Origin of the sequence: Acinetobacter sp. P8-3-8 (assembly GCF_000214135.1) — a bacterium.
GTDB lineage: Bacteria > Pseudomonadota > Gammaproteobacteria > Pseudomonadales > Moraxellaceae > Acinetobacter.
Map to the genome: position 1 here is coordinate 1 of NZ_AFIE01000023.1, position 49,062 is coordinate 49,062.

General features: G+C 36.9%; 43 protein-coding genes and 2 pseudogenes. 27 read left to right on the plus strand and 18 right to left on the minus strand.

Annotation, left to right across the window (positions count from 1 at the left end):
* The 3 genes from GGG_RS0110750 to GGG_RS0110760 all read right to left on the minus strand — a co-directional run.
* A partial coding sequence (locus tag GGG_RS0110750) for an aspartate aminotransferase family protein (RefSeq protein ID WP_010114800.1) occupies nt 1-969 on the minus strand: 969 nt, incomplete at its 3' end.
* 1 nt (nt 970) lies between these two features.
* Entirely contained in the window at nt 971-1,216 is a 246-nt protein-coding gene (locus tag GGG_RS0110755; RefSeq protein ID WP_010114802.1) for a hypothetical protein, read from the minus strand.
* A gap of 13 nt (nt 1,217-1,229) precedes the next feature.
* The gene (locus GGG_RS0110760) at nt 1,230-1,940 is read right to left on the minus strand and encodes a YggS family pyridoxal phosphate-dependent enzyme (protein WP_010114804.1); all 711 of its coding nucleotides are present in this window, start codon (nt 1,938-1,940) and stop codon (nt 1,230-1,232) included.
* Between the two features lie 213 nt (nt 1,941-2,153).
* Between GGG_RS0110760 and GGG_RS0110765 the strand changes: the two genes are divergently transcribed.
* From GGG_RS0110765 to GGG_RS0110775, 3 genes are all read left to right on the plus strand, one after another.
* The gene (locus GGG_RS0110765; protein ID WP_010114806.1) at nt 2,154-3,065 is read left to right on the plus strand and encodes an RluA family pseudouridine synthase; all 912 of its coding nucleotides are present in this window, start codon (nt 2,154-2,156) and stop codon (nt 3,063-3,065) included.
* A 105-nt stretch (nt 3,066-3,170) separates the two neighbouring features.
* Nucleotides 3,171-3,485: a type II toxin-antitoxin system RelB/DinJ family antitoxin gene (locus GGG_RS0110770; RefSeq protein WP_010114808.1), complete on the plus strand. Its 315-nt coding sequence runs from the start codon at nt 3,171-3,173 to the stop codon at nt 3,483-3,485.
* Nucleotides 3,486-3,585: 100 nt separating this feature from the next.
* Nucleotides 3,586-4,029, plus strand: coding sequence for a GNAT family N-acetyltransferase (locus tag GGG_RS0110775; RefSeq protein ID WP_010114810.1), 444 nt, complete (start codon nt 3,586-3,588; stop codon nt 4,027-4,029).
* Nucleotides 4,030-4,158: 129 nt separating this feature from the next.
* Here the strand turns inward: GGG_RS0110775 and GGG_RS0110780 are convergent, their stop codons facing one another.
* Nucleotides 4,159-4,884, minus strand: coding sequence for a pseudouridine synthase (locus tag GGG_RS0110780; protein ID WP_010114812.1), 726 nt, complete (start codon nt 4,882-4,884; stop codon nt 4,159-4,161).
* Between the two features lie 440 nt (nt 4,885-5,324).
* Between GGG_RS0110780 and GGG_RS0110790 the strand changes: the two genes are divergently transcribed.
* Entirely contained in the window at nt 5,325-5,783 is a 459-nt protein-coding gene (locus tag GGG_RS0110790) for a DUF441 domain-containing protein (RefSeq protein ID WP_029574540.1), read from the plus strand.
* 36 nt (nt 5,784-5,819) lie between these two features.
* Here the strand turns inward: GGG_RS0110790 and GGG_RS0110795 are convergent, their stop codons facing one another.
* Nucleotides 5,820-6,833: a sensor domain-containing diguanylate cyclase gene (locus GGG_RS0110795; protein WP_010114819.1), complete on the minus strand. Its 1,014-nt coding sequence runs from the start codon at nt 6,831-6,833 to the stop codon at nt 5,820-5,822.
* A gap of 157 nt (nt 6,834-6,990) precedes the next feature.
* A complete protein-coding gene (locus tag GGG_RS0110800) occupies nt 6,991-7,911 on the minus strand; it encodes a LysR family transcriptional regulator (protein ID WP_010114820.1) in 921 nt (306 codons plus the stop codon).
* A gap of 256 nt (nt 7,912-8,167) precedes the next feature.
* Between GGG_RS0110800 and metE the strand changes: the two genes are divergently transcribed.
* Together metE and GGG_RS0110810 are read left to right on the plus strand one after the other, a co-directional pair.
* A complete protein-coding gene (metE, locus tag GGG_RS0110805; RefSeq protein ID WP_010114821.1) occupies nt 8,168-10,471 on the plus strand; it encodes a 5-methyltetrahydropteroyltriglutamate--homocysteine S-methyltransferase in 2,304 nt (767 codons plus the stop codon).
* 306 nt (nt 10,472-10,777) lie between these two features.
* Nucleotides 10,778-11,419: a hydrolase gene (locus GGG_RS0110810; protein WP_010114822.1), complete on the plus strand. Its 642-nt coding sequence runs from the start codon at nt 10,778-10,780 to the stop codon at nt 11,417-11,419.
* Between the two features lie 134 nt (nt 11,420-11,553).
* On the opposite strand, the gene GGG_RS0110815 is transcribed toward GGG_RS0110810, so the two are convergent.
* Together GGG_RS0110815 and GGG_RS0110820 are read right to left on the minus strand one after the other, a co-directional pair.
* Nucleotides 11,554-12,012, minus strand: coding sequence for a hypothetical protein (locus GGG_RS0110815; protein WP_010114823.1), 459 nt, complete (start codon nt 12,010-12,012; stop codon nt 11,554-11,556).
* A gap of 71 nt (nt 12,013-12,083) precedes the next feature.
* On the minus strand, nt 12,084-13,067 hold the full coding sequence (locus tag GGG_RS0110820; RefSeq protein WP_029574541.1) for an ion transporter: 984 nt from the start codon (nt 13,065-13,067) through the stop codon (nt 12,084-12,086).
* Nucleotides 13,068-13,306: 239 nt separating this feature from the next.
* On the opposite strand from GGG_RS0110820, the gene GGG_RS0110825 reads away from it, so the two are divergent.
* From GGG_RS0110825 to mqo, 3 genes are all read left to right on the plus strand, one after another.
* On the plus strand, nt 13,307-14,656 hold the full coding sequence (locus tag GGG_RS0110825) for an amino acid permease (protein ID WP_010114825.1): 1,350 nt from the start codon (nt 13,307-13,309) through the stop codon (nt 14,654-14,656).
* 211 nt (nt 14,657-14,867) lie between these two features.
* On the plus strand, nt 14,868-15,353 hold the full coding sequence (locus tag GGG_RS0110830) for an Lrp/AsnC family transcriptional regulator (protein ID WP_010114826.1): 486 nt from the start codon (nt 14,868-14,870) through the stop codon (nt 15,351-15,353).
* Nucleotides 15,354-15,615: 262 nt separating this feature from the next.
* Nucleotides 15,616-17,259: a malate dehydrogenase (quinone) gene (gene mqo, locus GGG_RS0110835; protein WP_010114828.1), complete on the plus strand. Its 1,644-nt coding sequence runs from the start codon at nt 15,616-15,618 to the stop codon at nt 17,257-17,259.
* 490 nt (nt 17,260-17,749) lie between these two features.
* Here the strand turns inward: mqo and GGG_RS0110840 are convergent, their stop codons facing one another.
* The 7 genes and pseudogenes from GGG_RS0110840 to GGG_RS0110870 all read right to left on the minus strand — a co-directional run bounded on the left by GGG_RS0110840 (nt 17,750) and on the right by GGG_RS0110870 (nt 24,747).
* Complete coding sequence (locus GGG_RS0110840; RefSeq protein WP_010114830.1) at nt 17,750-18,139, minus strand: hypothetical protein; 390 nt, start codon at nt 18,137-18,139, stop codon at nt 17,750-17,752.
* Nucleotides 18,140-18,644: 505 nt separating this feature from the next.
* A pseudogene (locus GGG_RS20665) lies at nt 18,645-18,861 on the minus strand (hypothetical protein).
* Between the two features lie 125 nt (nt 18,862-18,986).
* Nucleotides 18,987-19,712, minus strand: coding sequence for a hypothetical protein (locus tag GGG_RS0110850; RefSeq protein ID WP_010114832.1), 726 nt, complete (start codon nt 19,710-19,712; stop codon nt 18,987-18,989).
* Nucleotides 19,713-19,785: 73 nt separating this feature from the next.
* Nucleotides 19,786-22,425 (minus strand): bifunctional aconitate hydratase 2/2-methylisocitrate dehydratase, encoded by a 2,640-nt coding sequence (locus tag GGG_RS0110855; RefSeq protein ID WP_010114833.1) that lies wholly within the window; start codon nt 22,423-22,425, stop codon nt 19,786-19,788.
* A gap of 306 nt (nt 22,426-22,731) precedes the next feature.
* Nucleotides 22,732-23,001, minus strand: a complete 270-nt coding sequence (locus GGG_RS0110860) for a hypothetical protein (protein WP_010114834.1) — start codon at nt 22,999-23,001, stop codon at nt 22,732-22,734.
* 426 nt (nt 23,002-23,427) lie between these two features.
* A complete protein-coding gene (locus GGG_RS0110865; RefSeq protein ID WP_010114835.1) occupies nt 23,428-23,802 on the minus strand; it encodes a hypothetical protein in 375 nt (124 codons plus the stop codon).
* Between the two features lie 180 nt (nt 23,803-23,982).
* Nucleotides 23,983-24,747, minus strand: a complete 765-nt coding sequence (locus tag GGG_RS0110870) for a glutathione S-transferase family protein (RefSeq protein ID WP_010114836.1) — start codon at nt 24,745-24,747, stop codon at nt 23,983-23,985.
* A gap of 378 nt (nt 24,748-25,125) precedes the next feature.
* On the opposite strand from GGG_RS0110870, the gene GGG_RS0110875 reads away from it, so the two are divergent.
* The 8 genes from GGG_RS0110875 (at nt 25,126) to ychF (ending at nt 33,922) form a co-directional block, all read left to right on the plus strand.
* Nucleotides 25,126-26,331 (plus strand): SfnB family sulfur acquisition oxidoreductase, encoded by a 1,206-nt coding sequence (locus GGG_RS0110875; RefSeq protein ID WP_010114837.1) that lies wholly within the window; start codon nt 25,126-25,128, stop codon nt 26,329-26,331.
* 43 nt (nt 26,332-26,374) lie between these two features.
* Nucleotides 26,375-27,619 carry an SfnB family sulfur acquisition oxidoreductase gene (locus GGG_RS0110880; RefSeq protein WP_010114839.1) on the plus strand — a complete coding sequence of 415 codons (1,245 nt, stop codon included), beginning with the start codon at nt 26,375-26,377 and terminating at the stop codon, nt 27,617-27,619.
* Complete coding sequence (locus GGG_RS0110885; protein ID WP_010114841.1) at nt 27,619-29,073, plus strand: LLM class flavin-dependent oxidoreductase; 1,455 nt, start codon at nt 27,619-27,621, stop codon at nt 29,071-29,073. Before GGG_RS0110880 ends, GGG_RS0110885 begins: the two co-directional genes overlap by 1 nt.
* A 37-nt stretch (nt 29,074-29,110) precedes the next feature.
* Complete coding sequence (locus tag GGG_RS0110890) at nt 29,111-29,977, plus strand: MetQ/NlpA family ABC transporter substrate-binding protein (RefSeq protein ID WP_010114842.1); 867 nt, start codon at nt 29,111-29,113, stop codon at nt 29,975-29,977.
* Nucleotides 29,978-30,097: 120 nt separating this feature from the next.
* Nucleotides 30,098-31,168, plus strand: a complete 1,071-nt coding sequence (locus tag GGG_RS0110895; RefSeq protein WP_010114843.1) for a methionine ABC transporter ATP-binding protein — start codon at nt 30,098-30,100, stop codon at nt 31,166-31,168.
* Nucleotides 31,149-31,808 (plus strand): methionine ABC transporter permease, encoded by a 660-nt coding sequence (locus GGG_RS0110900; RefSeq protein ID WP_010114847.1) that lies wholly within the window; start codon nt 31,149-31,151, stop codon nt 31,806-31,808. Before GGG_RS0110895 ends, GGG_RS0110900 begins: the two co-directional genes overlap by 20 nt.
* A gap of 167 nt (nt 31,809-31,975) precedes the next feature.
* Nucleotides 31,976-32,677 (plus strand): haloacid dehalogenase type II, encoded by a 702-nt coding sequence (locus GGG_RS0110905; protein ID WP_010114848.1) that lies wholly within the window; start codon nt 31,976-31,978, stop codon nt 32,675-32,677.
* A gap of 153 nt (nt 32,678-32,830) precedes the next feature.
* Entirely contained in the window at nt 32,831-33,922 is a 1,092-nt protein-coding gene (ychF, locus tag GGG_RS0110910; protein WP_010114850.1) for a redox-regulated ATPase YchF, read from the plus strand.
* Nucleotides 33,923-34,013: 91 nt separating this feature from the next.
* Here ychF and GGG_RS0110915 read toward each other — a convergent pair whose 3' ends face one another.
* Nucleotides 34,014-34,544: a DUF962 domain-containing protein gene (locus GGG_RS0110915; RefSeq protein ID WP_010114851.1), complete on the minus strand. Its 531-nt coding sequence runs from the start codon at nt 34,542-34,544 to the stop codon at nt 34,014-34,016.
* Between the two features lie 131 nt (nt 34,545-34,675).
* Here GGG_RS0110915 and GGG_RS0110920 point away from each other — a divergent pair, with 131 nt between their 5' ends.
* Nucleotides 34,676-35,371, plus strand: coding sequence for a Crp/Fnr family transcriptional regulator (locus tag GGG_RS0110920; protein WP_010114852.1), 696 nt, complete (start codon nt 34,676-34,678; stop codon nt 35,369-35,371).
* A gap of 201 nt (nt 35,372-35,572) precedes the next feature.
* On the plus strand, nt 35,573-35,992 hold the full coding sequence (locus GGG_RS0110925; RefSeq protein WP_010114854.1) for a hypothetical protein: 420 nt from the start codon (nt 35,573-35,575) through the stop codon (nt 35,990-35,992).
* Between the two features lie 113 nt (nt 35,993-36,105).
* Here GGG_RS0110925 and GGG_RS0110930 read toward each other — a convergent pair whose 3' ends face one another.
* Complete coding sequence (locus GGG_RS0110930) at nt 36,106-36,588, minus strand: hypothetical protein (RefSeq protein WP_010114856.1); 483 nt, start codon at nt 36,586-36,588, stop codon at nt 36,106-36,108.
* Between the two features lie 102 nt (nt 36,589-36,690).
* On the opposite strand from GGG_RS0110930, the gene GGG_RS0110935 reads away from it, so the two are divergent.
* From GGG_RS0110935 to GGG_RS0110970, 8 genes and pseudogenes are all read left to right on the plus strand, one after another.
* Nucleotides 36,691-37,428 carry an AzlC family ABC transporter permease gene (locus GGG_RS0110935; RefSeq protein WP_010114858.1) on the plus strand — a complete coding sequence of 246 codons (738 nt, stop codon included), beginning with the start codon at nt 36,691-36,693 and terminating at the stop codon, nt 37,426-37,428.
* A 1-nt stretch (nt 37,429) separates the two neighbouring features.
* On the plus strand, nt 37,430-37,771 hold the full coding sequence (ygaH, locus tag GGG_RS0110940) for an L-valine transporter subunit YgaH (RefSeq protein ID WP_010114861.1): 342 nt from the start codon (nt 37,430-37,432) through the stop codon (nt 37,769-37,771).
* Nucleotides 37,772-37,852: 81 nt separating this feature from the next.
* A pseudogene (locus tag GGG_RS19705) lies at nt 37,853-38,242 on the plus strand (tautomerase family protein).
* 140 nt (nt 38,243-38,382) lie between these two features.
* Complete coding sequence (gene purT / locus GGG_RS0110950) at nt 38,383-39,603, plus strand: formate-dependent phosphoribosylglycinamide formyltransferase (RefSeq protein ID WP_010114862.1); 1,221 nt, start codon at nt 38,383-38,385, stop codon at nt 39,601-39,603.
* Between the two features lie 83 nt (nt 39,604-39,686).
* The gene (gene glnD / locus GGG_RS0110955) at nt 39,687-42,353 is read left to right on the plus strand and encodes a [protein-PII] uridylyltransferase (protein WP_010114863.1); all 2,667 of its coding nucleotides are present in this window, start codon (nt 39,687-39,689) and stop codon (nt 42,351-42,353) included.
* Nucleotides 42,354-42,418: 65 nt separating this feature from the next.
* Nucleotides 42,419-43,588, plus strand: coding sequence for a succinyldiaminopimelate transaminase (gene dapC, locus GGG_RS0110960; RefSeq protein ID WP_010114865.1), 1,170 nt, complete (start codon nt 42,419-42,421; stop codon nt 43,586-43,588).
* A gap of 440 nt (nt 43,589-44,028) precedes the next feature.
* On the plus strand, nt 44,029-45,288 hold the full coding sequence (locus GGG_RS0110965) for an efflux RND transporter periplasmic adaptor subunit (protein ID WP_010114866.1): 1,260 nt from the start codon (nt 44,029-44,031) through the stop codon (nt 45,286-45,288).
* Nucleotide 45,289: 1 nt separating this feature from the next.
* On the plus strand, nt 45,290-48,457 hold the full coding sequence (locus GGG_RS0110970; RefSeq protein ID WP_010114868.1) for an efflux RND transporter permease subunit: 3,168 nt from the start codon (nt 45,290-45,292) through the stop codon (nt 48,455-48,457).
* Nucleotides 48,458-48,548: 91 nt separating this feature from the next.
* Here the strand turns inward: GGG_RS0110970 and GGG_RS0110975 are convergent.
* Nucleotides 48,549-49,062: LysE family translocator (locus GGG_RS0110975; protein ID WP_010114870.1), on the minus strand; the 514-nt coding region annotated here is incomplete at its 5' end.

Consider the following 49,062-nt stretch of genomic DNA (forward strand, 5'->3'; position numbering starts at 1 on the left):
TCGAATAGATTTAATTCCTCGTACACTTGTAAACTTTGACTGCAATTTATCGATGAAATATGCTCCTTTCAATTTATTTATTTTAATAAGTTGATCTCTTTCGATTATTTCTAGTACTTTATAAGCCACACGACAAACTAAAGGGTTTCCTCCAAAGGTTGAACCATGCATACCTGGTGTTAACAAGGTATTTAATTTTTTATTCACTAGACAAGCGCCTATAGGCAAACCATTCGCCAAACCTTTTGCAAGTGTTAATACATCAGGAATAATTTCTGATTTTTGGTGATAAAACCAATACCCTGTACGCCCCAGACCACATTGCACTTCATCTAAAATAAGCAAACATTGATATTGCTCGCATAATTGTTTTAATTGTTTCATATACAAGGTGGATGATATATTCACTCCAGCTTCACCTTGTATGGGTTCTAACATCATTGCGCATATATTATTTTGCTCCAATGCATCACGTACTTCCTCAATCGCATTGAAATTGACAAAAATAAAATCCTCAAATAATTGTCCAAATTTTTCTTTATATTTCTGATTACCCGTTGCCGATAATGCGCCTATTGTTCTCCCATGAAATGCATTATTCATGATAATAATTTTAGGATTTTTAATCTCTTTTTCATAAGCATATAGTTTGGCAATCTTTATCGCAGTTTCATTTGCTTCAGCACCTGAGTTACAGAAAAAAGAGGCATCCATTTTAGAGATTTCAATCAATTTATCACTGAGTTTATTCGCCCATTGATTTGTAAATAAATTGGATAAATGAATATAGCTCTCAATTTGTTGAATGATTTCAATATTAATTTCTCTATTTTTATAACCTAGATTATTGACACCTACGCCAGCAGTCATATCTAAATATTTATGACCAGCATCATCCCAAATATAGCAACCTTCACCTTTTATAAAATTTATCTCAATTTTATTATAAAAATTAATTAAGCTGCTCATTTTATAATCCTTCTATAAAAGTATAAGGTTCTAAGTCATAGTTGGTTGAAAATATTTTTGTTATACCATTTTCAACAAGTAATATTCTTTTTTCATTGGTAGCTTTATAAACTTTAAACTGTTGACCTTTATCTTTAATCAGCTGAATGAATTCAGATAAATCTTTTTCAGGAAAATTATTACCCGTAATAAAACGACCTAAAAGACGCTGTTGATGATAAATTTCAACTTGATAAATATAATCCATTCAATTCTCTTTATTACTCAGGCCAATAAAATGTATGAGATAAATTTCGATGACCAAAAATAGCTTGCCCCACACGTATATCGGTTGCACCTTCCTCAATTGCAATTTTAAAATCACCTGACATACCCATTGATAATCGTGAAATTGATGGATAATTTTTTTGAGTTTCGATTAGCAATGCTTTTAACGTTCTAAAACAATGCCTTATTTTTTGTTCTTCTTGACTATGAATGGCTAAAGTCATTAAACCTACAACTTTTAAATGATCAAATTTTTCCAATTCCAGTAGAAAATCAGCCAACTCATTGGGTTTTATGCCATATTTACTTTCTTCATCCGATGTATTCACCTGTACAAAAACTTCTAATTTTTTATGAATAGCCATAAGCTCATTATTCAATTTACGTGCAAGTTTGATGCTATCTAAAGCATGAAATTCCGAAATATATTGAATAACTTGTCTAACTTTATTTGTTTGTAAATGTCCAATGAGAATCCAATTAATCTTTGGGTTATTTAAATGATTCGCTTTAAGAATTAGCTCTTGTACTTTATTTTCACCGACATCAACAAGCCCTAAGTCAATTGCATGCTGAATAACGTCAATTGACTTTGTTTTAGTTACAGGAATAAGTCGAATGTCTTGAGGGCTTCTCCCCACGGTTAAGCAAGCTTTTTGAATAGATTGATCTAAATCAGCTAAATTTTTTTGTAGATTTTGCATGCCTATTTTTAACCCTTGATTTTGACCTAGGTCAAAAATAATATAAAAAAAGTTTTAAACATAGGACTGATAAACGATAAATGTAACTAAAAATAACTAAGTTTCGTTCTTGCTGAATGACGGCTTTATGATTACATGAAAGTTATTTTGAATACGGACATGTGTAGAAATGTGTTTTAATTTAAAATAGCAATTTTAAAATCTAAATTATGTATGAAAAAGCCTTGCTTTAAATTTATTCCACCCATGATCAATGGTGTAAATGCAAGTCAAGTTTATCTGCCAAAGCTCACAGAACAACCCGCTTCTTTGTTTCACTTTTTATGTGACCATTTTCCACATATTCCTGCAAACGAATGGCGGCAACGTTTTGATGATCAACTCATCATGGACATGCAAGGAAATTCACTGAATCTCGCTTCACCATTTCAGCAAAATACACATATTTATTATTATCGTTTTTTAGCACATGAAATTCATGTGCCATTTGAAGAAAATATTTTATTTGAAAATAATGACTTGATGGTGGTTGATAAGCCCCATTTTCTAACCATTAGCCCCACTGGTCAATATGTTCAAGAAACCTTATTGGTTCGGTTAAAAAAAACCACCAATAATCCTGACTTAACCCCTATACATCGACTTGATCGTGAAACCGCAGGCATTGTTTTGATTTCAAAACAACCTGCGACGCGTGGTTTATATCAACAAATGTTCGCAGAAAGACAAGTACAAAAAATTTATCACGCAATTGCGCCATATAACCCAGATTTAATATTTCCACGCGCCATCAGTTTACGCATGGAAAAGGGTGAGCCGTTTTATACAATGCAAGTTGTAGAGGGTGATGCCAATTCACATACAGATATTGAGATAATTGAACATAATCAATCTTGGGCAAAATATCAGCTCAAACCATTGACAGGTAAGCAACACCAGCTTCGTGTACATTTAAATTCTTTAAACATTCCCATCAAAAATGACCCATTTTATCCAGTCGTCACACATAAAAATGATGATGATTTTAGCCAACCTTTACAACTCTTAGCCAAGCAGATTGAATTTATCGACCCTGTAACACAGCAAAAGATGTGCTTTTGTTCTGACCATGAATTGACACTGTAATTTCTATGTAATGACAAATATACGACTTTTTGATGATTAGACATTGAAATTCTCAATACTTTGATTAAAATAGGCTTTCAAACTCAAATTTGTTTGGTTTAATCCATGAGAAAAACGGAAGTCTATCAAGTACGCCTTGATTCACAAGAAAAAAAACAGGCGTTTGCTGTATTCAAACAATTGGGAATTACGCCTGCACAAGCGGTTCGTCTATTTTTTAAGCAGGTTGTGATTACAAAATCTATCCCCTTCGCTATTGAGAATCAAAATATCAATATGGATCAATTGCTGAAATTGAGAAAAATTAAGCAAGAACAGCAACAAAATGGTCAATTGAATAATAGCGCTGACTTAGTAGATGATGATGAAGATCTTTTCGCAGAGTTGAATGCCATCTTGGGTGAAAGTGACAAAACTTAACAGTGTTGCATTTTAAAACAATTAATTAAGTTTACTTTTGATTTTTTTGGGTATGCTCTTTTACAAGGAAATATAAAAATTCATTGTAAGGGGTATGTGAATGATCGTCAGACGAGCGACCAAAGAAGATTTAAACCAACTTGCTGTTTTATTTGATGAATACCGTCAGTTTTATGGTGCATCTTCCAATATTCAACAATCATTCGACTTTCTCACTCAACGCTATGAAAACCAAGAAAGTGTTATTTTCATCCATGTAAAAGACGATGTTTTTACAGGTTTTGTGCTTTTATATCTCGGTTTTTCTTCTGTCGCCTGCTCTACTTATTATATTTTAGATGATGTCTACGTTACCCCAATATTCCGTAGACAAGGTTCAGCGAAGCAATTGATTGATACTGCAATTTTATTTGCACGCCATGAAAATGCACAACGCATTAGCTTAGAAACTCAAAAGAATAATTACCACTCACACGAACTTTATGAACAAATGGGTTTTGTTAAAGACAATGAGTTTCAAACCTACCATTGTTTCTTAAAGTAATTCATCAACTACAATACTTTGTAAATTTAGCCATTTAATGTGCTAAATACATTTTCGGAATTGTGAAATTAGACGTTTTGAGTTTCTTAAACGGGGTGAATTGCCATTATGAAACATGATTTTACTGGATTAAATTTCCAATAAGGGTTCAATACTTTGATTTTTTGCAGCTAAAATCTGTTGCTCAGTTAAGTAAACCCATTCACCCTCAGCCAATTGCGACAATTTTAATTGACCGATCTGTGCACGATGCAAACGTTCTACTTTATTTCCAACGGCTGCGAGCATACGTTTAACTTGATGGTACACACCTTGATGAATTGCCATACTTAATTCATGTTCCGCTATTTGCTTGACTTCAGTCGCAGCAAAAATCCCCTTTTCATTGCGTAATTCAACACCCGTTTCTAATTGTTGAATTTGAATGTTGTCAATCGGATCTGCTGTTTGCATCTGATAAACTTTCGCTACATGCTTTTTAGGATGCGTCAAAGCTTGTAAGAATTGTCCATCATCGGTGAGTAATAACAAGCCTGTCGTGTCTTGATCAAGACGTCCCACACATTGTAAACCTCGATTCATCAACACATCATTAAACAAATCAAAAACACTATAATGATGAGTGGCTTGATGCGAGCATTCATAACCTTGTGGTTTATTTAAAGCGATATACACTTTTTCACGGTACTGAAAGGTTTCACCATGTACTTTATATTCTAAATTTTGCAAATTAAGCTTAAATTTGGGATCTAAAATCGTCTGATCTTGTATAACAACCACACCATTTTTAATCAGTTGCTGGCAGTGTTTCCGTGAACCAAAACCCTGTGATTGCAACATCTTTTCCAACAACATATATTTCACCTTAACTTATCTATCCCTTATTTTACATGAGGATGAGCCACATAGCGATGCGCTGTAAGATTTCAATAAAATCTTAGACAAAGAATATGAATGATGATTCGATCAATAGAATCTCCGACTAACTGAATTTTAAATTCATTAAACAAGGTATTGTAAATTTACACCACAAGTGTCGCTAATAAGGTGAATAATCAAGTAAATCAAAATGAATTTTTCTTCATTATTTCTTTAATTTGAGAATAAATAGTCAGTATTTTATGCTCAGCAGAATAAGCAAAAACGAATTTAATTACCTGTTTTAAAACAACAATTATAATTTTATTCGACAATTTTTCTTTATATCTTAGTTTTATCCATACACGTCTTTTCGAATTTACGTGCATCTTTTCAGTATAATAAACGGGTATATTTATTTTCAATGTTGAATTTTAATGAGCTTGTCTAGCCTCGACCTTAACTTAATTGTTCTCCTGATTCTGCTCGCTTGCGGTATTTTTAGTCATAACACGGCGGTAACAATTGCCGCAGGTGTACTCATTGTTTTTAGAATCACACCTTTAAGTCAATTTTTCCCGCTACTGCAAACACATGGTTTAGAAGTTGGGATCATTATTCTAACTATTGGCGTACTGACCCCTATTGCAAGCGGAAAAATTCCAGGTGATGTTATTTTAAAATCATTTATGCATTGGAAATCTTTGATCGCAATTGCTATCGGTTTATTGGTTGCATGGTTGGGTGGACGAGGTGTCAGTCTAATGACCCATCAACCCAATATCGTTGCAGGACTATTGATTGGTACAGTTGCAGGTGTTGCATTGTTACGTGGCGTACCTGTTGGCCCTTTAATTGCAGCAGGAATTTTATCGTTATTTATTGGTAAGTCTTAGTCTTTTGAGAAAGGATTAACACCGTTAATCCTTTTTTCAGCTATGACAATGCTGTCCTTTACGAATGCGTTTATTTTCATACATTTTTAAATCTGCAAACTCGATCAGTTTATTTAACTCTAAACCATCTTCTGGGAATAAAGCCAAACCAACACTCGCACCCATATCTAATTTTACATTTTCAAATATAAACGGCAGTCCACAGGCTTCAACAATACGATTCATCGCCTTTCTAGCAATTTCCTGATTTGCCAAACCACTTAAAATCACTGCAAATTCATCACCACCCAAACGCGCCACAACATCATCTCGTCGTGTTACATTCAGAATGCGTTTACCAATTTCTTTTAAAGCTTCATCACCTAAACGATGCCCATATTGATCATTAATCGGCTTTAAACCATCCATATCAATCATTAATATACCGAGCAACAGTCCTGCACGTTTAGCTTTATCAACGCCTTGTCTTAAGCAATCTAAAAACAATGCACGATTGGCGAGCCCTGTTAAATTGTCCTGAGTCGCTAGTTTATAAAGCTCTTGAGCACCGTACTTTGTAGCGTGATACATCGCTGCTGCAATCAGTTCAGACATTAAACTCAGCAAATTAATATCACTGTCTTTAAATGCATTGACACGTTCAGAATAGATTTTCAGCACACCAATGGGTTCATCGCAATGAATCAAAGGCACAACTGCCATTGAACGCAGCCCAACACGTCTACATGCTTCACGATCGACACGTTCATCCACTTCACTGTCTTTACAATAAAGCGTTGCATTTTGCGCTATACATAAGCCTGATAAACTGGAATCCATTTTCAAACGCAAGCCAAGAAAATCATTTGCCCCATTTGAAACAGCACGATAAACCATATCGCCATCTTCAGCGAGTTCAACTATCGCACCTTTTGCTTGGGTAATGGTTTGAATTTGTTCTGCGACAAGGGTCATCACCGCATTGATATCTAAGCCCAATTTTGCAATTGCAGTTTGAGTCTGAATAACCGAGAGTAATTGTTTAGATGTCGGTTGCTTCGCTTTAGGCATACATCATCCTAGACGAGTTTATATCAATGGTTTCGTCTTCTATATTATGACGATTGGTCTTTAATTTAAAGTATATGTACAAGGATAAATGAAATTTGTATGAATTTTAAACCATTTAAAATTCATACATTGTGAATTTAAAAATTAACCTTGAATATTAGCCTTGATAGTATTGATTGCGTTTTTGTGAGAACTTTTCAAGCTGTTTTAAAAAACCTTCAAAGTAGCTTTTCTCTTTTTCTTCAATGCGATAGCCTGCATACAAAGTACGACGCAAACCATTTGAAGAAACACAATCTAAACGACGTGAAGTCACCCATCCTTTCTGCTCATATTCATTGACCACCCAGTCGGGTAATGCAGCAATGCCTCGCCCACTCGCTACCAATTGAATCAACATTTGGGTTAAATCTGTGGTACGGATTTGTTTAGGTAAAATATTCGCAGGAATAAACAACTTCGCCATAATGTCTAAACGATGTTTATCTACAGGATAAGTAATCAAAGTTTCTTCCGCTAACTCTTGCACAGTAACACGTTCCGCACGAACCAATGGATGAGTGTTGGAAAGCACTAAGCGTGACTCATATTCAAAGATAGGAAAATATTCAATTCCTTTCAGAGCAATCGGATCAGCAGTAATGAGTAAATCAAATTCAGCATTTTGTAAAAGTTCATGCGGATTTGCTTCAAAACCTGAAGCAAAGTCTAAATCTACATCTGGATATTGTGATCGATATTGATTCAATAAAGGCATTAACCAGTCAAAACAACTATGGCATTCTGAAGAAAAAATGATTCGTCCAGTTTGCCCATGCACAATTCGGGTAATGTCTGATTGCGTAATCTGAATTTGTGGCAATACGTCATCTGCAAGTTTGAGTAAACGTTGTCCAACATTGGAAAAAGATACAGGACGTGAACGTCGATTCACCACTTCTACACCATACCAATGGTCTAACTCTTTCAATTGATGAGAAATAGCAGACGGCGTTAAACATAAATCACTTGCAGCAGCAACCAGTGAACCATGCTCACGTAATGCAGTTAAAGTTTTTAGATGGCGAATTTCTAGCATGAGTAAGATTCCAACAAACCATCATTTACAAATCGTTTAGCTTTACTGCGCTATGCAATAACACGCTATCGTTGGATGTAAATAACATTCTGAGATACAAATATTCTTTGTCAAAAATAACGATATAAATGAAATCATTTAAAATGAATAAAATTCACTATAACATGAATTTAATGAGTTTGCTTAATGATGAGTTGTATTTAATGATAACAACAATAAATGAATTCTAATCATCTGCATCTTAAAAGGTCGTCGCGTGTCTATTCAAACTCATATTCTTGGCTATCCACGTATTGGTACAAAAAGAGAACTAAAATTTGCAGAAGAAAGCTATTGGAAAGGCGAAATTTCTCAAACTGAATTTTTAGAAAAAGCCCAAGCCGTTGAAGCAAGCAATTGGCAAGCGCAGGTCGATGCAGGTCTCTCTTTTATTACTGTTGGTGATTTTGTATTTTATGACAGTATTTTAACCCATGCTGTGCGCTTAGGTATCATTCCGACACGTTTTGCAGAAGCAACTAAACTCAATCAAGTGGATCAACAATTCTACTTAGCACGTGGTCGTGCACCAGAATGCACAGATGTTGCAGCGCTTGAAATGACCAAATGGTTCGATACCAATTATCATTACCTCGTACCTGAATTAAATTCAACACAACAATTCAAAGCTGATTTCTCAAATTTATTTGCTCAAATTGATCGTGCTAAAGCCTTTAATCACCCACTTAAAGTTGTCGTTCCGGGTCTAGTTACGTTCTTACATCTCTCTCGTATTGTTGATGCAAATGTAATTGGTACGAATGTAGAAGCTGAAAAACATGCATGTGAATGTGCTACTGACCATACTGACATTGTCGCTGATCAAGCCACTTTAAAATTCATCGATGCTCTACTTCCAATTTACGCCTCTTTATTTGACGAGCTAAAAGCGCGTGGCGTGGAATATGTACAAGTTGATGAACCTGCATTGGTGCTTGATCTTAAACCAGAATGGCAAGCCGCTTTTGAGCGTGTATATAACGTATTGCAACGTAAAGATGGTTTAAAGCTAATTATTGCCACTTACTTCGAAACTTTAGGTGCGAATTTAAATCTCGCGGTAAACCTTCCAGTCGCAGGTTTACACATTGACATTACCCGTGAAAAACAAGGTGAGTTCTTCTGGAAAAAAGTAATCGACCAACTCCCTACTCATAAAATATTGTCTCTAGGTTTAATCAATGGCCGTAGTGTTTGGGCAAGTGATTTGATTTATTTAAATCTGATTATCCAAACAGCTAAAAGAGCTTTAGCTGACCGTTTATGGCTTTCTACTGGCTGTTCATTACTACATGTTCCTGTTGATTTGCGTTCTGAAATCGTTCCTGTCGAAGTCAATGGAAAACTTGCCTTTGCTCGTCAAAAATTAGATGAATTGGTAGCGTTAGCTGCTGGAAATATTTATCCAAATGAAAAATTATCTAAAGCAGCAGACAAAGCATTTGATCTTGTTGGACAAGTACGTACTGATACATTTGAAGATCGTTTCAAAGCACAACAACAGAAATTTAACTTACCGTTAATTCCAACCACCACCATTGGTTCATTTCCACAAACTACGGAAATTCGTGCAGCACGTGCAGCGTGGAATAAAGGTGATTTAACCAATGATGCCTATGAAGTCGCAATGAAAAAGGAAATTGCCTATGCAATTGAACAACAAGAACTGTTAGGTCTTGATGTATTGGTTCATGGTGAAGCTGAACGTACAGACATGGTTGAATATTTTGCAGGATTACTTGATGGCTTCTGGTTATCTAAATTTGGTTGGGTTCAATCCTATGGTAGTCGTTGTGTACGCCCACCCATCATCGTTAGCGATATTACTCGTTCAAATGCGATGACTGTGAAATGGATTCAGTATGCCAATAGCTTATCTGACAAAATTGTAAAAGGGATGTTAACTGGCCCAGTGACGATTTTGAACTGGTCTTTCCCACCTGCGCATCGTACACGTCGTGAAGTCTGCTTACAGTTGGCTGAAGCAATTCGTCAAGAAGTTGCTGATCTGCAAAATGCAGGGATTGAAATTATCCAAATTGATGAAGCAGCCTTTCGTGAAGGTTTACCATTGCGTAAAGCCGAACAAGCCGAATACTGGGACTGGGCAGTGAAATCATTCAAACACTGTTCAAGTAGTGCCAATATCGATACGCAGATCCATACACATATGTGTTATTCAGACTTTAAAGACTGTTTGCCCCAAATCACTGCAATGGATGCTGATGTGATTACCATTGAAACCTCACGCTCAGGCTTACAACTTTTAGAAGTCTTCCATGAACAAAACTATCCCAATGCCATTGGTCCGGGTGTATATGACATTCATAGTCCACGTAGCCCAAGTGCAGATAACATGCGTACAGTCATTGATGGTGCATTAAAAACCATCCCTGCTGAACGTCTTTGGATCAATCCAGACTGTGGCTTAAAAACACGTAACTGGGCTGAAACCAAAACCGCATTAACCGCCTTAGTGAAAATGGCAAAACAAGTTCGTGCAGAACTAGAAACAGCATAACTTTAAAACTATAAAAACCTGAAATAATAAATCCAAAATAATAATAAAATAATAGATTCAAATCATCAGCGGCCTCCATTTTTGGAGGCGTTTTTTTTGCCTATTTTCTAAATAATGGCTTTATATATCTTAGTCATAGCTTAATTTTTAAATTAAAAAATATTTTACAAACTCAAAGAAAATTCGAGATGAATGAAGTGGTCATTACATTTTAAAATTTGTTTACATTTAAAACTTGTTTATATTTCGATCACCACATAGGCTTAAGTAGAGGGAATTACCTCGTATCTAATCGGAGTAGAAACAATGACAAGCGAAGCTATTCGAGACCCAGAAAAAGATATCCTACTAACACCTCAAAATTCCGCATTTATTTGTATTGATTACCAACCCGTTCAAGTCAACTCAATCGCCTCAATGGATCGCCAATTACTGATTAATAATATTGTAGGTTCTGCAAAAGCAGCCATCGTATATGGTCTACCTATTATTCACTCTACAGTAAATGTGAAAACAGGTTTAAATAAACCGCCGATTCCCCAACTCCGAAAAGTTTTAAAAGATTACCCAACTTATGACCGTACCACCATTAACTCTTGGGAAGACGTAGAATTCCAAGCTGCGGTAAAAGCGACAGGTCGTAAAAAGCTGATTATGACAGCGCTTTGGACAGAAGCTTGTCTCACCTTTCCTGCTTTAGATGCAATCAATGAAGGTTATGAGGTTTATGTGATTGCCGATGCCGTTGGAGGAACGTCTGTTGCAGCGCATGAAGCAGCACTCAGACGTATTGAACAAGCTGGCGGAAAATTAATCAGTGTCGTACAACTGTTTTGTGAACTACAACGTGACTGGAAACGCGCTGATACCGTTCCTCAGTTTATGAATTTATTTATTGAAACAGGCGGTACAGCAGGTATTCAGTTCTCTTATGATAAGTCAGAATAGATTTGCACGATTGTTTTAGAATCATCATAAAATCAGGATGATAATAAGCTTTATCTATCCTGATTTTTCATTTATGGATAATATTTTTAAAAATGATGAACAGCTTTTAAAAATTTAGAATCTGAATTTATTGCTTATTGAACGATGCTAATAACATCACTCTTTTGAATCGGATCTTGTTGAACAACGGGTTTCTCTAAGGTCAATAACTTATAACTTTCAATATTATCATTTTGATCAAAAAGGATTTCATAGGAAGTTTTCTTTCCATTGAAAACGGTTTCTGTCGGCGTACCAATAATTTCCCATAATCCCACAGTCGCTACATCTGCGGCACCATGCCAAAAAGCACGACCTACTTTACTTGCTGTAGAATAACCTTGCACAAATGTATAAATTTCATAACGCTTGCCATCTTTAATTTCAGAGATGACTGGTGCGCCAAATTCCGCAATGACTAAACTGCGTGATATACCTGCATTGAGCATTGTTGTGTTCTTTTTAGAAGGTTGTTTACTTGCCATCACGACAGAACAACCAGAACTCATCAACATGGCAACAGCCACCCCAGTTAAAATTAATTGTTTAAACATTCTTTTTAAAATCCATGACCTATCTTATATATCGGCTTAAATATAAATGATTTAAGCCATTTTTCAAGATATTAATCAGGCAATTTATGACCACAATGTGGACAATAACAATACTTATTTTTCTCGTGTGCTAATTCTTCCTCTTTCCGCTCTCGAATCAATTGTAAAATGATATCGCTTGTTTGTTCCGTCGACAGTCCAACCTCTCTACGAATCGTCTCAATTTTATCCTCGTCTTTGGCTAAATCAATTTCACTGCTATTGAGTAATTCTCTGAATTTATTCTCTAATTGTTGTTTTCGTTGTTCAAGTTCATTGGCTAAACCATTCGCCAAAATACCTGCGGGTAACGCGGCTAAACCCACACCTAAAATAGTGATCAACGCACCCAAGAAACGTCCCATCGGGGTGATTGGTGTCACATCACCATAACCCACGGTTGTTAAAGTTACCACTGCCCACCACATCGATGCAGGAATAGAGCTAAATACATTGGGTTGAGCACGGCTTTCAACCACATAAATCCCTGCGGCTGACATTACAATCATGATTAATAAGATAAAAATAACGGCTTGAAAAGAACCTTTTTCACGCTCTATGACTCGTAAAAGAATCTGTAAAGAAACAAAATAGCGCGTCAGTTTTAAAAGACGCAGTAAACGTAGAACACGTAAGAAACGTAAATCGATATGTACAAAGAAGTTTAGATAAGCAGGTAAAATCGCCAATAAATCTATAATTGCTGCGCCACTGGTAATATATTTCCAACGTTGCTTTGTTTCAGATTCTAATGGATTCTTTTCAACCACACTCCAAAAACGAAGGATATATTCTGTTGTAAAAACAATGATTGAAAAGTTTTCAAAAAAATTGAAATAAACATGATAGGCTTTATAAATGGGATTGATTGACTCCAGCAATACAGCAACCACATTTCCAATAATCAATAGAATAAGAAAATAGTTAATGAACCGACTAAACAGTGTTTCATAATCTTCATTATGCAAATTGTTGTATACAAATTGTCGTAACTTATACCATGCTGTAATTCGCATCATTGCACTTTTATTGGAATAAAGTTGCATAGTAATACGTTAAGCACTGTGAAGACAATCTTGAAACGATTAACAACTCCATCACACACTGGCTTTTTACGAACGCATCCATAGTGAAGATTGATAAATTAAATTTTATAAATAGATAAAAATTTATTATATTAGTCACATATTTTTCAGCACCGCTGACTTTACTGCTTTCGTACTTATATAGTACAACTCTTAAATATGGATCATTGATGTCTTCGCAACAAAACAGCCACCTTAAACACGGCTTGAGCAATCGCCATATTCAATTGATTGCTTTAGGCGGTTCGATTGGCACAGGGCTTTTCCTCGGCATTTCTCAAACCATTAAACTTGCAGGGCCTTCGGTTATTTTAGGCTATGCTATTGCAGGTTTAATCGCTTTCTTTATGATGCGCCAACTCGGTGAAATGGTGGTTGAAGAACCTGTAAGTGGCTCTTTCAGTTATTTTGCTTATAAATATTGGAGTCCATTTGCAGGCTTTATGTCAGGTTGGAACTATTGGGTTCTGAATGTTTTGGTCTGTATGGCTGAACTGAGTGCTATTGGTTTATATGTGCAATATTGGTGGCCAGAAATACCGACTTGGGTATCTGCACTCGCCTTTTTTATTCTAATCAATGTCATCAATCTATTACATGTTAAAGTTTTTGGTGAAATGGAGTTCTTATTTTCCATCATTAAAATTTTAGCGATTATTGCTATGATTGGATTTGGTTCATGGTTGCTTGCAAGTGGTCATGCAGGTGAAACTGCCTCGATTTCAAACCTATGGGCTTTAGGTGGATTTTTCCCTAATGGTCTGACTGGTTTAGTTATGGCAATGGCGATCATTATGTTCTCCTTTGGCGGAATCGAATTGGTCGGCATTGCAGCAGCAGAAACGCAAAATCCGACTCAAACTATTCCAAAAGCAGTCAATCAAATTGTTTACCGTGTCCTGCTATTTTATGTGTTGACCATTGTAGTTTTGCTATCACTTTTCCCTTGGAATCAAATTGCTGAAGGCGGTAGTCCTTTTGTATTGATTTTTGATTCGCTGGGTAGCCAAGGCGTTGCAACTGCGCTAAATTTTGTCGTACTCACCGCTGCAATTTCTGTGTATAACGGTACCAGTTATGGCACCAGTCGTATGTTGTTGGGTTTGGCACAACAAGGCAATGCACCTCAATTTCTCAATAAAATTAATAAGCGTGGTATTCCTTATACTGCTATTTTAACATCGGCTTTAGTGACAGCGATCTGTGTGGTGTTGAATTACATTTTCCCAGAAAGTGCTTTTAAATTATTGATGAGTCTAGTGATTTCAGCGATTGTGATTAATTGGACAGTGCTTTCTCTTACACATCTGAAATTTAAACGCAAAATGAATGCTTTAAATAAAGTTTCACTGTTCCCTGCAATTGCTTATCCAATCAGTAATTACATTTGTGTCATTTTCATGTTGTGTATTTTAATGATTATGTGGATGACACCAGATATGCGCATTGCGGTGATTCTAATTCCGCTATGGATTGCATGCTTAAGTCTTGCATATTGGTTCAAAATGCGAAAAGTATGAGGTCATGGACAGCATCTTTAATGGCACCCTTCCGCTAAAGATGCTGTCCATAGAATCAAAGCCAGTCTCCCAAATGTCTTTGATTCAATAAGATTATTTTAGCGTTTCATACAATGAAATGTTTCCCGAATTTGATCTAGTTTTAAATCATTTTCGGAATGAAATTTCATGATTTAGATTATTTACGGGAAAAAATTCTGGGATATAGCTTATGAGTGACAACCATTACAATTTAGACAAGATAGATCGCAAAATTTTATCTGCGCTCAGACAAGATGGTCGACTCACTGTAGCTCAGCTTTCAGAAATGGTGGGTTTATCTTCTTCACCTTGCTGGACTCGAGTCAAACGCCTTGAATCACTCAATGTAATCGAAGGTTATACCGCAACGATTAATGCCAAAGCGATTGGGATTAATGAATTGTTCTTTATTGAAATCACTCTGGAACGCCATGATGATGAAATTTTAGAACAATTTAGTGAGGCACTTGGGCAAATGCCAGAAGTGGTTGAAGCGCATTTAGTCACAGGTGATTACGATTATTTAGTCAAAGTTGCAGTTAAAAATGCTGAACACTATGAACGTTTTTTACGTAAGAACTTATATTCAATGAAAGGTATTCGTCATACTCGTTCTATTTTTGCTTTACGTCCTTTAAAGCTAGAAAATAAATCAGACTTGATGATGATTGAGTAATATAGAATTCATTTTAATATTCTTTAATGAAAATTTACTGAATGTATGTCATAATATTAGCAGTATGAGATGAGCCTCTACAGTATATACCTCGATGTATATACGACTAGCCCCTAACCATGGGGCTTTTTATTGCCTAATTTTCAATAATATACCCCAACACATTTATTATCAAAACTAAAAACGTTTACATAAGTTCACTATACCTGCTTATTTTGTACACTATTATTTATGAATAAATCGAAGTAAAAAAGGAATAACTATGAAGAAATTTTTCAAATATCTGCTCATCATTATTGGTGTTTTATTTGTTATAGGTTTGCTCTTTCTGTTCCGCCCCATCTCCTCCAGCTCTGTAAATACTAAAGCTGATGAACCAGTTGTAGATGTCGTGCTTGTTGGTGGCGGTATCATGAGTGCAACTTTGGGTACTTATTTGAGTGAATTAGAACCCTCATGGCAAGTGCGCATGTATGAACGTTTGGATCAAGTCGGTCAAGAAAGTTCAAAAGGCTTGAACAATGCAGGTACAGGTCATTCAGGTTTTATGGAAATGAATTACACACCTGAAAAAGACGGTAAAGTTGATATTAAAAAAGCGATTGATACCGCCTCTCAGTTTGAAGTGAGTAAGCAATTTTGGTCTTATCAGGTTAAAAATGGTGTACTGGGTCAGCCAACAAGCTTCATTAATCCCGTTCCGCATATTGCATTTGTTTGGGGTGACAGCGTCAATTATATGAAAAAACGTTATGACGCAATGATTCAAAGCCCAATGTTTGAAGGATTAAAATATACTGAAAATCCTACTGAAATTAAGCAATGGGCACCACTTGTCATGCAAGGTCGTGATGCAAATCAGAAAGTTGCGGCAACTCGTATGGATGTAGGCTCAGATGTAAATTATGGTTCTATTACCACGCAATTGGTTGATCATTTGAAAAAACAGTCCAATTTCAAACTTGAAACATCTACTGAAGTGACTGGTATCAGTCCAAATGCAGATAAAACGTGGACAGTTTCATTTAAAAATCTAAAAACCAATGCTGAAAGTCATATTAAAACTCGTCATGTCTTTATTGGTGCAGGCGGTGCTGCAATCCGATTATTACAAATGACTGGTTTAGAAGAAACCAAACAATATGCGGGTTTCCCGATTGGTGGTATTTTCCTCATGACTGATAATCCAGCAGTTACAGCGCAACATACTGCAAAAGTGTATGGTAAGCCTGAATTGGGTGCTCCGCCAATGTCTGTACCGCATATTGATACTCGATATATTGATGGTAAAAAGTATGTATTGTTTGGCCCATTTGCAACCTACTCAAACAAGTTCCTTAAGCACGGTTCGCAGTTTGATTTGATTGATGCCACCAATAAAAACAATGTGATTCCAATGGCGACGATTGGTGCTGAAAATTTAGATTTGGTGGAATACTTAGTCAGCCAAGTGGCTATGTCTAAACAAGATCAGTTTAATGAGCTTAAAAAATATTATCCTGAAGCTAAAATTGAAGACTGGAAATTGAACCAAGGTGGTCAACGTGTGCAGATCATCAAAAAAGCACCGGGTAAAGAAGCAACTTTACAGTTTGGTACTGAAATTTTTGCCTCTAAAGATGGTTCTGTGACTGCCTTGCTCGGCGCTTCTCCAGGTGCTTCTACTTCACCTTATATTATGTTGAGTTTGATGGAGAAGGCTTTCCCTGAACAAGTGAAAGGTAAGTGGAATCCGAAATTGCATGAAATCGTTCAATCTTATGGGCAAGATTTAAGTAGCAACCCTGCTCTACTTGATCAAGTTCGTACTTATACTAGTTCTACTTTAGGTCTACATTATACGCCTACTCGTAAAGCTGCAAATGATGCAACGGCAACAGCTTCTGCTGTAGCGAATGCGAATTAATCAAAATGTGTGAAATAAAAAGATGAGCTTAGGCTTATCTTTTTATGACTTAGATTTCATTTAGACTTTTTTTCATAATTCTTTGCATAACTCCCTGCGTATTCATCTAATAAAAATGCTTTTTCCATTAATATATTTAAGAATATTATTTATTTTATCTACACTATCCATCATATATTCCCTACACATCTGAAACCAAACAATTGAAAAATACGAGCAAAAAGTAATAAAACTACTTTTAAAATCACCTAAGACTAAATTAATAAAATCTGAGTTTTAATGTGATTACTATAAGTAAAAATTTTTATAAAATAGAAAAGTATATTTTTATTTATCACATTTTCTATAATATTTATTGATTATAGTAATAAAATGTCATCTAAAAAAAGAAGTTAAATTAAAAATTTTATTAGTATCAATAGTGATTGGTTATGATAGTGTTGTTTATGCAAAATTATTAAAACAACAACCATCTAATTTAAAAATTCTACTAATTAATATTATATCCCATCATGAACAAATAATCAGATGTAGTTGGGTAAAAGTTATCCTCTAAAGTTTCTCCATTGTAATAAAGTACAATTCTTCCAAGTGTAGAATCAACCAAACCATTTCTATTAGTATAATCTCCTACTCTAACAACAACTCTTACTTGACTATCACTATTCATTAAATCATATTGGAATACTATTGCTTGTATCGTGAATTTAACTTTGTCTTTTTCCAATTCAGCTTCTTTATTCTCTACATCATCAAAATGCAAAGTATATGTATTCTCAACTTTAGTGGCTATAACATACTCTGAAAATAATATTTCTTTAGCATGACATAATACCTTTTCATTATCAAAAAGATCTTTCAAATAATCTTTAATTAACATTTTAATGCGAATCCTCAATCTCACTAAATATTATTTGGCTATTTGAATTTTTATTTCCAAATATTCTATAACCACCTGCTTTTCCTAAAATCTTAATTTCATAATGACAAGTTTTACTCTCAATTTTTACCATTATTTAAATATTTCATAACCATAATACTTTACCCACTTGCTGTACTAATCATTAACTTTACAAGCTTCCTTACAACATTAGGCTCGAATTTATCATTTTTAACTTTATTAGATAAAGTAGAATATAAATCCTTTTTAATCTAACCATGTTTAAAACAATCAATATTATGCACTCATACATTTGCATCACATGCAAAGAAAGTATAGTAACTGTCAACCTTTAAATTATAGATGGTTTTTCTACACGATCTGCTGCAAGCAATGAAACAGTTAACGCAGCTACCCAAAAACTTGTTGTAGTGAAAGCGAATTGACTAGAATTTGTATAAAAGCTGAGCTTAGGCTCATCTTTTGGTTTTTTATAATGTGACTACTATTCTATGTCAAAAACCCAATTTCTAGCTTGTTGGTCTGTCGTAGTTTCGCAAACATAGTAATCATGATCCCAAGCGTCTTGGTTAAAAAATTTCCTTTTTAAAATAACTCACTTGTTTACCATTTTCCACGCAAACAAAGCTTTCGCCTTGCTCTTTAACTTGTGTTCCATTCAGGAAACCACCTATACAGAGAAATCGGGATTGTTTGGGCATTTTTACAACAACTTTTTAACTCTTCACTTAGCTAGTAATTAAACAGTTTATTTCATAACTTGTAAAAATTTTTTATAAAAAAGAGACTGATCAAATGGCATATTCTTTGAAAGAATTATATTTCGTTACTTAATTGGAAGTAAGTCTAAAAGTTTATTACGAGCTTTTTTTGCATCATTTCGTCCAGTCCTTGTCGAGGGATGCTGAATTCTATAACATATATATTTATCATCAAAATTAAATTGCCAAAGCTGATTTTTACTAATCAACTCATTTTCATAATTAGTTGTATCTTTGCACTTGTCTAAAGGAAAAATTTCTCTCCTAAATTTCATAGAGGATAAACCGTTCGCTAAAATAACAATGCTGGGCTGAAAGTAATTTAATTGAGCAATCAATAATTCCCTAGAAACCTCATGAATTTCCTTAAAATACTTTGATCCAATAGGACTTTTTTGATTCCAATCAAAACAAAATAAATTACAATAAATTAAACCCTCATGACCTGATTTATCTGCAACAGCTCGAGTAAAATCATGAAAAGTAATTTTTTCTGTTCTAGGCGCATTCATCATTTTTTGAAAAAAATTTTTATTGTGTTCAATAGAACTATTCAGATAATTTTCTAAACTATATTCTTTAGTTAAGTTTGTTGTCCACCCTCTTGTTTCCGCACCAATAATCATAATTTTATTTTTAGCATTCCAATAATCATCAGGTTCACTTGCCAAAAACAAACTAGATAAACCTTCGCTTTTCTTACTATTTGGGTGTTTTTCATTTAGAAATGCTTCGTCAAATTTAGATAATATCTGAAAATATTCCTGCTTTAAAATTTCAAAATTCTTCATTCTAATTCTCAAAAAATAAGGGCTGATTACTCAGCCCTTATTTTTACCTCAATTCAATCTATTTTCCAATAAATTAGCTTAATTGAGCAGCAGCAATTTTCTTAGTATCAACATCTTTAGCAGCATCTGTATACTCGCCCATCTTATCGAAGTTCAAGTATTGGTAAATGTCAGCAGACATGCTGTCGATTTGAGCAGCATATTGTTGATATTCTTCAGGAGAAGGTAATTTACCCAATACTGCAGCTACAGAAGCAAGTTCAGCAGAAGCTAAGTAAACATTTGCACCTTGACCTAAACGGTTCGGGAAGTTACGAGTAGACGTCGATACACAAGTTGTATTCGGTGCTACACGTGCTTGGTTACCCATACATAATGAACAACCTGGCATTTCAGTACGCGCACCAGCTTTACCATAAATGTTATAGAAACCTTCTTCCATCAATTGGTGCTCGTCCATACGCGTTGGTGGAGCCAACCATAAACGAGTAGACAATGAACCACCTGGTACTTTATCAAGTAATTTACCAGCAGCACGGAAGTGACCAATGTTCGTCATACATGAACCAACGAATACTTCGTCAATCTTCACGCCTTGAACATCAGACAATAGTTTTGCATCATCTGGGTCATTCGGGCAGCAAAGAACTGGTTCAGTGATTTCAGCAAGGTCGATTTCATACACTTTAGTGTATTCAGCATCAGCATCAGCTTGAAGAAGTGATGGATTTGCCAACCATTTTTCCATGTTCTCAACACGGCGCGCCATAGTACGCGCATCGCCATAACCTTGAGAGATCATCCACTTCAACATAGTGATGTTAGAGTTCAAGTATTCAGCAACTTTCTCTTCAGAAAGTGTGATTGAACAACCAGCAGCAGAACGTTCAGCAGAAGCATCAGAAAGTTCGAATGCTTGCTCTACAGTAAGGTCAGTTTCCATTTCTGTTAAGTCGATTTCTAAAATACGACCAGAGAAGATGTTTTTCTTACCTTTCTTCTCTACAGTTAAGTCACCCGCTTTGATTGCATAGTAAGGAATTGCATGTACAAGGTCACGTAGCGTGATACCAGGTTGCATTTTACCTTTGAACTTAACAAGAACAGATTCAGGCATATCTAACGGCATAACACCAGTCGCAGCAGCAAATGCTACAAGACCAGAACCCGCTGGGAAAGAAATACCGATTGGGAAACGAGTATGTGAGTCACCACCAGTACCAACTGTATCTGGAAGAAGCATACGGTTTAACCAAGAGTGGATAATACCGTCACCTGGACGTAAAGAAACACCACCACGGTTCATGATGAAATCAGGAAGCGTGTGTTGCATTTGAACGTCAACTGGCTTTGGATAAGCAGCTGTATGACAGAAAGATTGCATAACAAGGTCAGCAGAGAAACCTAAGCAAGCTAAGTCTTTCAATTCGTCACGAGTCATCGGACCTGTTGTATCTTGCGAACCAACAGTTGTCATTTTCGGTTCACAGTAAGTACCTGGACGAACACCTTGACCTTCAGGAAGACCACAAGCGCGACCTACCATTTTTTGAGCTTGAGTAAAGCCTTTACCTGTATTTTCAGGTTGAACTGGAACGCGGAATAAAGTTGAAGGTGCAAGACCTAAAGCTTCACGTGCTTTAGTCGTCAAACCACGACCAACGATCAAGTTGATACGACCGCCAGCACGTACTTCATCAAGAAGAACAGGCGTTTTCAATTCAGATTCAGCGATTTGCTCGCCTGCTTTGAACGCAGTAACTTTAGCAGCAGCGTGATCGATCTTAAGAACGATTTCGTCGCCCATGTTCATGTTCGCAACGTCGATCTCAACAGGTAACGCACCTGCATCTTCCATTGTGTTGAAGAAAATCGGCGCGATTTTAGAACCCAAGCAGTAACCACCGTCTTTTTTGTTCGGGATGTGAGCAATGTCATCACCAAAGAACCAAAGCACAGAGTTCGTTGCAGATTTACGTGATGAACCTGTACCAACAACGTCACCGACGTAAGCAACTTGGTTGCCTTTCGCGATCAATTCTTTGATTTGGTTTAATGGACCAACTTCACCAGGAACTTCTGGGTTGATACCATCACGTACGTTCTTCAACATTGCATTTGCATGTAAAGGAATATCTGGACGGCTCCAAGCGTCTTGTGCAGGTGACAAGTCGTCAGTGTTGGTTTCGCCAGTAACTTTGAAAACTGTAAGTTTAATTTCTTCTGGAACATCTTTACGGCTAGTGAACCATTCAGCATCAGCCCAAGATTGCATTACTGCTTGTGCATTTGCATTACCCGCTTTTGCTTTTTCAGCTACGTCATGGAATGCATCAAATACAAGAAGTGTTTTCTTTAATGCTTCTGCAGCTAAACCAGCAAGTGCAGCGTCATCAAGTAATTCAACTAAAGGTGCAACGTTATAACCACCAAGCATAGTACCTAGTAAGTAAACCGCGCGTTCTTTAGAAATTAATGGTGAAGTAGCTTCGCCTTTAGCAACTGCAGTTAAGAAAGCAGCTTTAACGTATGCAGCTTGGTCAACACCAGCAGGAACACGATTTTCAAGTAAATCAACTAAAAACGCCTCTTCGCCTGCAGGTGGATTTTTTAACAATTCAACCAGTTCAGCAGTCTGAGCATCATCAAGTGGCTTCGGTGGGACTCCGAGTGCGGCACGTTCTGCAACGTGTTGGCGGTAAGCTTCTAGCACGGTGTTATTCCTCTTTTTAAAAAAATTACCTGTGAATTCCAGCTTGTCAAAAGCTTCACTGGTAATATGGACTGTCAAATTTTACTAAAAATCAAGTCAAAAGTTAATGCATACTTCGTGTTTATTCGTGATGACCATTATTTTGTAAATAAATATCCGTCAATCATGTCCATCACTTATTTCGAATTCAATGCCATCATATTTTATAATGTAACATCAAATCAGCTTTACTTTTAACGACATTTTGTAGGCATAAAAATGGCAACATAAATGTTGCCATGCTTTTATCGATGAGAATATTCAACCTTAGTGGACTGTTGTGGTATTAATATAGTTCTGAAAATCATTACGGCATCCTTCAAACTTCATTTGTACTTCATCTTCATGCATCATGGCATGTTCTGCGCAAGCAAAGGAAATTTTAACTTGGTATAGCTTTGCTTGCTCATCGATTGCTTGTTGAAAAAAGACCTGATCACCTAAACTCAAGACATAGTGGCTTCCACTAATGACCACAACACCCTGTTCATCTTCTAAGAGCAAGTCCGCATTATGTAAATATGCTACTACTTCCATTTTAACACTCCTCAGCTACTTTTTATTTTCTATTTCTATATTTTATATATGCTTTTCTTATTTTATGCTAATCATTTATTGTGACTAAGCATGTGTAATTTTTCATTATCTATAATAACCTGAGTTCGATATAAGATATGTTTCCAACTATCTGATACGCGGAAACGTCAGTCGCATTGTTCGAGGCAGGACTACATCTGTAATATACTGTTTTTGCGATATATTATGTACTTGATAGTATCTGTCGAGTTGGCGACTGACAAATGGTTTTGCCTACTTTTCCCGAAAGAAAAGTAGGTCGAACCGAAGGTTAATCCTTACATTTGACTTTTAAACGGTAAGACTCCGCTTTGCCTGATCTATCTTTTCAATAACTTATATCAAAGTTTATCCCGAACTGACGTTATAATATAAAAAAACCGTTCATTAGAACGGTTTATAATCAGGCATTTTTTTCGGATCATGTGGCGTATTTAAACATTGTTCGTAAGCTTCTTGCTTAAATTTAGCTTGCACCGCGTCTTTATCGGCTTTTAATTCAGCATCAGACAATGCATAAATTTTATCTAAATACTCAAGTACAAATTTCTTTGTGGTTGGGTCTGTAACTTTGTTCGCATAATCAACAGCTTCTTTTTGGGTAATCCCATTCTGACGATCAAGTGTGATTGAACGTGCTGCATTACCTACACTGGTGCAATAACCTTTCCAAATTTCTTCAGGAGTTGCAGGTTTTTTTTCAGCACAACCTGCCATAAATAACACTGTGCTTATTGCACCTAAAATTACGAACTTCTGCATTAAAAAATCTCCAAATCCGCTCTATAATACTTAATTTCTAGCGAATTTGAAGATTTTCTTGCTGGTAATCACAGCTTCAACTGATCTTTAATTTAATTTTTACATTTAAAAATAAATACTTATGAAAGTGTTTATTAAAATTCTGAATAACAATACTCATAACAAAGGCTTGAACAATCTTTAAATACCACGCCAGTCAACACGTGCATTGCGTTCTGTTGTATATACTCTTTTTACGTACTGTCCCAATGGCAAATCTAGTAAGTATTGCGTATATGCAGAAACTTCTGTTGAAAGTGTTTCAGAATGTTCTCTTTCCCACGGCGTGGTAGGTAATTCTAATAAGGGTGATAACATTGAACATACTGCAATATCTGCAAGCCCTAAACGATCACCGACCAAATATTTACATTCATTTTCAATCAATTTCTGGTTTAGATCGACAATAATTTGATCCATAACTAGCTTTGATTCTTCAACTTTTTCTTTATTGAGTTGGTAACTTTTAGACACTAAGGTTTTTAAAATCGGCTTTGAGAATTTTTCAAATTGGCGTAAATACCCTTTTTCACCAATCATAATATCTAAAGATTCATCGCTTTCTGCCAAAGCATGGGCAAGTCCCCAACGGCGTACATGTAATCCTAACTCATTGGCAATATGATTGATTTCTAAAGCTTGTTCACGCAATGCAAGATCAGAACGAAGTAAACGATGTTCGGGGTAAATATCATCCAAATACAAAGCTATTTGTGTTGAATCAGCAATATATTGTTCGCCATCTTTGAGGATAGGTAGCTTATTCTGCCCTGTTTTTAATTGAGCAAATGCACGATGTACACCAGGAATTAAATTCTGCGCAACATAATCCAACTCTTTATGATCCAACAACCAACGTGCTTTTTCACAAAAGTGTGAGAGAGGAAATTGGTACAACGTGCGCATGTAGTCTCCAAATTATTCTTTTAATCAAAACGTTAGAAAATTCCTAGCAATGCCGTGTACTTTAGTCATTCATTGCTTAAATTACAATGTCCTTTTTGCCCATTTCACATGTCACTTCTTCATGCATTTTATAAAACTTATATATCAGTTTATTTAATCGATATTCGTCAACGTGATAACCAACTATATTTATGCTCATACACAGATTAGACACTTTCAAACAAATTGTTAAAAATCAGTAATTTATATTATCAAGTTTTATGGATTGATTTGCACTTTTTATATTTTGAAAATTTTAAGATAAGTTAAGCACAATACTTCGTTTAATTTTTACCGCAATATTGCTTAGCGTTTTGGTATCAACTGAATGGTGCCAATATGTCTAGTTTAAACTCATCTCAGCAAGCTTCTGTGATCGAAAACGATCAGCAAGCTTTAAATGCAGCTTACCAAGTTGCAGATTTTGCTTTGATTGAACGAAATCAACGTGATCAACTTCGTATTTTACCTAACGATGTGATTGAACAATTTAGCCTGAAAGGATTAGGCGGAATTCGTATTGCCAAAAAATACGGTGGCGCTGCTATTTCTAATGTGACCTTGGCGCATGTCTTCCGTATTTTATCGAAAGCAGATGCCAGTGTTGGGCAAATTCCGCAAAACCAATTTGGTCTACTGAATGCAATTGAAAGTATTGCCAATGAAAAACAAAAAAAGTTTATTTATACCGAAATTTTAAACGGTAAACGTCTTGCCAATGGTGGGCCAGAGCGCAATACCAAAGACAGTAAAACCATTGCTACACGTTTAGATCAAATCAACGGCCAATATCTATTAAATGGCGAAAAGTTTTATTCTACAGGTGCATCTTTTGCGGATTGGCTTGCGATTCGTGCCATCGATCCTACTGGTCAAACTGTCCTCGCGATTATTGATGCCCAAGCTCAAGGCGTTGAAATTGTCAATGATTGGGATGGTTTTGGACAACGGACTACAGCAAGTGGAACTGTCAAACTTAAAAATGTGGTGGTTCATCCTGATTTAATTTTAGATGAAAAACCACTGGCTGACCCTCGTAAATATCGTGGTGCATATTCGCAACTGATCCAAGTTGCAATCGATGTAGGCATTGCTGAGGCAGCATTTGCAAATACTTTATCCGCCATTCATAAAGCACGTCCTATTGTCGATGCCAATGTCGAAAAAGCCAGTTTTGAAGCCTATACCCTACAAGAAGTCGGCAAACTGGATATTTTGCTCAATGCAGCAATCCTACTGTTAGATGAAGCTGCTGAATATTTAGATCAACTAGATGCTCAAGATATTGTCAGTGCAGAGCAAGCCAGTAAAGCTTCAATTATCGTTGCCGAAGCCAAAGTCTATGCCAATGATGCAGCATTACAGATTTCAGAAAAACTTCTTGAATTAGGGGGCAGTCGCTCCAGTTTAGAAATTCACAATTTAGATCAACATTGGCGCAATGCACGTGTGCATACCCTGCATGATCCTGTGCGCTGGAAACACTATGCGATTGGTCATTTTTATTTGAATGGCACGCAAGATCAAAGACATGCGTGGATTTAAAAGTCAGATTTAACAGATAAATCAAACATTCAAGGAAAATAACATGACGACTTACCAAGATATTCATAAAGTTTTAGATGCAGAAAATATCGCTTCTGCTCAAGCTCATATTATCCAATCTGATGCAGAAGCATTGGAAATTGCACAGCAGCTCAGTCAGCAGTTTAGTGAAAATGCTGTTTTACGTGATGCACAACGCCTGCTCCCTTTTGAAGAAATTGAAGCGTTTAGCCAATCTGGTTTATGGGCGATTACCGTTCCACAGCAATATGGCGGTGCCGATGTATCCAGTCATACTGTTGCAAAAATTATTGCACTTTTTAGTGGTGTTGATGGCTCAATTGGGCAAATACCACAGAATCATTTTTATGCATTAGAAGTATTACGAAACACTGGTACAGATGCGCAAAAACAAAAACTCTACAGCGAAGTCTTAAAAGGTGCTCGTTTTGGTAATGCTTTGGCAGAGTTTAAAACCAAAACGGCAGCACAAAAGCATACTCAAATCACACATGCTACACGTGACAATAAACAAGGTTTTGAAGTAAATGGTGAAAAGTTCTATTGCACAGGCAGTCTTTTCGCACATCGTATTCCCACCCTTGTACGCGATGCCGATGATCGTGAATATTTAGCATTTATTCCATCCGATGCGCAAGGCTTACAACGTATTAATGATTGGTCTGGTTTTGGGCAAAAAACCACGGGTAGTGGTACGGTAAAATTTAATCATGTCTTTGTTGATGCAGAAGATGTGATTGTTTTCGATACAGCATTTTCAAACCCGACACTGGTTGGGCCATTTGCCCAAATCATGCATGCAGCGATTGAAACAGGGATTGCGAGAGCCGCATTTGAGGAAACGATTCAACGTGTAAAACTAGCCCGTGCATGGATTGATGCCAATGTTGAGCGCGCAGACCAAGATCCTTTAACCATTTATGAAATTGGAAAAATTGCTGCGGATGTCCGTGCTAGCGAAGTGTTATTAAAACAGGCAGCACAATCTATAGATGCAGCAAAACCAAACCCTACAACTGAAAATATCGCCAAAGCGTCTATAGATGTTGCCAAAGTCCGTGCGCATAGTACCGAAACAGCCTTAAAAGCCTCATCTAAATTGATTGAATTGGCGGGAAGCCGTGGTAGCCAACGCAGTGATGGTTTAGATCGTCATTGGCGCAATGCACGGGTACATACCCTGCATGATGCATCTCGTTGGAAATATTATTTTATTGGAAATTATGTCTTGAACAATATTCTTCCACCACGTAGAGGAACATTGTAATGACAAATCCCATTCAAAATAATGTTGCAAATCACACGAAAAAACAAATTTTACTCAACGCTTTTGATATGAACAGTGTAGGCCATATCAATCATGGTTTATGGACACATCCTCATGATGAATCACATCGTTTTGATGAACTCAGTTATTGGACTGATTTAGCCAAAACCTTAGAACAAGGTCTGTTTGATGGTTTATTTATTGCAGATATCACAGGAACTTATGATGTTTATCAAAATGGTATTGATTTAACACTTAGAGAATCGATTCAACTTCCAAGCCACGACCCTGCTACGTTGGTTTCTGCTATGGCTTCTGTCACTCAAAATTTAGGTTTTGGGGTAACGGTGAATTTAAGTTATGAAACGCCTTATCAGTTTGCACGTCGTTTTGGCAGTTTAGACCATCTGACTCAAGGGCGGATCGGTTGGAATATTGTCACTGGTTATTTAGACAGTGCTGAACGCTTAATCGGAAAAAAAGGTTTAAAAGACCATGACTTACGTTATGAACAAGCGGAAGAATTTTTAGAACTTTGCTACAAGTTTTGGGAAGGCTCTTGGGAAAATGATGCGGTCTTAAAAGATAAACAAAATCGTATTTTTACCGACCCTAGCAAAGTTCATTCAATTCAGCATCAAGGAAAGTTTTACCAAAGCGAAGGTGTATTTCAGGTTTCTCCGTCTCCACAACGGACACCTGTACTCTTTCAAGCAGGCGCTTCACCACGTGGTTTGGCTTTTTCAACACGCCATGCTGAATGTGTATTTATTGGTGGTGATCAACCTGAAAAGATTAAACAGCAAGTCGATAAAATTCGTGAACTTGCAACTCAACAAGGTCGTCAGCCTGAAGATATAAAAATCTTTGTAGGCATCACAGTCGTAACTGCTGAAACAGACCAATTGGCTCAAGAAAAACTTGCTGAATATATCCGCTATGCAAGTCCAGAAGCAGGATTAGCACACTATTCAAGCTCCGTAGGAATTGATCTTTCAAAATATGCAGATGATGAAGCGATTCCTTACCAGCAGACCAATAGCATTGCCTCTGTAAATAATAAGTTTAAGGAAAATAAAATCACCCCAAACGACCTAAAAGCACAACATGTTTTAGGCGGTCGTTACCCACTCTTTGTCGGTAGTGGTGAAACTATTGCAGAAAAGCTCATTCAATTGATTGATGAAACTGGAATTGATGGCTTTAACCTAACACGAACCGTTGCACCTGAGTCACATCATGATTTTATTGATTTTGTTATTCCTGAATTACAGCAACGAGGTCGATTTAAGACTGCACACAGTCAAGGTTCTTTGAGAAATAAAATTTTCAAGCAAGGCGATCATTTAGCTGAACCACACCCTGCTGCGCATTTCCGATGTCAAAACCCAATGCAATCAAAAGCACAACAATTTGATGAGAATCAGCAACATTTTTCTAAGCAAAGCGCTTAAACAACTTTAAAAGATTTAATTTATAAGGGGTGTTCAAATGACACAAACCACTTCATCGCCAAAAAACAGTGCATCTAAAGGTAAATTTATTGCACTTGGTATCATTATTATTGCAGTGATTGCAGGGCTTTTTTACTGGAATCAGCATAAAAAATCAGGCTCAGAAATTTTGACGATTGGCATTAGTCCACCTTTTGCAAAACCATTGCAAGTTGCTGTGGATGAAGCGAAGAAACAAGGGATCAATGTCAAACTGGTTGAGTTTTCAGATTGGAATACGCCTAACATTACGTTGAATCATGGTGATATTGATGCTAACTATTTTCAGCATCAACCCTTTTTAAGCAATGCTTTAAAAGAGACTGATTTTAAACTCAAACCGATCGCAACAGGTGTTGCAACGCATGTTGGATTGTATTCTAAAAAATATAGTTCATTGGATGCTGTTCCTGAACATGCACGTGTGGTTATTCCCAATGATCCTGTGAATCAAGGCCGTGCGTTACTCTTATTACAACAAGCTAAATTAATCACTTTAAAAGATTCAAACAACCATTTGTCAAATCTGCAAGACATCACTGCTAATCCTAAAAACTTTAAATTTATTGAAGTTGAAGGCCCGCAAACGGCTCGTGCTGTTGATGATGCAGATCTCGTATTTAGTTACCCATTGTATTTACGCCTTGCGAAAACCATTGATCCAAATAAAGCATTGTTATTGGATGATAATACCAATACTCGCTATGCCATTTTATTTGTCGTAAAAGATGATTATGAGCAAAAGCATGCTGAAAAAGCTGAAAAATTAAAGCAATTTATCAAGATTTATCAAACTTCTGACAAAGTAAAACAGGCTTTAAATAGTGATATTGGTGCAAATCTTTGGTTTGCAGGTTGGAAATAATCACTAGAAATCAACATTGTTTAGACATCTTTTACTTAATTCAAAATATTGATTTTAAATAAATATTTAAATGAATAAGTGAAAGATATCTAAGCCAAAAAATGAATAAGGATAATTAAAATGGTGAGTTTCGGTTCACATGTAGATTTTTCAGTCCCGCATATCAAAATTCGTAATTTGAATAAATATTATGATGGACAAAATCAGCAAATTCATGCATTAAAAAATATTAATCTAGATATTCCACAAGCTAAGATTTTTGGCATCATTGGGAAAAGTGGTGCTGGAAAATCTTCTCTTATTCGCACATTGAATGGTTTGGAAACAATTTCTGAGGGAAGTATTCACATTCATCAGCAGAATTTATCTGCGTTGAATCATGCTGAACTCATTCAAATTCGGCAAAAAATTGGCATGATATTTCAGCATTTTAATTTAATGTCTGCCAAAACAGTGTGGGAAAATGTTGCCCTTCCCTTAAAAATAGCCAATGTCGATAAAGCTGAAATTGAAACACGTGTTAATGAAGTCCTAGCTCTTGTCGGTTTAGAGAATAAAGCTCAAAACTATCCTTCGCAACTTTCTGGCGGTCAAAAACAACGTGTCGGTATTGCACGTGCTTTAGTCCATCGTCCTGAAATTTTACTCTGTGATGAAGCCACCTCAGCACTTGACCCTGAAAGCACTTCAGTGGTTTTAGCCTTATTAAAAAAAATTAATCGAGAATTGGGGATTACCATTGTTTTAATTACCCATGAAATGCAAGTCATCCGTGAAATCTGTGATCAAGTTGTGGTGATTGAACACGGCGAAATCGTAGAATCTGGGCAAGTATGGTCGGTATTTTCTCGTCCTGAACAGAAAATTACCCAAGAGCTATTAAACCTTGAACAGCTCGATTTACCTTTTCAAATAGATGCTGAGTTACAAGAGGATTCAACGCATAGTATTTTAAAGTTGCGCTATGAAACGGATCCGAAACATTCACCAGACTTAACGCAAATCTTTCAAATTTTTGAAAAATCTGTACATCTGTATCAAAGCCATATTGATAATATCCAAAATCATTTGATTGGTCATTTAATCATTGCTACAGCACAAACAGATTTAGATATTCGATCGCTTCGAGAAAAATTAAAACATCAAATTGCACAAATAGAGGTGATTGGCTATGCAAGACCAACTCATTGATTTACTCATTACAGGCACGATTGATACTTTAATCATGGTCGGTGTTTCAGCTTTAATTGCTTTTTTAATTGGTTTGCCTTTGGCTGTGGTTTTGGTGAATACCTCTGAACAAGGCATTTACCCATCGAAAAAAATTAATCATGTCTTAGGGACTGTGATTAACATTACCCGCTCCGTTCCCTTTTTAATTTTAATGGTTGCCCTTATTCCTCTAACACGTTGGATTGTGGGAACAAGTTATGGGGTTTGGGCCGCTGTCGTCCCTTTATCACTTGCTGCAACGCCTTTTTTCGCACGTATCGCTGAGGTTAGTTTACGTGAAGTCGATCAAGGTTTAATTGAAGCAGCACAGGCAATGGGTTGCAACCGAAAGCAAATCATTTGGCATGTGCTTTTACCTGAGGCTTTGCCTGGTATCGTGGCTGGTTTTACAGTCACCATTGTTACCATGATTAATTCTTCTGCAATCGCTGGGGCAATCGGTGCAGGCGGTTTGGGTGATATTGCTTATCGTTATGGATACCAACGTTTTGATATGCAGATTATGTTCGCTGTGATTGTGGTTTTGGTTGCTTTAGTCATGATTATTCAGGCTTTCGGAGACAACTTGGCAAGTCAGTTAGATAAAAGGAAGGTTTGATTAATTTAAAATCTTTTTCGAAAAGCAAAACCATGTTTAAAATAAACCATTGTTTATTTTAAACATCCTCTATCACTACAAAATAAAAAAAGATATATTCAATACAGATAGATGAATCAAAATTTCTAACTTAATATCAAAATTAAAAGATAATTGGATAATGAATCATGCAAAAATTAAATGATATCAAAGTACTGGCTTTTGATATATTTGGTACTGTGGTCGATTGGCATTCATCTATTGTTCAAGAAATCGACAATTTAAATTTAGATATTGACTCAAATCAATTTGCATTAGATTGGAGAGCTGGCTATCGACCAGCCATGGATAAAGTGCATTCAGGCCACTTGCCTTGGACATCAATTGATGATCTTCATCGTCTAATTTTAGATGAATTACTAATTCAATATCATATTTCAACCTTAACAGAAGATCAGAAAACTGATTTGAATTTAGTTTGGCACCGATTAACCCCTTGGCAAGATACTGTTTCTGCATTAGAACAGCTCAAAGAAAAATATATCATTTGTACACTTTCAAACGGAAATATTCGTTTACTCGTTGATATGGCAAAAAACGCTAAACTACCATGGGACTATATTTTTTCAGCTGAAAACTTCAAAGCCTACAAACCTTCATCTAAAACCTATCTAGGTGTTGCCGAATTACTTAATGTCTTGCCTAGACAAGTGATGATGGTTGCCGCACATCATTCTGATTTAGAGGCAGCACGCTCATGCGGACTACTTACAGCTTATATTGAAAGACCTTTTGAATATGGTTTATCTCAATTAAAAGATATCAGCCCTTGTGTTGAAAATGATTTGCATGCCACCGACCTTTTAGACTTAGTGAATTTATTAAAATAATAATTCACCAGCGAATAAACCTATTCATATCAAATAGGCAATTTCTACACAGATGTGACGATCCATTTAAATCTTCTGCCATAGACCTGACTTTGTCATGGCTTTCATGTAAAATCAGCGACAATTTTTATATAACACGTTGTGAGTTATTTCATGGGTTTTAATTGCGGTATTGTCGGCTTGCCGAACGTTGGTAAATCTACACTTTTCAATGCATTGACTAAAGCTGCTATTGCTGCGGAAAACTTCCCATTCTGTACCATTGAACCAAATACAGGCATCGTACCTGTACCTGATCCACGTTTAGACAAATTAACAGCGATTGTAAAACCTCAACGTGTCATTCCAACCACAATGGAATTTGTGGATATCGCAGGTCTAGTTGCTGGTGCGTCTAAAGGCGAAGGCTTAGGTAACCAATTCCTTGCAAATATCCGTGAAACTGATGCTATTGCTCATGTGGTACGTTGTTTTGAAGATGAAAATGTTATCCATGTGAATGGTAAAATTGATCCATTAGATGACATCGCAACCATCAATACTGAACTTGCTCTTGCAGATTTAGAAACTGTTGCAAAAGCAATTACCCGTTTAGCAAAATCTGCGAAAAGTGGCGATAAAGAAGCACTTGCAACAAAAGCTGTATTAGAAAAAATCCAACCTTTACTAGATGAAGGCAAACCTGCTCGTGCTGCTGATTTAGATGATGATGAACGTAAATTGGTCCGTGGTTTTGGTTTAATGACTTTAAAACCAACCATGTATATTGCGAACGTTGCAGAAGATGGTTTTGAAAATAACCCACATTTAGATGCTGTTAAAAAATTAGCAGCTGAAGAAAATGCAATCGTTGTTCCTTTATGCAACCAAATCGAAGCTGAAATTTCACTGCTTGAAGATGAAGATCGCGCTGAATTTCTTGAAGCTTTAGGAATGGAAGAACCAGGTCTAAACGTGGTGATTCGTGCAGGTTACTCATTGCTTGGTCTGCAAACTTACTTCACAGCGGGCGTACAAGAAGTTCGTGCATGGACTGTAAAAGTTGGAGCGACTGCCCCTCAAGCTGCTGGTGTGATTCACACTGACTTTGAAAAAGGCTTTATCCGTGCTGAATGTGTTGCTTACGATGATTTCGTACAATACAACGGCGAAGCTGGTGCAAAAGAAGCAGGTAAATGGCGTTTAGAAGGTAAAACTTACGTAGTTCAAGACGGCGACGTTTTACACTTCCGTTTTAATGTTTAAACCTGTTTCATAAACCGATTAAACCAAAGCTTAAATAAAAATGCCCTGATCATTCAGGGCATTTTTATTTTTAGGAATTTAAATAATCAACTTAGACATGAACTGCTTTTGCATCCATTTCCGCACGTTGCTTCTTCGCAGCGTCTAACATTCTCGCTTGTAAATCTTTACGCAAACCCAGTAAAAACACAAATTCAGCTAAAACAAATAAAGGGCCTATGGCTAATCCAACAAGATCATCGACAAATGCAGGTTTTTTCTTTTCATAAAAATGACCAATGAATTGGAATACCCAACCCACTACAAAGATACCAATACTTAACATTAACCAAGTAGCCATATCCATCTGAGCAATTTTATATGCAAATGGATATGCAATCGCAAAGATAATCAACATGAGAATACCAAAGATTTTATCAAGGCTTAGATAATAAATCACACTCGCCACAATCAACACTAAAGCAAGTGTGACCTCAAAGCCTGCAACGACGATCCCTGCTCTAGCGGTTAAACATATAATTGAAAATACAATCAAAGGGATACCAATAAAATGTGTAATGACATTTTTATGATCTAAATGATATGCAGCATATTGGCTCAATAACTGCTCAAGCTTTGACATTTCGGTCTTCCTTGTAAAATACTTTTATTCAATATATAAAAAAGACCAGATGTAAGTTGTCGGCTAAACGACAATTACAAAAAAGCAAATACAAATCGTTGAAATTTTGAAGATTTACATAGGGATTGAACGTGCTCACGGAAACAGAACTTAACGTTTTACAAAATAATGTGTGGTATTCGCAACTACCGAGTTTATTTCAAGATTATATTACTCAACATGCAACACATTTATATATAGAACGTGATCAAGCAGTGTTCCATCATGGAGATCCTTTCGATGGTATTTATGCCGTAATTCAAGGCAAAATTCGCTTAGGCTATATCGATATTGAAGGCAATCAATCTATTGCAGCGATTGTAGAACCCATTATGTGGTTTGGTGAAATTTCATTGGTGGATCAACAACCACGCTCTCACCATGCGATTGCCGTTGAAAAAAGTACCATTTTAAAAGTTTCTAGCACTGCAATTGAGCAAATACTGAAAGAACAGCCACAATTTTGGTTTCATATTGCGCAATTAACCAGCCAAAAATTACGTATTGCCTTTCTTGAACTGATTGCAATTCAAACCCTGAACATCAGTCAAAGGCTGGCTCAACGTCTACTTTTTATTTTAAATGGTTACGGTAACCATGTGCATATTGAAAACCATATTATCCATCTATCACAGGAACAATTGGCGCAAATGCTGATGTGTTCAAGGCAAACCATTAACCAAGAATTACACTTATTGGAACAACAAGGTATTTTAAAAATTGCCTTTAGAAAAGTTGAAATTCTCGACGTTCAAAAACTTCATGCATTGGCACATTCTGCAATGTAAATATTTATAAATAAATCACGATATTTAAATACTTTTCTGAATACTGAAAAATGAATATTGTTAATATTAAACCAAGCTTAAACGGTTGGAATCTATAATCATTTTTATCATTAAAATATACAAATGATCTATTCCGCTTTACATGAATAAGATTTATATTTCAGTTTAGGCGCCGATGCCATGATACGAAAGACGAAAAAGATGAAAAAAATCACAACGCTTCTTACCGCTGGACTTTTCACAGTCCTCAGTGCATCAGCTTTTGCTTGCCCAAAAGGCACAACATTGGTGGGTGGAACTGGGCCAAACCATAAAGGTGGCTCTTGTGTAGCAGCAAACGGTGTTGCCCAAAAAGCAAAAACTGAAACAGCAAAAGCCAAAACAGATACGACTAAAGCAAAAGATAAAGCAGTAACATCAACAAAAATGACCGCAGATAAGTCTAAAGATACTGCGTTAAAAGCGAAAACTGATGCGACCACTAAAGTTAAAGCTGAGACCGATACAAAAGCCAAAGCGGCAACTCAAACAAAGGCTAAAGTTGAAACCAAAACTCAAATGGCCAAAGATGCAAAAGATAAGGCAGTCAAAACAGCTTCAACAAATCCTTTAAAACCTTAAGCTTAATTCAACTATTCTGTTTCAATACAAATAAAAATGGCGAAATTAAAATTTCGCCATTTTTAAATCAAAATCTAATTTTGAAAATATCTAACTAGAAAAAAATACCTGAACTAGAAAATATTATTATTGGCTTTAGTATTGCCTAAACTCGGATGATCAATCGCATCTTTACACTGTGCTTTGTCACGTTCATATTCTTGTTGAGTTTTGACAAGTTGCCCATCTTTTTCCAATGTCGCTCTCGCCCACGAATCTAAACTGGTCAAAGCTTTACGACACAAAGCATATTTTCCTTCAGTTACAGAATCAGTCATTTTGACATTTATACGCCAATCTGTACTGAGCTTACGTACTGGTTTACGTACATTTTCCTGAATCAAATTTAATTGCTTACGATATACAAATGGTTCAACTTGGTTCATCAGCTTCCAAGCTTCTTTGGCATAGGTCGTTGCATCATTGGTCAATTTAGGCGCAGCTTTAATCTCAACTTTTTCTTTAGGTTCAGTGGATGAATTGCCACACGCCGATAATGTGATCGCAATGATAACCAAGCTCATCGTCAATAAAACTTTCGACTGATTTGCGAACATAAAGTAAGGCCTAATTAAACATTTCGGCACTATGCTATTAAATTCAGGTAAAATACACAATCTTGATTTCGTTTTTGTTTTACTCCCCCGCTTAGGTGTACCGTGTCTGAACACAATTCTCCAGTCATTCCTGCTGGTTTTTGGCAAGGCGCTAAAGATAGTCAAGCGATTATCTTTACATATTTACCTGTGTCTTTTGCTTTTGGCGTTTCTGCAACACAATTCGGTTTTAGTGCATGGGAAGCCTTATTCTTATCGTGTTCTATGTATGCAGGCGCCAGTCAGTTTCTTGTCGTTGCGTTATTAGGTAGTGGCACTTCGATTTGGATGACGGCACTCACTGTGATTGCCTTAGACATTCGCCATGTACTTTATGGCCCTGCATTGCAAAATTTAATTCAAGACCGTTTAAATATGAAGAAAACGGCGATTTGGGCATGGGGACTTACAGACGAAGTTTTTGCAGCAGGCATGATCAAACTTTCACAACGACGTCAAGAATGGTCTGAATCATGGATGCTTGGGTTGAGTCTATTTAGCTGGCTATCATGGGCATTGGGTTCATTCTTAGGAGGCTTATTTGCAGATCAAGTCAGTCATCTACCTCAATTTTTACAAGCCGCTTTAGATTTCTTACTGCCTGCTTTATTTCTCAGCTTCTTACTTGCTGCATTTGAGAAGAAATACACCTTTGTAGTCGCTGTCTCTTTAATCGTTTCTGCTTTGGCTTGTTATTTTATCAATATGTCTGCTGCAATTTTTATCGGTATTGCATCGGGTATTTTGGCAGGATTATTTAAGCATTATATGCTCAAACAACATGATGAAGTGAGTATTTAAGATGGATTTGCAGATTATCTTGGTCGGCATATTGGTGGGAATTGCAAACTTTGCATCACGTTTTGGGCCATTCTACGTGATTCAAAAAACGCATAAAAACACGCAGAACCGTGGTGCGACTTGGTTAAGAATCGCTTTAGGCAGTATTGGCATTGCAGCGATTAGTTCGATGCTCATCGTTGCGACCCTTCCACCATTGATTGAAACACCGAATAAAAGCGTTGCGATGTTGGTTGGGTTTATTGTTCTCACTGGACTGTATTTTAAGTTTAAACGTATCGTTTTAGCGACTTTAACGGCGGCTTTGGCCTATGGTTTGGTTTATACTTATATGCCTCTGTAATCAAATAAAGTCTTTCGTTGCTATTTTCAATTTAAAAAGATAAGGGATAATAGGTATTGATTATAAATAAAGAAAAATATCATGTCACAAATCAAAATTTACGCATTAAATGAAACAATTGCACAACTTAGAATCAAACTTTCAAATGCCATTCATGAAGCACTTGTCGAATCTTTGGCATATCCAAAAGAGAAAATATTTCAACGTTTCATTCCTTTAGAATAAGAGCACTTCATTTATCCTGCTGATCGAAGTGATTTATACACCATCATTGAGATATCAATGTTCGAGGGTCGTTCTAAAGAAGCAAAGAAAGCATTCATTTTAAAATTGATTCAAAATATACATTTACAATGTGGTATTGGTATCAATGATATCGAAATTACTATTTTTGAAACACCCAAAGAAAATTGGGGAATACGGGGTCAAAATGCGGATGAACTGGTATTGAATTACAAAGTGAATGTCTAAACAGAACACCATTTTTAAAGGAAATTGCTATATATACTCTGCTGTTAGACAATATCAAGATTTTATCTCAATTCCCCCTTAACACTGGTTCTAGTTCTGCTATGCTTAAACATCATAAATTCTAAGCATGGAAGAATCGCATGAGCGTCACAATTGGTACTCCACTTCAGCCTTCAGCTTTTAAAGTCCTACTTTTGGGATCAGGTGAACTAGGTAAAGAAGTGGTCATTTCCCTACAGCGTCTCGGTGTAGAAGTACACGCTGCTGACCGTTATGAAAATGCACCAGCGATGCAAGTTGCGCATTTCTCTTATGCCCTAAATATGGCAGATCCTACGGAATTAAAAGCGCTCATAGAACAAGTAAAACCAGATTTAATTGTTCCAGAAATTGAAGCAATTGCAACTCAGGTACTGGTTGAAATAGAACAACAAAATATTGCAACCGTTATTCCTTCTGCAAAAGCGGTAAACCTCACCATGAACCGTGAAGGTATTCGTCGTTTAGCTGCTGAAGAATTGGGCTTACCAACATCTGCTTATCGCTTTGCAAACAGTTTAGAAAGTTTCCGTGCCGCATGTGATGATATTGGTTATCCAAACTTTGTTAAACCTGTGATGTCTTCATCAGGCAAAGGTCAATCTCGCGTTAAAGAATTTTCGGAAGTAGATGCTGCTTGGGAATATGCCCAAACAGGTGGTCGAGTCAATCAAGGTACGGTAATCGTTGAATCACAAATTGATTTTGATTTTGAAATTACATTACTCACCGTTCGTTCGAAAAATCCAGAAACAGGTGAAATTGAAACATCGTATTGTGACCCGATTGGACACCGCCAAGATGCAGGCGACTATGTAGAAAGCTGGCAACCACAACAGATGACTGAAGCGGCTCTCACCGAAGCAAAACGTATTGCCAATAAAGTCACTGTAGCCCTTGGCGGGTGTGGTATTTTTGGTGTAGAACTATTTGTAAAAGGCGATAAAGTGTGGTTTAGTGAAGTATCTCCTCGTCCACACGATACAGGTTTAGTCACGCTTGCGTCACAATTCCAAAGTGAATTTGAATTACATGCACGTGCGATTTTAGGCTTACCTGTCAATACACAACGTCATAGCATTGCTGCCAGTGCAGTCATCTATGCAGGTGTAGATGCAAGTAATCTTTCTTATTCTGGCTTAAATTTTGCTTTAGAAAACCCAAATACAGATTTACGTCTTTTTGGAAAACCTGAAGGCTTTAAACGTCGTCGTATGGGCGTAGCGACTGCACGTGCTGAAAACACCGATAAAGCTCGTGAACTTGCATTTGAAACTGCATCAAAAGTTACTGTTAATTTAGGAACGACTGACATTTCATAAATGATTTGTGTTTTTGGCTGAAATTGAAATCATTTCAGCCACTTCCTTAAACAATTGACTCATCATTTTCGGACAATATATCCATGATCAACACCTCTCCTCTGTTGGAATATGTAAACGATAATCACGACATTCAAGGCATTACCCAATGGCGCAGCGTTGTTGAACAACAGTTAGATGAGGCATTCGATCATGGCTCTCCGATCCGAGATATTATCCGCACCCGATCAAATTTAATTGATCAAGCTTTAATTTTTCTTTGGAATCACGCTGAACTCGATCAAGAAGACTTTGGTCTTTTTGCCGTTGGTGGTTATGGGCGACGAGAAATGTTGCCTTATTCTGATGTCGATATCATGGTTCTTTCCAAAGAAGAACTAACAGAAGAACAAGAAAAAAAGGTCACTTCATTCATTTCATCACTTTGGGATGTTGGTAATTTCAAACCGGGAATCAGTGTGCGTTCAATTCCTTCGTGTTTTGAACAAGCCACCAATGATTTAACTGTAGCAACGACCTTGATCGAAGCACGTTTGATTACTGGTAATCAGCATCTGATGAAATGGCCAAGACGTATTGTTTCGCAAACTTGGACAGATCGAACCTTCTTTGATGCCAAAATGGATGAGCAAGCACGTCGTTATGCTCAACATAATAATACTGAAAGCAACTTAGAACCTGACATCAAAAATGCACCGGGCGGTATTCGAGATATTAATCAAATCGGCTGGATTGCCAAACGACATTTCCGTGTCAATCGTATTTATGACCTTGTCCATTTAGGCTTTATTTCTGAGTTTGAGCTGAGTGTGCTCGAAGATGCTGAAAATTTCCTTTGGGAAATCCGTCACCATTTACATCGTTTGACCAAACGTGATGAAAATCGTTTATTATTTGATTATCAACGTGATATTGCTGCAAAATTTGGTTATAACCGTGAGGATGACCATCATCCGAACTATCCAATTGAACAGTTCATGAAACGTTATTATCGAACTGCTCAACAAGTCAGTACACTGAATGAAATGCTTTTGGCTTATTTCAATGAGTCTGTCATTACACCTCGCTTACCCAATTATGAGCGTAAAATTGAAAGCATTAATGAACATTTTAAATTGGTCGATGGCAAACTTGCCGTGCAACACCATAAAATTTTCTCAGAAAATCCAAGTGCAATTTTAGAAATTTTCTATTTATTGGCAAATCGTCCTGAAATTGAAGGGATTCGTGCACGTACACTAAGATTGCTGACTTTAGCCGCAAAACGTATTGATCAGGCTTATCGTTCAAATCCAGCCAATCAAGCTTTATTCATGGCCATTATTCGTTCACCGCATCGTTTATATGAAACGATGGTGGCAATGAAACGTTATGGTGTCCTTGGAAATTACATTCCTGCTTTTGGTCAAATTTTGGGTTTGATGCAATATGACTTATTTCATATCTATACCGTTGATGCACACACTTTATTATTGATTCGAAATTTAAATCGTTTTAAAGAACCTGAATTTGCTAAAGACTATCCTGTAGTCAGTTCAGTCTTTCAACGTTTAGTACGCCGTGACATCGTATTTTTAGCGGCATTGTTCCATGATATTGCCAAAGGTCGTGGCGGTGATCATAGTGAATTGGGTGCAGAAGATGCGATTGAATTCTGTCAAGCACATGGTTTCACTGAACGTGAATGTAATCTTGTTGCATGGTTAATTCAAAACCATCTGTTAATGTCTATGACAGCGCAGAAAAAAGATATTTCTGACCCTGATGTGGTCAAAGCGTTTGCTGAAAAGCTTGGTGATATGGAGCATTTGGATTATCTCTATACCTTAACTGTTGCAGATATCAATGCGACCAATCCAAAACTTTGGAATACATGGCGCTCTTCTTTGATGCGTCAATTGTATACCCACGCACGTGATGTGATTCGCTCAGGTCTGGAACGCCCTGTCGATTATCAAATGTTAATTGAAGATACCAAGTTCTCTGCAAGTGAAGTGCTAGTCAATGAATTCCCACTTGAACAAGTCGAAAAGGTTTGGCAAGAACTGGGCGATGAGTATTTTCTTAAAGAATCTGCGGATGAAATTGCATGGCATACTCGCGCCATTTTACAGCATGGCGATAACCCCGCACCATTAGTGCTCATGCGTGCGCACCGTAAAGCAGCACAGGATGCAGTACAAATCTTTATTTATACTCAAGATCAACCCAACTTATTTGCAACCACAGTTGCGATTTTGGATCGTATGAATTTGGATGTTCAAGATGCACGTATTATCACTGCAACCAAAGCTTTTAGTTTAGATACTTATGTTGTTTTAGACCGTTTTGGTACATTGCTTACGGATCCAGAACGTGAACAAACTGTAAAAACAGCTTTAGTCAAAGCATTGAGTGAATCTGATAAATATCCGGGCTTAATGCAACGCCGTATTCCACGTCAGCTCAGACATTTTGATATCGAAAATACAGTCGATATCACGTTCAATGAAGCCTTACGTCAAAATATGGTTGAGATTTCCACACTCGATCAACCCGGTTTGTTGGCTCGTATTGGCGGTTTGTTTATGATGCAAGGTTTAGACATCCATTCTGCTAGAATTGCCACATTGGGCGAAAAAGCAGAGGATATTTTCTTTGTCACCAAAAAAGATGGTGCGCCATTAACAGATGCAGAATCTGAGGTTTTTGTCGCACAACTTAAAGCTGCTTTAGATGAAGCATCGAACCAAGTCTCTGGCCAAAATTAAGTTTCATCTTTTGTGCTTAGTTTTATCTTTAATATCGTTATCTTAAATATCATGGTAGTTGTTTCATGAACTCTAGTTTGTCTTTATTACATCCTTATCCTTTTGAAAAGTTAACTCAACTTTTTAAGGATGTTCAACCAGCAGATTTGCCCTTAATTCCCCTATCGATTGGTGAACCAAAGCACCCTGCGCCTGAGTTTGTGAAACAAGCGATTATTGAGAATTTTCAACACCTTTCAACTTATCCAAATAGCAAAGGTTTACCTGAACTTAGACAAAGTATTGCTGATTGGCTAACACGCCGTTTTAAGCTCAATTCAATCAGTGCTGAAGATCATATCATTCCTGTTACAGGTACTCGTGAAGGTATTTTTTCTTTTGTCCAAGCGTTGATAAATCGTGATGATGCACCCTATGTGGTCATGCCAAATCCTTTTTATCAAATTTATGAAGGTGCAACACTTCTCGCTGGTGCAAAACCTTATTTTATTAATTGCACCGAAGAAAATGGCTATCTTGGTGATTTTGACGCAGTTCCTGCCGAAGTTTGGGAAAAAACAGCATTATTGTTTGTTTGCACACCAGGAAATCCCACAGGTGCAGTACTTTCAAAAGAACAATTTAAAAAGTTGATTGCACTGTCTGACCAATATGATTTTGTGATTGCTTCTGACGAATGTTATTCAGAATTATGGTTTGATCAAGCACCAACAGGTCTGCTCGAAGTCTGCGCTGAATTAGGGCGTAATGATTATAAAAACTGTATCGTTTTTCATTCTCTATCAAAACGCTCTAACTTACCCGGCATGCGTTCTGGTTTTGTTGCAGGTGATGCAGCATTACTCAAACCTTATTTAAAATTCCGTACTTATCACGGCGCAGCCATGCCCGTTCAACATCAGTTGGCTTCAATTGCAGCTTGGAATGATGAAGCACATGTAGAAGAAAATCGTAAGTTATACCGTGCTAAATTTGATTTATTTCAAAATGAATTAGGCGGATTGTTTCCTTTACAAAAACCAGATGCAGGTTTTTACTATTGGCTCAAAGTAGACAATGATGAAAACTTTGCCAAAATGTTACTTGAGAAAGCCAATATTAAAGTTTTACCAGGTCGCTATTTATCACGTAAAACTGCACAGGGTAATCCGGGCGAAGGTCATGTACGTATGGCGTTGGTTGCAGATATTGCACAATGTGAAGAAGCCATTCAACGTTTAAAAGCAATTCTGTAAACTAAACTCGTTGCAATAAAATGGGCTTTATGAAAGCCCATTTTATTGGCTACTTTCAAGAATTCTAATGACACATATCGTTTAGTATCTTTCAATAAGAAAAATATCAAATAAAGCTATTTTCCAATAATAACAATGGCTTACATAATGAATAACTGCAATTAATTTTTCCTTATTCACCTATTCACTTGCATTCACAATAAAATAATTAATCCAATAATATTTACATAGGAATTCTAAATTATTCAAAATAGGAAATATAAGACACATATAAAATTAAACAAGAACAAGTTATAAAAATATTTAAATATTGTGATAAATAATTGAAATGTAATGTTCTTTTAAATTTAGACTTTTAGCTTAATAAGCACCTTGTCACTTGACCAGATGTTCATAACTTAGTCTATACTTGAGCATCTCTATTTATTTCAAAAATAAAAATGAATTTGAACAATGCTCAATTAAAAAAGCAACCTAATTTAAAAATATGGATCATTCTCGCTGGCATTCTTATTATTTTAATTGTTGCTTTTATTTTTTATAAATCAACACACAACAAACAATCTCTTTCAAAAGATACTGGAGCTGTTGCTTCTAAAACCAAAGCTGCACTTACAGTGACTGTGGTTGAACCTGAACAACAAAACTGGAGACAAAACTTTACTGCAAATGGCAATATTGCGGCATGGCAAGAAGTGGTGATTGGAAGTGAGCTTTCTGGACAACGCATTACCAAAGTTTATGTCAATGTGGGCGATACTGTGCAACGTGGTCAAGTTTTGGCAGAAATTAACAGTGAAAGCATCCGTGCTGATTTAGCTTCTGCCAAAGCCAATTATGCAGAAGCGCAGGCTGTACTAGCCGATGCCAGTGCGAACAATAAACGTTTTCAGCAGTTAAAAAATACTGGTGCGATTTCAGCACAAGAAGTCACTCAATATCAAACTTCACAAAATACTGCCCATGCCCGTTTAGATGCTGCAAAAGCACGAATCGACAGTGATCAACTTCGTTTAACTCAAACCCAAGTCATTGCACCTGATCGTGGTGTAATTTCAGCACGTAATGCAACAGTTGGGTCTTTGGCACAAACAGGTCAAGAAATGTTCCGCCTAATCCGTGATGATCGTTTGGAATGGCGAGCAGAAGTCACTTCAACAGATTTATACAAATTGAAGCAAGGCATGACTGCACAAATTATCTCACCAGATCCATCACAAGCACCTGTCAAAGGGACTGTACGTATGATTGCCCCTGTCATAGACCCACAAACACGTTTTGGATTGGTTTATGTCGATCTTCCAACAACTGATGCAGTGCGTATGGGGATGTTCGTCAAAGGTTCTTTTGATTTGGGTGAAAAACCTGCCCTAACCCTTCCGCAATCTGCCTTGCTATTACGAGATGGCTTTTCTTATATTTTTATTGTGAATAAAGACAACCGCGTGACTCAACAAAAAGTAACCCTTGGACGTAGACTGAATGACCGTGTTGAGATTTTAGATTTGCCAAGTAGCAATACAAATAGTACAAACAATGCAAATAGTACAAACAATGCAAATAGTACAAATCATGCAAACAACATCAAAGTTGTTGCATCTGGTGCAGGGTTTTTAGCTGATGGTGATTTGATCAAAATAGCGCATGCTATTCCAGATACCCCTTTGACCAAGCAACTTGTGAACGATCAGGAGAAATAATATGAATTTCTCTGCTTGGTCTATCCGCAATCCGATTCCCAGTATTTTACTGTTTATCATGCTCGGTCTTGCTGGTTTACTCTGTTTTCATTGGATGAAAATACAGCAATTCCCCGATATTGAATTACCCATGGTCACGGTGACAGCAGCTTTGCCGGGTGCTGCTCCGCCACAACTTGAAACCGAAGTTGCACGTAAAATTGAAAACTCTATTGCAACCTTACAAGGCTTAAGAAACCAATATACGGATATTCAAGATGGTATAGTGACGATTACTGCTGAGTTTCAGCTTGAAAAACCATTACAAGAAGCTGTTGATGATGTTAGAAATGCCGTATCACAAGTGCGTTCAGATCTTCCTACGGATTTACGTGATCCTATTGTCAGCAAAATTAACCTTTCTGGATCACCGATTTTAACCTATACCATCCAATCACCACGAATGGATGAAGAACAGCTCTCTTGGTTTGTGGATTATGATATTGCTCGAGCTATGCTCCAAGTCAAAGGTGTTGGAGCTGTAGCCCGTGTCGGTGGTGTAACACGTCAAGTTGATGTGGAATTAGATCCTGAAAAGTTATTGGCTCTAAATGCAACTGCAACAGATATTTCTAGGCAACTACGTTTAATTCAACAAGATGCTTCAGGTGGTCAAACCAAGATTGGTGGAAGTGAGCAATCTATTCGCACCATTGCCACAGTCAAAACTGCTGCCGAAATTGCGGCTATGGATATTGCACTCAGTGACGGACGACATATTCGCTTAGACCAAGTTGCAACGGTTCACGACGGGATTGCTGAACGTCGCTCTGCGGCTTTATTGAATGGTGAGCCTGTCATTGGTTTTGAAATAACCCGCAGTAAAGGTGCCAGCGAAGTAGATGTTGAAAAAGGCGTAACAGAAGCCTTAGAAAAACTTAAAACAGATCATCCAGACATTAAAATTAGTGAAGCCTTTAATTTTGTGAAACCTGTAGTTGATAACTATAAAGGTTCGATGTCTTTACTCTATGAAGGTGCGTTATTAGCCGTTCTCGTCGTTTGGCTGTTTTTACGTGACTGGAGAGCAACACTGATTGCGGCTACAGCACTGCCCTTATCCATCTTGCCTGCACTGATTGGCATGTATTATTTAGGTTTTACCCTCAATACTGTCACATTACTCGCCTTATCATTGGTTGTCGGCATATTGGTGGACGATGCAATTGTCGAAATTGAAAATATCATACGGCACTTGCGAATGGGCAAAACACCCTATGCTGCTGCAATGGAAGCCGCTGATGAAATTGGCTTAGCGGTCATCGCAACGACCTTTACCTTAATTGCTGTATTTTTACCAACGGCATTTATGAATGGTATTGCGGGCAAGTTCTTTGTGCAATTTGGATGGACAGCGGCTTTTGCGATTTTTGCATCATTATTGGTAGCACGATTACTCACACCAATGATGTCTGCTTATATTCTCAAACCGTGGGTTGGAAAAATTAACGCCTCTGATGAATCCAATATTTCAACAAAACCCAATGTAGAATTAGCTCAAGATGCAGGTACGACTACACTGGCTCAAGATCGAGCGCATGATGGTCGTGTGATGCGTACTTATATGCGAATGGTGACATGGTGTCTAAACCATCGTTGGATCACTTTTTCGAGTGCGATTGCCTTTTTTATCGGCTCTATCATGCTCATTCCTTTGCTACCAACAGGTTTTGTTCCACCACCTGATACAGGCCAAACCCAAGTCAGAATTGAACTTACGCCCGGCTCACAATTTAAAGATACTTTAAAAGCAGCAGAATACGCACGCAATCTGATTAAAGACCATCCTGAAATCAAGAGTATTTATACAACGATTGGTGGCGGATCTTCAGGTACAGACCCATTTGCAGGTGGCGCATCAAGTGAACCAAGAAAAGCAACTTTAACCATTCAAACAACTGAACGTTCTGACCGCTCTGCCAGTTTGCAAGACATTGAAGCTGAAATACGCCAACGCTTAGCACCACTTCCGGGGGCTAGAGTCCAAGTGGGTATTGCGGGTAATAATAGCCAATATCAAATTGCACTTTCAGGTGATGATCCAGATGCTCTTGTTGCTACGGCACGACAATTGGAACGTGAAATTCGTACAATTCCAAATATTGGGAGTATTACTTCAAGCGCAGCGTTAATTCGTCCTGAACTGGTTATTCGCCCTGACTTTGCGAAAGCTGCTGATTTAGGTGTTACCACCTACGATATTGCTGAGACATTACGTATTGCCACAGCAGGTGATTTCGATCAAAACCTAGCAAAACTTAACTTATCTCAACGCCAAATTCCTGTGGTCATTAAACTGCCTCTTGTTGCTCGCCAAGACCAAGACCTAATCAAACGTTTGATGGTGAAAGGTAGTCGAGGCCCTGTCATGCTCGGAACAATTGCACAAGTGGATATTGAAAGCGGGCCTTCTCAAATTGACCGTTTCAACCGCTTGCGTAATATTAATTTTAATATTGAATTAAATAATCAAGCTTTAGGGGACATTGCCGCAAAAGTTGATCAATTGCCGACCATGCAAAAACTACCACCAACTGTTCATCGTACAAATATTGGTGATGCTGAAGTTATGCAAGAACTTTTTGCCAGTTTTGGCTTGGCAATGTTAACGGGGGTGTTATGTATTTACGTGGTATTGGTTTTACTCTTTAAAGATTTCTTACAACCAGTAACGATTCTTGTCGCACTCCCCTTAGCTCTAGGTGGTGCATTTGTACTCTTGCTTTTAGCCAAAAGTAGTTTTTCTATGCCGAGCCTAATTGGCTTAATTATGTTGATGGGTATTGCCAGTAAGAACTCTATTCTACTGGTGGACTACGCCATTATTGCAAGAAATGACAAAGCTTACTCTAGGAAAAATGCCCTTCTTGATGCATGCCATAAACGTGCTCGTCCAATTATTATGACGACGTTGGCAATGGGTGCAGGTATGTTGCCAATTGCGTTAGGTATTGGTACAGATCCAAGTTTTAGAGCACCTATGGCGATTTCTGTGATTGGTGGCTTAATTACCAGTACATTCTTATCGTTATTGGTTATTCCTGTGGTTTATACATTTATTGATGATATTAATCAGAAAATTCACCGTTTTAGAAAGCCAAAATCTGAGTTAAATATTTCGGTAGATTAAACATCAATAACTGAGTTTTTTTAATTTTTATACAAAGAAGACGGTCACATGACCGTCTTCTTATTACGGATCTAAGCTATGCTTATAATCGTTACGATAAAATTAAGATTATTGCAAATGCAGAAAAACAGAACCCTGAAAGATAGTATAAATACTTAATATATTGCTGTAGCCAAATTATATAAGATTTCAAACTTAATAGCTTCACGATGCCTAAATTCCAAAACAACACAACAGTGACCATCCACACGCTCACAAATAAATTTTGTATTGAGTTATATTTTGGATAAATCAAAACTACTAAAGTGCTATAAAACATAATATTTTTAGGATTTAACAAACTTGAACTTAAACCAATGAATAAATTTTTCCAATATTTACTCCTAATAGGATAAGTTTCAGATTGATCCAAATAATCCTTAGAAATATTTTTTAATCGTGTGGCATAAAAACACTGAAATGCTAAATAGGCTAAATAAATAGCGCCTACGTATTTCATATAGTACAAAATATCAGTGTCTATTTTACCTAGCAAAAATAAACTAATATAAATGCTCAACAATATTGTGGCATTACCACATGCTATGCCTACACAAACCAACCTT

Coding starts and splice junctions, on each gene's coding strand:
- GGG_RS0110755 (WP_010114802.1), bottom strand. CDS start 1,216: ATGGATTATATTTATCAAGTTGAAATTTATCATCAACAGCGTCTTTTA.
- GGG_RS0110760 (WP_010114804.1), bottom strand. CDS start 1,940: ATGCAAAATCTACAAAAAAATTTAGCTGATTTAGATCAATCTATTCAA.
- GGG_RS0110765 (WP_010114806.1), top strand. CDS start 2,154: ATGAAAAAGCCTTGCTTTAAATTTATTCCACCCATGATCAATGGTGTA.
- GGG_RS0110770 (WP_010114808.1), top strand. CDS start 3,171: ATGAGAAAAACGGAAGTCTATCAAGTACGCCTTGATTCACAAGAAAAA.
- GGG_RS0110775 (WP_010114810.1), top strand. CDS start 3,586: ATGATCGTCAGACGAGCGACCAAAGAAGATTTAAACCAACTTGCTGTT.
- GGG_RS0110780 (WP_010114812.1), bottom strand. CDS start 4,884: ATGTTGTTGGAAAAGATGTTGCAATCACAGGGTTTTGGTTCACGGAAA.
- GGG_RS0110790 (WP_029574540.1), top strand. CDS start 5,325: ATGAGCTTGTCTAGCCTCGACCTTAACTTAATTGTTCTCCTGATTCTG.
- GGG_RS0110795 (WP_010114819.1), bottom strand. CDS start 6,833: ATGCCTAAAGCGAAGCAACCGACATCTAAACAATTACTCTCGGTTATT.
- GGG_RS0110800 (WP_010114820.1), bottom strand. CDS start 7,911: ATGCTAGAAATTCGCCATCTAAAAACTTTAACTGCATTACGTGAGCAT.
- GGG_RS0110810 (WP_010114822.1), top strand. CDS start 10,778: ATGACAAGCGAAGCTATTCGAGACCCAGAAAAAGATATCCTACTAACA.
- GGG_RS0110815 (WP_010114823.1), bottom strand. CDS start 12,012: ATGTTTAAACAATTAATTTTAACTGGGGTGGCTGTTGCCATGTTGATG.
- GGG_RS0110820 (WP_029574541.1), bottom strand. CDS start 13,067: ATGCGAATTACAGCATGGTATAAGTTACGACAATTTGTATACAACAAT.
- GGG_RS0110825 (WP_010114825.1), top strand. CDS start 13,307: ATGTCTTCGCAACAAAACAGCCACCTTAAACACGGCTTGAGCAATCGC.
- GGG_RS0110830 (WP_010114826.1), top strand. CDS start 14,868: ATGAGTGACAACCATTACAATTTAGACAAGATAGATCGCAAAATTTTA.
- mqo (WP_010114828.1), top strand. CDS start 15,616: ATGAAGAAATTTTTCAAATATCTGCTCATCATTATTGGTGTTTTATTT.
- GGG_RS0110840 (WP_010114830.1), bottom strand. CDS start 18,139: ATGTTAATTAAAGATTATTTGAAAGATCTTTTTGATAATGAAAAGGTA.
- GGG_RS0110850 (WP_010114832.1), bottom strand. CDS start 19,712: ATGAAGAATTTTGAAATTTTAAAGCAGGAATATTTTCAGATATTATCT.
- GGG_RS0110860 (WP_010114834.1), bottom strand. CDS start 23,001: ATGGAAGTAGTAGCATATTTACATAATGCGGACTTGCTCTTAGAAGAT.
- GGG_RS0110865 (WP_010114835.1), bottom strand. CDS start 23,802: ATGCAGAAGTTCGTAATTTTAGGTGCAATAAGCACAGTGTTATTTATG.
- GGG_RS0110870 (WP_010114836.1), bottom strand. CDS start 24,747: ATGCGCACGTTGTACCAATTTCCTCTCTCACACTTTTGTGAAAAAGCA.
- GGG_RS0110875 (WP_010114837.1), top strand. CDS start 25,126: ATGTCTAGTTTAAACTCATCTCAGCAAGCTTCTGTGATCGAAAACGAT.
- GGG_RS0110880 (WP_010114839.1), top strand. CDS start 26,375: ATGACGACTTACCAAGATATTCATAAAGTTTTAGATGCAGAAAATATC.
- GGG_RS0110885 (WP_010114841.1), top strand. CDS start 27,619: ATGACAAATCCCATTCAAAATAATGTTGCAAATCACACGAAAAAACAA.
- GGG_RS0110890 (WP_010114842.1), top strand. CDS start 29,111: ATGACACAAACCACTTCATCGCCAAAAAACAGTGCATCTAAAGGTAAA.
- GGG_RS0110895 (WP_010114843.1), top strand. CDS start 30,098: ATGGTGAGTTTCGGTTCACATGTAGATTTTTCAGTCCCGCATATCAAA.
- GGG_RS0110900 (WP_010114847.1), top strand. CDS start 31,149: ATGCAAGACCAACTCATTGATTTACTCATTACAGGCACGATTGATACT.
- GGG_RS0110905 (WP_010114848.1), top strand. CDS start 31,976: ATGCAAAAATTAAATGATATCAAAGTACTGGCTTTTGATATATTTGGT.
- ychF (WP_010114850.1), top strand. CDS start 32,831: ATGGGTTTTAATTGCGGTATTGTCGGCTTGCCGAACGTTGGTAAATCT.
- GGG_RS0110915 (WP_010114851.1), bottom strand. CDS start 34,544: ATGTCAAAGCTTGAGCAGTTATTGAGCCAATATGCTGCATATCATTTA.
- GGG_RS0110925 (WP_010114854.1), top strand. CDS start 35,573: ATGAAAAAAATCACAACGCTTCTTACCGCTGGACTTTTCACAGTCCTC.
- GGG_RS0110930 (WP_010114856.1), bottom strand. CDS start 36,588: ATGTTCGCAAATCAGTCGAAAGTTTTATTGACGATGAGCTTGGTTATC.
- ygaH (WP_010114861.1), top strand. CDS start 37,430: ATGGATTTGCAGATTATCTTGGTCGGCATATTGGTGGGAATTGCAAAC.
- purT (WP_010114862.1), top strand. CDS start 38,383: ATGAGCGTCACAATTGGTACTCCACTTCAGCCTTCAGCTTTTAAAGTC.
- glnD (WP_010114863.1), top strand. CDS start 39,687: ATGATCAACACCTCTCCTCTGTTGGAATATGTAAACGATAATCACGAC.
- dapC (WP_010114865.1), top strand. CDS start 42,419: ATGAACTCTAGTTTGTCTTTATTACATCCTTATCCTTTTGAAAAGTTA.
- GGG_RS0110965 (WP_010114866.1), top strand. CDS start 44,029: ATGAATTTGAACAATGCTCAATTAAAAAAGCAACCTAATTTAAAAATA.
- GGG_RS0110970 (WP_010114868.1), top strand. CDS start 45,290: ATGAATTTCTCTGCTTGGTCTATCCGCAATCCGATTCCCAGTATTTTA.